The organism is Streptomyces zaehneri, from assembly GCF_032248645.1.
GTDB classification, from domain to species: domain Bacteria; phylum Actinomycetota; class Actinomycetes; order Streptomycetales; family Streptomycetaceae; genus Streptomyces; species Streptomyces coriariae.
Genome location: NZ_JASTTJ010000007.1, coordinates 55,669 through 111,216 on the forward strand (window position 1 = coordinate 55,669; position 55,548 = coordinate 111,216).

Below are 55,548 nucleotides of genomic sequence, written 5' to 3' on the forward strand. Positions count from 1 at the left end.
ACTGCGCCGGGCGCTGGAGGTGACCACGGAAGGGCGCCGGGTGCTGCGCGCGGTGGTCTCGCGGCGGGCCCGTGGACGTAGGTGAGCACCCACCCTCACGGCGCCAGCCACTTGACGACCGCGTCTCGGTGCAGCGCGGTTGCGGTGTAGAAGGCCGTCAGCTCCCGGTGCGCCGAGGCGAAGGCGGCCCGCGTGCGGGTCTCCTCGGCAGCGCCGCCGTACCGGGGCAGTAGTTCGGCACGGGCCGGCCGCCACAGGTCGTCGAAGTCGCTCTCCGTCAGGAACGTGGCGACCCGCGTGGCCTGGGCCACGGTCAGGACCACGAAGGGCGGCTCCTTCGAACCGGCCGGGTACACCCGCTCGCCGCCGAGCACCACCTGTGCGTCGGCGTAGAGCAACTGGTGGTCGCCGTAGCGGCCGTCGAGATTGCGCGCGCGGTGCCGGTTCATCCGGTCCCGCACGGCGTTACCGGCGTGGTCATCGTCGAACAGCTTCCGCAGCCAGGTCGCGCTGTTGCGCAGTGCCGAAGGAGGCACGGCGCGGAGCTGGAGGTACGCGTTCATCACTCAAGGAGCGCACCGGGGGCCCGAAGCATCACTCCTGTGCCCGTTCTGGGGTGGCGGTGGGTCGGTCCTGCGCCGGTCTCGCGAAGGCGCCGGATCCGGGTGACGGATCACGGCCCGGTGGCGCTCTTCGATGTGTGACGTGGACGACGCAACAGAGTCAGCAGGCGGCCCGGCCCTCCGCCGCCGCCAAACCGGTGCGGTGGGCGGCGGACGCGGTGGCCGCCGCGCCCGACGGCGTACGGCCTCGGCTCGACCACTCCGCGCAGAGCCTGTGGCGCGTCGACCGGCTGATCGAGGAGCTGCGGCGGGAGGGCTCGCCGTACACCGCCGTGGAGCATGTGCTGCGCGGGCTCGGCGCGTACGCCGGTGAGGTGATCGTCCGGCAGACCGGCGCCGAGTGGTGGGGCTCCGGCGGCGACCACTGGGTCCGCACCCCCGACGGCCGTCTCTGGGAACCCCTTGACGAGGCCCGCCGCTGCTTCGGCGGCCACGGCTCCCTGCGGCTGCTGTGCCGGGACGCGATGCGGGGGCGGCGGTAGCCGCACCCGTCCGCTCAGCGCTGCTTGAGCCCGTAGAGGAACGCGGCGAACGCGTCCGCGGGGAAGGTGAGGGTGGCTCGGTCGGGGGTCTTGGAGTCGCGGACGGCTATGTGGCGGTGGTCGTGGCGGACCTCGACGCAGGCATCGCCCTGGCCGCCGCCGGAGTAGGAAGACTTCTTCCAGGTCACTGCGTCACAGCTCCTTCGCCAGCCGGTGGATGAAGTCACGCGAACACCTGGGCTCGAGTGACACCGCTTCTACCCTACGAAAGAGCGTTCGGTAACGGCCGAGTTGGGCCTCGATGTCGATGAACACGGGGCCGTTGGGTCCGTCGCGCACCACGGTGTCCAGCTTGGACACGGGGCCGCCCGCGTACACCATGGCGCTTCCGGCCAGGCCGAAGTCGTCCAGGTCGAAGGGAATGACACGCACGGTGACGTGTGTGCCTTCGGAGAGTTCCAGGACACGGGAGAGTTGGGCCCGCGCCGCAGGGCGGCCGCCGACCCTGATGCGCAGTGCCGCTTCATGGATCAGCGTGGTGTAGGCGATCGGTTCGGGACGCTCGATGACGACCCTCCGCCGCATGCGGTGCTCGACCCAGCGCTCGACCTCGTTCAGCGGGAACTCCGGGTTCACGTGGGCGAAGAGGGAGCGGGCGTAGTCCGCGGTCTGAAGAAGGCCCGGGATGTGCAGGAAGTCCACGTCCCAGCGGTACTGGGAGTGGTGCTCCAACTCGGAGAGGTCCAGAAAGGCCGTGGGGAGGTGTCCCCGGTCGCCCTCCCACCAGCCCCGCGTTCGGTCGGTCGCCATCGCGACCAGTGCGGCGATCAACTCATCGTCGGTGCAGGAGTAGTGAGCGGCAAGAAGGCGCAGCCGCTTCTCGCTCACCCCGGTGAGGCCCGCTTCGATCTGGCTGATCTGTGCGGAACTCACACCCAGCAGTGCCGCCGCTTCCCGCGCGGTGAGCCCCGACGCGTCGCGGAGCCTGCGCAGTTCGACAGCCAGACGCATCTGACGTGCTGTCGGCTCGCTCCGCAACGCCATCGCATGTCCTCCCAACGCGCTGGTGAGCGCGACTCGTTCGAGGGTCAGGTTACGCGACTCGCTTGCGAAACTTAAAAAGTTAGGTCTACCGTCGGTGACGTAACGCACACGCTGCGGAAGCGCAGCGCACACGCTGCGGAAGCGCACCGAGCCGTCCTGCCAGGACGGTCGCGGCAGTGACACCGCGCGCAGAAACCCCTCACCCCCCACCGGAGCTGACTCATGCCCGACTCCTGGGAGTACTCCCTCTGCATCCCCAACGACCCACGTGCCGTGACCGTGTGTCGCCGCACGCTACGGCTGATCCTCACCCTGCACGGCCTGATCGACCTCGTCGACACCGCCGAACTCCTCGCGGCCGAGCTGGTGTCCAATGCCGTCCGGCATCAGAAGGGCCCGGCGGCCCTGAGGGTGCGTCGGACCGCGGGGGTGCTTCAGATCGGAGCGTGGGACGCGGACCCGGAGCCACCCGAACCGCCCCCGAAGTTCGAGGAACTGGCCGACGCGGAGGCGGGGCGCGGACTCGCCATCGTCCGGGCCTGCTCGGGCCGCTGGCACTGGCAGCCGATGTCCAGATTCGGCGACCGCGGCGAGTTCGTGTGGTGCGAGGTGGCCGCGGCCTGAGCGAGGCCGCGCCGGTCGGGTGGACCGGTGGCGCATTCGTCCCCTGTGACACTTCTGTGCGGCCAGGCGCTGATGACCGTGTGGGCGTGGCCGCGTCGGAACCCGGAGTCCGGCGGGGGAGTCGCGCGCCGCAACGAACTCCGCACGAACGAGGACAGTCTTGGGCCAGGGAGGCAAACCCCGGCGCGCGCAGGCGTACGACGGGGAACTGGGCGCGGCCGTGACGCGGGCTCAGGAGGGCGACGAGGACGCGTTCGCCGTGGCGTACCGGATCGTGCAGCCCGGGCTGCTCGGCTACCTGCGGGGGATCGTCGGCGACGACGCCGAGGACGTGGCCTCCGACGCCTGGCTGGAGATAGCCCGGGACCTGGGGCGGTTCAGGGGCGACGGGGCCGGATTCCGCGGCTGGACCGCGACCATCGCCCGGCACCGGGCCCTCGACCATCTGCGCCGACTGCGGGTCCGGCCCCGGTCGGCGGGGCTGGACCAGGACGTCGTCCTCGACCTGGCCGGCCCGTCCAGCACGCATGACGAGGCACTGGAGTCGCTCTCCACCGAGCGCGCCCTGGAGCTGGTCCGCGGGCTGCCGCGGGACCAGGCCGAGGCGGTGCTGCTGCGGGTCGTCGTGGGGCTGGACGGGCCCGCCGCGGCCCGCGTCCTCGGCAAGCGCCCCGGCGCCGTCCGTACGGCCGCGCACCGGGGCCTGAAGCGGCTGGCCCGCCGGCTCGACGCCGCGGGTGCGGGTGAAGGTGTGACGGATGGTGCCCCCCGAACGCTGGGGGAGTCGACATGAACGGCGAGGGCCGCGATCCGTATGGATCAGTGGCGGGCCCGGCCGGCAGGCCGAACGGCCTGCTCGGATGGACGGGACAGAGGCGGGAACGGACATGGGTGAACGGCTGAACGGCGCGGGCCACAGCCGTCGGCGCGCACACCCCGAGAACGCCGCCGACGACGCGTCATGGACTGCGCCACCCGCGCTGGAGGCGCTGCTCGGCCAGGCCCTGCGCGGTCCCGACGGCCGACCGGACCTCGTGCCGGACGTCGGCAGCGACGGCGAGCGGCGGGCCGTCGCGGCCTTCCGGGCCGCCCGGGACGCGGGCGCGCACCGGACCCGTACCCGGCGCCGGGACGACTGGCGGCCCCGGGCGCGGCGGCACACGCCGCGCTCGCTGCGGGTCACGCTCTCCGTGCTGGTCGCCGGACTCGCGTTGGGCGGGGTCGCGTACGCCGCCGTCGGGTCCTCCCCGCACGGAGCGGCCGACGGCGCGGGTCGCCCCGGACCGTCGGCGACCGCGTCCGGGGTCCGGTCCGCCGCCGCCGCTTCCGCGAGCCCGCGCCCGGGCGCCTCGGCGGACCGGGACCGTCCGGCGAGCGCCGAGGACACCGAGGCGCAGTGCCGTGCCTACGACAAGGTCCAAGGGCGCGGCCAGGCGATGGACGCCACCGCCTGGCAGCGGCTCGTGACGGCGGCGGGCGGCGAGGGCGACGTCGCGGCGTACTGCGCCGAGCAGGACGCGCCGGGGACCGGCAAGGCGGCCAAGGCCGGCAAGACGCCCGAGGCCGGCAAGTCCCCCGACGCCGGCGCGACCCCGAAGACGGGCAGGACCCCGGAGGCGGAGCAGAGCCGGAAGGCGGCGAAGGCCGAGGAGAGTGCGGGTGCCGACAAGGCCGCAGGCGCCGACGAGACCGCAGGCGCTGACGAGACCGCCACGGGCGAGAAGGCCGCTCAGAGCGGGGCCAAAGGTCGGTAACCGGTTGCCGCCAAAGCAACGGCCGAGGCCGCCACCCCCCACAGGAGAGGCCCCGGCCGTCGCGCGGCACGGGCCGCGCGGCGGCCCGTACTCCCTACAGCGCCATGAGTGCGTTTTCTGTCACACCCCGCGCCCGCCCGCTCGCGTCACGAGTTAGTTGCATGTTCTACGGACATGGACGTGCGGCGGTTTCAGGTCGTAACGTGCCTTTCGCGCCGGACGGCCAAGCGGCAGACCACCGCAACGACCTGCGGTCCAGAAAACCGCGCACCATCGACCGAGGAACCACGACGTGGGGGACGACGCGGAGCTGACAGCCGCGGTGCTCGCGGCACAGAACGGGGACGAGACCGCGTTCCGGACTGTGTACCGCACGGTGCACCCGCGGCTGCTCGGGTACGTACGCACGCTCGTCGGCGACCTCGACGCCGAGGACGTGTCCTCCGAGGCCTGGCTCCAGATAGCCCGGGACCTGGAGCGGTTCAGCGGCGACGCGGACCGCTTCCGCGGCTGGGCCGCCCGGATCGCCCGCAACCGCGCGCTGGACCACATACGCATGCGTGGCCGGCGCCCGGCGACGGTCGCCGACGAGACGGAACTGACCGGCCGGCCCGCCGAGTCCGACACCGCCGGCGAGGCCATGGAGGCGCTGGCCACCGGCCGCACCCTGGGCCTCATCGCCCGGCTGCCGCAGGACCAGGCCGAGGCCGTCGTGCTGCGGGTCGTCATGGGCCTGGACGCGAAGACGGCCGCCGAGACGCTCGGCAAACGGCCCGGTGCCGTGCGTACGGCCGCGCACCGCGGTCTGAAGAAGCTCGCCGAACTGCTCGGCGAGGACCCGGAGGCGGCCGGCGCGCTCGACGCACTGCCGCCCCAGCGAGAACCGCGCTCGCGCGCGGTGACGTCCGCCGGTGTGACGCATACGTGCGCGCGGACGCAGAAGGACATGTGATGGCCGACAAGCAGGACAGGTGGCTCGATCGCGAAACGGCGGAGCGTCTGCTGCGCGGTGAGTCACCGGACAACGCTGTCGACGCCGTCGACGCCGTGGCCCGGGAAGAGGCCGAGCGGCTCGCCCGGACCCTCGGCGCGCTCGCCGCGCTGGCCGCCGAGCCCCTGCCCGCGGACGAGGAACTGCCCGGTGAGGCCGCGGCCCTGGCCGCCTTCCGCAAGGCCCACGCGGACCGCGCCGACCTCGCGGGACGGGCCGGTCCCGCCGGCCTCGACGGCGGGACGACGGCCGCGGCCGCCGGTCGGCTCCGGGTCACGCACGACGCCGACGCGGGACTGGTGCGCATCGGCGGTCGGGTCCCGGAATCCGGGCGTCCGGCCCGGTGGAGCCGGCCCGTACGGCTGGGTCTGGCCGCCGCGCTCGCCGCCGGGATGGTGGGCGGTGTCGCGGCCGGGACCGGTGTCCTGCCGACCCCGTTCGACGGCGCCGAACCCGCCCGCCCCGTGGCATCCGTCTCGGCCCCCGTGGCCCCGGACGAGCACGCGCTCGTACCGCCCACGCCGGACGCCTCGGGCGGCGACGAGGACCCGGCGACACCGGACGGCGGCACGGGCGACACCGGCCGCGAGGACGCCGGGAACGGGAAGGCGGACGGCGCCCCCTCGGCCACCCCGGACCCCAGCGGCACCTGGCCGACCGGCGTGGCCTCGTCCTGCCGCGACCTGAGCGCCGGCCGCACCCTGGACACCGGGCGCCGCCAGACCCTGGAACGCCTCGCGGGCGGCCCGGCACGCCTGTCCAAGTACTGCGCGGGCGTCCTCGACGGCACCGCCGCCGGAAACTCCCGAGGCGACGACCGCACTCCGAACGGCGCCACCGGCCGGGACACCGGAAAGAACCAGAGCGACCGCGGAGGCCGCGGCGGCGCCACGGGCGACAGGTCCGGTTCGGGCGACAAGGGCGGCTCCGACGACGACGCCGACGGTGACGGGGGCCGTGAGCGTGATCGTGACGGCGACCGTGCCCGGGGCCGTGGCCACGGTGGCCGTGGCGAGGGTCATGGCGGCGGCGGCGGCCAGGACAGCGGCGGTGGCGGCGGTGACGGCCGTGGCCGCGGCGGCTCCGGACGGTCCGGCGGAGACTCGTCCTCTCACCACCGCTGACCTGCGGGTTTCGCGGACCTCCGAAGTTTCTTCGCTGGAGGTGTGACGTTTTCGGCGGCCGGAGCGCAGTAAGAAGTGAGCCGACTGGTCATCGGCCCTTGCACAGAGCCGGGGTTCCCCCCGTACTTCCGGCTCGTGCGCTCGGCGCGGGCGGGACACGTTCCCCCGGTCCCGCTCGCGCCCCAAACACCTCACACCTGTCTCGCGCCGCCGCGCTCACCAGGACACGACGACCTTGTCGCCGTTCCTGACCTGCGCGAAGAGACGCGCGATCGCCGTCTCGTCCCGTACGTTGACGCATCCGTGCGAGGCCCCCGCGTAGCCGCGGGCGGCGAAGTCGGACGAGTAGTGCACCGCCTGCCCGCCGCTGAAGAACATCGCGTACGGCATCGGTGAGTGGTAGAGCGTGGACACGTGGTCGCGGGACTTCCAGTAGACGTGGAACACACCCTCCCGGGTGGGCGTGTACTGCGAGCCGAAGCGGACCGACACCGTCGTCAGGGTCCGGCCGCCGACCATCCAGCGCAGGGTCCTGGTCGTCTTGTCGATGCACAGCACCCGTCCGGACAGACAGCGGGGATCGGGCGCGGCGGCCGGCTGGCCGCCCATCGGATACAGCTCCCACTCCCCGGGTTCACGGGTCATCCCCAGCAGTCGCTGCCAGGTGACGGTGTCCGTCCGCCCCGTCACCGGCAGCCCGCGCTTGCCCTGGAAGCCCTTCACCGCCTCCTCGGTGACCGCGCCGTACGTCCCCGTGGGCCCCGCGAAGAGCCAGGCGATCTGGCGCAGCCGGGCCTGGAGTTCGCGGACGTCGCGTCCCCTGGCGCCGCGCGACCACAGGACCGCGGGTGGCGGGGCGCTGACGGCCGGGGCGCTCGGCCTGTCGTCGGTGGTGGTCCGGGCCGGCGCCGACGGCGAGGCCGTCCGGCCGACGTCGGAAGGCGCGGGCGGGCGCGCCGCTCCGTCCGCGTCCGGGCCCCGCACGCTACAGCCGCACACCGTCACCAGAGCCGCCGTGCCGGCCAGGACGGCGATCGATCTCCGCATCCGCATGACTGAGATGTTCCCCCGGGATGACGCCTCGCGAACGGAGCGGCATCGTGGGGACCGGCACCGCGAACAGTCTGTGAGGAAGGTCCCAGCGTGGTCCTGTGCACCGGGTGGGCGCGCGCCGATACAGTCCGTCGGACGGCCGGACCGTACTGACGGGTAACCTACGGTCCGCCGGACGGGTGACCGGAAGGTGACCCGAGTGGTCGAAGCGGCGGATATTGCTCAGCGGGAGGCATCACACCCATGGCGCGTGAGTCGGAGTCCGGACTGCCCATCGAGCCGGTGTACGGGCCGCAGGACCTGGCGGGCTGGGACCCGGCCCGCCAACTGGGCGAGCCGGGCGAGTACCCCTTCACCCGGGGCGTCTACCCGTCGATGTACACCGGCCGCCCCTGGACCATGCGCCAGTACGCGGGCTTCGGCACGGCGGTGGAGTCCAACGCCCGCTACCAGCAGCTGATCGCCAACGGCACGATGGGCCTTTCGGTCGCCTTCGACCTGCCCACCCAGATGGGCCACGACTCCGACGCCCCGATCGCGAGCGGCGAGGTCGGCAAGGTGGGCGTGGCCATCGACTCGGTCGAGGACATGCGGGTCCTGTTCGGCGGGATCCCGCTGGACAAGGTGTCGACGTCGATGACGATCAACGCCCCCGCGGCCCTGCTGCTGCTCATGTACCAGCTGGTCGGCGAGGAGCAGGGCGTCCCGGCCGACAAGCTCACCGGCACGATCCAGAACGACGTGCTGAAGGAGTACATCGCGCGCGGCACGTACATCTTCCCGCCGAAACCCTCGCTCCGGCTGATCGCCGACATCTTCAAGTACTGCAAGGCCGAGATCCCGAAGTGGAACACGATCTCGATCTCCGGCTACCACATGGCGGAGGCGGGCGCGTCCCCGGCGCAGGAGATCGCCTTCACCCTGGCGGACGGCATCGAGTACGTGCGCACGGCGGTGGCGGCGGGGATGGACGTGGACGACTTCGCGCCCCGGCTGTCCTTCTTCTTCGTGGCCCGCACGACGATCCTCGAGGAGGTCGCCAAGTTCCGCGCCGCGCGCCGGATCTGGGCGCGGGTGATGCGGGAGGAGTTCGGCGCGAAGAACCCCAAGTCGCTGATGCTCCGCTTCCACACGCAGACGGCCGGCGTCCAGCTGACGGCCCAGCAGCCGGAGGTGAACCTGGTCCGGGTCGCCGTCCAGGGCCTGGCCGCGGTCCTCGGCGGCACCCAGTCCCTGCACACGAACTCCTTCGACGAGGCGATCGCGCTGCCCACGGACAAGAGCGCCCGCCTCGCCCTGCGCACCCAGCAGGTGCTGGCCTACGAGACGGACGTGACCGCGACCGTCGATCCCTTCGCGGGCTCCTACGTCGTCGAGAGGATGACCGACGACGTCGAGGCGGCGGCCGTCGAGCTGATGAAGAAGGTCGAGGACCTCGGCGGCGCGGTGTCGGCCATCGAGCACGGCTTCCAGAAGAACGAGATCGAGCGCAGCGCGTACCGGATCGCCCAGGAGACCGACTCCGGCGAGCGGGTCGTGGTCGGCGTCAACCGCTACCAGCTCGACACGGAGGAGCCCTACGAGCCGCTCCGCGTCGACCCGGCCATCGAGGCCCAGCAGGCCGAGCGGCTCGCGAGGCTGCGGGCCGAGCGCGACCAGGAGGCGGTGGACGCCGCCCTGGACGCCCTGAGGAAGGCCGCCGAGGGGGAGGACAACGTCCTGTACCCGATGAAGGACGCGCTGCGGGCGCGGGCGACGGTGGGCGAGGTGTGCGACGCCCTCCGGGGGGTCTGGGGGACTTACGTGCCGTCGGATGCGTTCTGAGCTGGGCTATTCCCTTGAATGGGTGATCAACGGCGGAAACCGCCCGTTCCTGGTTAGGCTCGTGAAGGGTGTTCCCGATAAGGAGGGTGCCGTGGCTGTGATGCTGCACGAGTCGTCGCTCGCTGATGCTGCCGACCGGCTGTGGGAGGAGCTGCCCGGGCACCGGGTGGAGATCCTCAACGGGAGCATTGTCGTGACACCGCCGCCGGATGGGCCGCACCAGGTGACACTGTCCTGGCTGATCGTGGCGTGCCACGAAGCCGGGGATCGGCAGGCCGGGCTGAAAACGGTCGGGGGAATCGGCTTGTGGTTGCCGACCGGGCCGGATGATTACGCCGTGCCGGATCTGTCCGTGCTGGATGCCGACTTCCACGACGCACTGGTCGAGAAGAACTGCTATGCCCCGCATGTCTTCCGCATGGTGCTGGAAGTGACGTCCTCCAACTGGACGAACGACACAGCCACCAAGGTCGACATCTACGCCAGGGCCAACATCCCGGTCTACGTCATCGCCGACCGCAGGCATGACGTGGTCCTCCTCTACACCGACCCCGTCGACGGCAAGTACCCCGACCCCGTCCGCTGCCAGCGAGGCCAGGCCGTTCCCGTTCCCGAGTCCGTCGGTGTGGCTCTCGAGCTCTCCGTCGACACCCTCCTCGACGGCGACGACTAGCCGAGGCCGACCCGTGCGCGGTAGGACGCGAGGCCGTCCTCCGTGGTGCCCGCCCAGCCCACATAGCCGTCAGGGCGGACCAGGAACACGCCGTCCGGCAGGGTCAGCAGGGTCCAGTCCGGGCCCCTGAGCCGGTCGAAGAGGCGGACGCCGTCGACCGTCAGGTCCGGGACGCGGTCGCCGGCGGACAGTGGACCGGGGTTCTCCCGTGTCTCCTCGCTGAGTGACGAGTGCCGGTAGTTCAGGCCCAGTTGGCGGGTGGCCGCACCGCGCCTCGCCTCCTCGCGGTGGATCGCGGTGGAGAGGCCGAGCACGTGCTCGGCGACGGGGCGGCGCTCCTCCTCGTAGGTGTCCAGCAGGGCTTGTGGAGCCCGCCCGCCCAGCACCGCGCCCAGCTTCCAGCCCAGGTTGTACGCGTCCTGCACGCTGGTGTTGAGGCCCTGTCCGCCGGCCGGGGAGTGGACGTGCGCCGCGTCGCCGGCCAGGAAGATCCGTCCCTCGCGGAAGCGGTCGGCCAGGGCGGCGCGCGGGCGGAAGTCGGACACCCAGAGGAGCTCCGTCACCGCCCCGGGCGCCAGGTGGGTGCGCTCCGAGACCAGCTTGCGGACGCCCTCCAGGGAGAGATCCGGATCCGTCCCGCCGGGGAGCCGCGCCACCAGCTGGAAATGGTCGGTCCCGGCCAGCGGGCACAGCGCCAGGAAGCCCGAGTCCGGACCGCTCGGCGGGAACATGTGCCACCACGCCCGGTCCAGGCCGGGGATCCGCACGTCCGCCACCAGGGCCGCGTCCGGGTCGAGCGTCTCGCCCCGCATCTCGATGCCCAGCGCGCGGCGCACCGCCGAGCGGCCGCCGTCCGCCGCGACGGCGTACCGGGCGCGGACCGGCTCACCGGACGCGAAACGAGCCGTCACGCCCTCGCTGTCCTGCTCGAGCCGCACCACCTCCCGGCCGAATGCCACGGCCCCGCCGAGCTCCGTCAGCCGTGCCAGCAGGATCTCCTGGTTGCGCCACTGCGGGACCATCCAGGGGACGGTGAAGCGGCAGCCCTCCTCGCCGTCCTCCGTCGGGTCGAACATCGCATGCTCGCCGACCTGCTCGCCGTCCGCCCAGACCATGCCCACCGGGTACGCGCCACCGGCGGCGAGGATCTCGTCGAGGACGCCGAGATCCTCGTAGACCTCCATGGTGCGCGGCTGGAGGCCCTTGCCGCGGGAGCCGGGGGCGAGGGTCTGGCCCCGTTCCACGACGAGCGCTTCCGCTCCGCGCCGGGCCAGGTCGATGCCGAGGGCGAGGCCGGTGGGGCCCGCGCCGATGATCAGGACGTCCACGTTCATATCCATGCAACTCTCCTTAACGCTGTTAAGTGCCGTCGTTCACGAGAATGGCCTTAACGGCGTTAAGCTGTCAAGTGTGAGTACCGAACGACGCGCCCCCCTCGACCGCAAGCGGGTGGCGGACACCGCCCTCCGGCTGCTCGACGAGGCGGGTCTCGAAGGGCTGACCCTGCGTGCCATCGCCCGGGAGCTGGACGTCAAGGCGCCCGCCCTGTACTGGCACTTCAAGGACAAACAGGCCCTGCTGGACGAGATGGCGACCGAGATGTTCCGGCGGATGGTCGCGGACACGGCACTCGACCCCGCCGACACCTGGCAGGACCGGACGCGCAAGGCCAACCACGGGCTGCGCGCGGCGCTGCTCGCCTACCGTGACGGGGCGCGGGTCTTCAGCGGCTCCCGGTTCACCGGCACCGACCACGCCGTCCAGATGGAGCAGAACCTGCGCCTGTTCACGGCCGCCGGCTTCACCCTCGCCGACGCCGTACGCGCCACGTCGACCGCGTTCGCGTACACCATCGGGTTCGTCACCGAGGAACAGGGCGTGTACCCGCGGCCGGACGAGCGGCGCGAGGGGTTCGACGTGGCGGAACGCGCCCGGCTGCTCGCCGAGTTCCCGCTGTCGGCGAAGGCGGGCGCGGAGATCTTCGAGGACTACGACCGGCAGTTCGGGGAGGGGCTGGAGATCATCGTGGCCGGAATCGCCGCCCGGTACGGGGTGCGGTAGGTCCCATGTCCAAGGCCCGTCGGCCGTAGGCCGCGAGCCGGATCCGTCCGTCGATTCACCGCATTGCGGCACTCATCGCGCGTTCTCATCTCGTTCACATCGCGCACCTAGTTTCGCCGAATGCCTGACATATCCAGCCGGGTGCAGGAGTCCCGCATACCCCGTCAGCGGGGTGGCGCCGCACTCGTCTCTTATGTACTGCCCGTCTTCGACGAACAGGACGGGATCCGCCACTTCCACGAGGAACTCGTGGCGGCACTGCGCGAACGCCCCGAGTACGCCTTCGAGTTGGTGTACGTCGACGACGGCTCCGCCGACGGCACGTCGCTCGTCCTGGAAGACATCGCGAAGAACGACCGGCGTGTCCGGGTCGTCGACTTCGCGCGCAACTTCGGCCACCAGATGGCCATCACGGCCGGTATCGACGAGGCGCGCGGCGACGCCGTGATCGTCATGGACACCGACCTCCAGGATCCGCCGAAGGTCAGCCTCCAGCTGATCGACGCCTGGCGGGACGGCGCGGAGATCGTGCACGCCCGTCGGCGCAGCCGTCAGGACACGCTCTTCAAGCGGGCCACCGCGCACGCCTACTACCGTCTGCTGCGGTCCTCCACCGACGTGGACATCCCGCTGGACACCGGCGACTTCCGCCTGATGGACCGACGTGCCGCCGACGAACTGCGGCGCTTCCGGGAGCGCAGCCGGTTCGTGCGCGGCATGGTCGCCTCGATGGGCTTCCGGCAGAGCGAGGTGCACTTCGACCGCGACGAGCGGTTCGCCGGCGAGACCAAGTACCCGCTGCGCAAGATGGCGCGGCTCGCCGTCGACGGCCTGACCGGCTTCTCCACCGCACCCCTGCGGATGATCACCAAGCTGGGTTTCGCGGTGCTCGCGCTCTCCCTCGTCGGCATCTGCTACGCGCTCGGCATGAAGGTGCTGCGGCCCGAGATCACGGTCTCCGGCTGGACGATGCTGATGGTCGTCGTGCTGTTCATGGGCGGTGTGCAGATGCTGTCGCTCGGTGTGCTGGGCAGCTACATCGGACGGACGTACAACGAGGTGCAGGGGCGGCCCCTGTACACCGTGCGGCAGGTCATCTCGCACGACTCGGAGGCCGGCGGTGACGGCACCGGCCATGGCCACTGAGGACATGGTGCAGGCCGGCACCCGCACGGGCACCGACGCCCCGGCCGACGGCGACACCCCGCAGGACACCGGCCCCCGCACCGGCCCCCGCACCCGCGACCTCCGGCAGCTGATCACCTACGCGCTGGTCGGCGGCAGCGGCGTCCTCCTCGACCTGGGCGCGTTCCTGCTGCTCTACAACGTGGCCGGCCTGCACGAGCAGGTCGCCAACGTGCTCTCCACCAGCCTCGGCATCACCAACAACTTCGTCCTGAACGCCCTGTTCACCTTCGGCAGGCGCGACCGTCCGCTGGTGCGCTATCTGCGCTTCTACGCCGTCGGCCTGACCGGTATCGCCCTGACGTTCGTCCTGCTCGCGGTGTTCTCCCGAGGGCTCGGCATCGATCCGAACCTGGTGAAGGCCGGCTCGCTGCCGCTGGTGCTGGTCTTCCAGTTCGCGCTCAACAGAAAGTGGAGTTTCGCATGAACCTCGGCGTCATCGGCGCGGGCGCGACCGGCCTCACCGCCGCCTACGACGCGGTCAAGCAGGGCCACGCGGTCACCGTCCTGGAAGCCGCCGACGAACTCGGCGGGCTCGCCGCGTCCCTCCTCGTGGGGGGAGTGCCGCTGGAGCGCTACTACCACCACATCTTCCGCAGCGACCGACAGATGATCGAGCTCGTCGAGGAGCTGGGCCTGGGCGGCTCCCTGCGCTTCCACAAGACCACCACCGGTGTGTTCCGGGGCGGCCGGATCCACCCCTTCAGCACGCCGCTGGAGATGCTGACCTCCCCGCTGTACGGCCTGCCCGCCGGAGTCCGCTTCGGTCTGTCGTCGGCGTGGCTGAAGGTCGTGCGCGACGGGGAGCGGTTCACCGACCGCACCGCCCTGAGCTGGCTGCGCAAGTGGGCCGGGCGGCGCGCCACCGAGGCCGTCTGGGAGCCGCTGCTGCGCGGCAAGTTCGGCGACCGCGCCGACCAGGTGTCCATGGCCTGGCTGTGGGCGCGGGTCCACTGCCGGACCTTCGAACTCGGCTATATGGACGGCGGGTTCGAGCGCGTGTACGCGACGCTCGCCGACCGGATCGCGGAGCTCGGCGGCAAGGTCGAGTTCGGCAGGCGGATGGAGACGATCCGTCAGGACGGCGGCGACGGGCAGGTCACCGTGCGCACCGCCGACGGCTCCTCGTACGCCTTCGACCATCTGATCGTCACCACCGCGCAGCCCGCCTTCGCCAAGGCCGCCGACGCGCCCGCCGACGACGCCGTCTGGCGCAACCAGTACCTGGGCGCGACCTGCTTCGTGCTGGAGCTGGACCGCAGCGCCATCCCGTACTACTGGCTCAACATCAACGAGCCCGGCTTCCCCTTCCTGGCGGTCGTCGAGCACACGCAGATGATCGACCCGGCGCGGTACGGGGGCCGTCACATCCTCTACGTGGGCAACTACGTCGAGCGCGACGACCTGCGCTTCACCACCGAGCCGGCCGAGCTGCTGGAGCGGTTCCTGCCGTGGCTCAAGCGGATCAACCCGGAGTTCGACCGCTCCTGGATCCAGGACTGGCACTTCTCGCGGGCGCCCTTCGCCCAGCCCGTGGTCACCCCCGAGTACAAGGCCCTGATCCCCGGCCACGAGACGCACCTCAGCGGGGTGACCCTCGCGACGATGGCGCAGATCTACCCGCAGGACCGGGGGCAGAGCTACTCGGTGGAGCTGGGGCACAGGGCGGCGCGCATCGCGGGCGTCGCCTGACCCGGACTGCCGCACCAAAGGCACGGCCTCGGCGGGGAGTTCACCGCCGGGGCCGTGCCTGTGCGCCGTACCCGCCTCAGCGGCGCGCGGTGCACACCACGAGCTGCCGCCCCTCCGGCTGGGGGCACTTGTACGCCCTGCGGATGTCGGCGGCGATCCGCGGGTCGATGATGCCCAGCGACAGCCAGCCGGGCTGGTAGACGGCGTAGGCGGCCGGGTGCTCCTGCGTGACGCAGCGCACGTTCTCGCGGGTCGACTCCAGCGAGGGCACGTCGGTGAGCTGCCTGGGCACGTTGAAGAAGGTGGGGAAGGGATACCGGCAGGCGGTCGGGTGGCCTATGTAGTAAGCCTGCTGACCGAAGGTCAGATACAACACGGTTGCGCCGTGCGGCAGTTCGGCGTCCACCTGCTCGGCCGCCGCTGCCGCCGACCGCGCCTGCTCCTTGAGCTCCGCGTTGGTCGTGACGATCCGCCCCTCGATCACGCGGACCCCGGACAGGGGCCACACGGTCGCGGCCAGGCACAGGACGACCGCGAGGACCGGCAGGGCGACCGGAACGCGGAGGGCGTGCGGGCGCGGCGCCCGCACCCACAGCAGGTCCACCGCCCCGGCGAGGAGTGCCGCCGCCGAGGCGAGCCACGCGACGACGTCCGTGTCCAGGTCCGCACGGACGAGGGCGAGCAGCGGGGCCAGCGCCCCGTACGCGAGGGCGAGCACGGTGAGGCACAGCGGAGGGCGGCCGTGTGCGCCGTACCAGCGGCCGATCGCGAGAGCGGTCAGGGCCGCGGCCACCACCGGCAGGCTCTCGCCGTGGTAGGCGAACCAGTTGCCCTGGTAGACCACGACGGCCAGGCCGACGACGAGGAGCAGCAGCGTGACGAGCGCGGCCTCGACGCGCTGCCGGCGCGACGCAAGCGTGGCGGTGAACAGCAGCAGCGCGCCGGGCAGCAGCGCGAGCACCGGCGTCACCGTGATCCGGTCGCCCAGGTAGTCGGCGGTCCGCAGCAGCAGGTCCGAGACGACGATCGGGTCCTTGCCCAGCGCGTGCGCGTTGATGTGCGGCATGTCGCGCAGCCACTGGAGCTCGCGCGAGCCCGACCAGGCGCTGACCGCGAACAGCAGGCCGGTGCCGACGGCGGTCGCGGCGGCGAGCAGCAGGCCCCGCACCCGGTCCACGGCGAAGACCACGAGGAGCGCCATCGCGGCGGTGCCCGCGGTGGAGAACTTCATCAGCACGGCGAGCCCGAGCGGCAGCGCGCCCAGCACGGCGGCCTGCCGGCGGCCGCGGACGCCCAGCGCGGCGGCGACGCCGACCGTCGCGAAGACGATCGCGAACCACTCCGGCTGCAAGTAGTCGATGACGGGCGCGAAGGCCAGGGTGAGGGCGGTCAGGCCCGACACCAGCAGCGCGTCCCGCTCGGGCATACGGCGGCGCAGGGCCCGGTGCAGCAGCAGACCGGCGGCCGCGCACAGGGCGATGCCGATGAGCCGCAGAAGGGCCTCGCGCACCGCGTTCGAGCCGCCGGTGACGGCGTCCAGACCATCGAGCAACCACCGGTAGAAGAAAGGCCGGTGAGCGAATATCTCGGACGGGGAGAGCCCGCTCGCCCCCGTCGTCCGCAGAGCGGCGAGTACATAGCGGATGTCGAGAAAGACGCCGGCGGTGAGGGTCGGGTAGATCAGCAGCGCGGCGGTGATGAGGGTGGTGGTCCACCCCGCGGGAGAGGTGAGGCGCAGCCGACGCGATGCCGGTCCGCGCGGACTCCGCCCGCGCCGCGCGGCGGGCAAAGATGCGGTGGATATGTCGGTCACGTGCGCGAACGTAGCATCGAATTCCACGGGAACACGGGGTGATGAAAAGGGGGAGTCGTCGGCTCACCCGTTCTTCATCTGCCATTTCCCGACCCGATCCGGATGTCACGCCGAATTCACCTGGGAGTCGGCGACGGGACATGCGGAAGCTGATCCTGCTTTCTTAGGATCAGTTGACTTTCCGCTGAGAATCCAGGTGTGCACACGTGGCCAATACACCGACCCTGTCCGTGGTCGTCCCCTGCTACAACATCGAGTCATATCTGCCCGAGACGGTGACCAGTCTGGTCAACAACGCGCGGGACGACTTCGAGTTCATCTTCGTCGAGGACAGATCCACCAAGGACAGGACCTACGAAGCGCTCCTCGCCCTGACGGAGCGGCTCGGGAACAGCCGGGTGATCCGGCACGAGCGCAACGGCGGACTGGCCACCGCGCGCAACACCGGCATCGACGTCGCGGAAGGCCGCTACCTCACCTTCCTCGACGGCGACGACTGGCTCGCACCCGGCTATCTGGCCCGGCTGGTGGACGTCGTCGAACGGTTCGACGTCGACTTCGTCCGCACGGACCACGTACAGGTCACCGGTGTCGAGCGGGCCGTCCACCGGGCACCCGAGGGCCGCCGCCACACCCCGCTCGACCCGCGCACCTCGATCCTCCCCGTCGACGACACCACGATGGTCGACTATCCGTACGCCTGGGCCGGCGTCTACCACCGCCGCCTCCTCGACCGGGGCCTGCTCCGCTTCCACGACGGGCTGCGCACCGCCGAGGACCGGCCGTGGATCTGGGACCTGCACCGCAGGGCTCAGTCCTACGTCGTCGCCAGCCTGCACGGGGTCTTCTACCGCCGGGGCATCGCCAGTTCGCTCACCCAGATCGGCGACGTGCGCCAGCTGGACTTCTTCCGCTCCTTCGACCTCGTCCTCGCCGAACTCGCCGACGATCCCGAGGCCGACCGGCTGCGCGGGAAGGCGCTGCGCAACTTCTGCGTCGTCATCGCCCACCAGCTGATCGACCGGCGCCGCTTCGAGCGCGGTGTCGCCGCGAAGCTGAAGCGGCTGGCCGCCGAGGCGCTGGGCGCGATGAGCGAGGAGGAACTGAGCGAGGCCGTGGTGGGGATGGGCGAGGAACGTGTCCATGTGCTGCGCCGGGTCCGCGGCGGAATGAGGGGTGTGGCGGCGTGATCCAGATATTCTGCTCGGCCACCCAGTACGCCGCCGCGACCGTCACCGCCGCGATCCGCGCCGGCCGGTTCGGCCCGCGCGAGGGCGTCCGCCGCATCCTCGTCGTCAGCAACACCGCCGCCGCGCCCGAGGTCTCCACCCCACTGGACCGGATGGCCGGCTTCGAGAAGCTGCGCCCCGAGTTCGACCAGGTGTACTCCTGGAACGAGTTCATCTCCCCGCACCACCCGGCCGGCTGGTCGCCGCGTGCCCAGGACACCCGGCTCTGGGAGAAGGCCGTACGCCTCGCCTGGGACCTGGGCGAGGAACCGGTCGAGATCGCCTGCGAGTCCATCCAGGCCAACCCGTCCCGCGCGATCGCCGACATCTTCGCGGACAGCCCGATCCACGTGTACGCGGACGGGCTGATGAGCTACGGCCCGACCCGCAACCGCATCCCGAACGGCATGAGCAGCCGCATCACCCGCGTGCTCCACCTCGACCTGGTGCCCGGCCTGCGGCCGATGCTCCTGTCCGAGTACGGCGTCCGGCCCGAGGCCGTGCCGGGCGAGGCGATGGTCGACGTCCTCGCGCAGATCGGCGAGTCCGGCGCCGGCGTCCTCGCAGAGCGGCTCCCGGCCGACCACCGGGCCACCGCCGTGCTCCTCGGCCAGTACCTCTCCGCGATCGACCTGATCACCCAGGACGAGGAGGAGCGGCTGCACGTCCGCATGCTGCGGGCCGCCGCCCGCGCGGGTCACAGGGACGTGCTGTTCAAGCCGCACCCGAGCGCGCCCGCCGTCTACAGCGAGTCCCTGGAGGCGGCCGCAGGCGAACTCGGCGTGCGGCTCACCGTGCTGAACGAACCGATCCTCGCCGAGACGGTCTTCGCCTTCCTGAAGCCGAAGCTCGTCATCGGCTGCTTCTCCACGGCACTGATGACCGCCGCCGCCTTCTACGGCATTCCCGTCGCCCGGGTCGGCACGGAGCTGCTCCTGGAACGCATCACACCGTACGAGAACAGCAACCGCGTCCCGCTGACCATCATCGACGTGGCGCTGCCCGACGCGGAGCACGCGGAGCTCGGCGCCCCGCTCGAACTCGCGGGGGCGGCCGAGGAACTGACGCCGCTGATCCGGGCCGTGGGGTACTGCATGCAGTCCCGCAAGTACCACGGCCTGCGCGCCGAGGCGGTCACCTGGCTCGCCGCGCATCTCGCCGAACCGTCGCCGTACCAGCGCTACTTCAAGCGCCGCCGCCTCACCGGCCTGCGCCTCCCCGGCGGCGGCCCGATCCGGGCCGAGGCCCTGCGCCGCCACCCGGCGGTACGCCGCGCGGTACGCCGGCTGCGGGCGTAGGACCCCGCGACCCAAAGGGGCGCGGGGAACCGCGCCACCAGCCACGACGGTGCCGCGGACGGCTTACGGCTTACGGCGTACCGCGGCACCGCCGGACGCCGGACGCCGGACGCCGGACGCCGGACGCCGGACGCCGGACCGCTCAAGCCCGCCGCACGGCGAGCGCCCGCTTCAGCCGTGGCCCGACCGGCTTCTCCACGAAGCGGTGGAGAAGCCAGGCGATCCCCAGCATGGCCAGAATCGTCGTCCCGAACGTCAGCCACGCGTTCAGACCGAAGTCCCGGTACAGCACCCGGATGAAGAACCAGCCCAGGTGCTCGTGGATCAGATAGAAGGGGTACGTCAGCGCCCCGGCCACCGTCAGCCAGCGCCAGTTCGCCCGGCTCGTCCAGCCCAGGGCCACCGCGGCGACGGCGACGAAGGCGACGAGGACGATCAGCTGGATGACGTACGGGCTGCGGTGGAACTGGCCCTGCGGGCCGGGGTGCCACAGGGCCGTCACGGAGTAGCGCTGGCCGAGCAGGAAGCTGAAGCCGACGATGCCCCACAGCAGCAGGTCGTTGCCGAAGCGGTGGATCAGGTAGAAGGCCAGACCGCCGATGAAGTACGGGGCGTGGTCACGCATCACCAGCTCGTCGGTCAGCGGGTTGTCGGCGACCCGGGCGAGGACGCCGGCCAGCGTCCACAGGCAGCAGAACGTCACCACCCTGCGGTAGGTGACGCCCCGCCAGACCACGAACAGCGCGAACAGGGCGTAGAAGCGCACCTCCACCCAGAGCGTCCAGTCCACCCCCAGCACCCGGGGCACGCCCATCGGCTGCTGGAGCATGGTGAGGTTGGTGAGGATCTCGTCCGAGCGCAGCGGCGAGGCCACCACCGGCAGGATCAGGCCCGCGGCGGTGACCAGGACGATCGCCGCCCAGTACGCCGGGTACAGCCGGGCGACCCGGGAGCGGAAGAAGTCCCCCGTGCTCCGGCCCCAGCTGCTCATGCAGATCACGAACCCGCTGATGAGGAAGAAGAACTGCACGCCCAGGCTGCCGTAGGTGGCGAACTGCGACAGCGTCGGGAACTTCTGGCCGGGGGACTGCTGCCAGGACTGCGCGACCTCGCCGTTCTTGCCGGCGTAGTGGTAGAAGCAGACCATCAGGGCCGCCAGCAGGCGCAGCCCGTCCAGGGCCCGCAGCCGGCTCTCCGCCCGGGGCCGGACCGGCGCCCGGTCGGGGACGGGAAGGTTCAGCCGGAGTGCCGGTGTCGGGGCCGGTGCCGCCGCCTGGTCAGCCGCGCTCATCCTGGGACCTTCCGTGGGAGTCGTGAGAGGTGTTCCGTCGTGGGGGACGGCCCTGGCCGTCGGCTCGACGACGGAACGCTATGCATCTCCGACAAGTCCGGGATGAGTGACGGCTGACTCACCGGCGGCGTGGGAATGACGATCGGATGAACAGCTGTCCGGGTATGTCATGTTTCCGGTCGTGGAGTGCCGGCCCAGCCGGAGGAGCGACCGCCCCGCCGGAGGAGCTACTGCCACGCCGGAGGCGCGACCGGCACTGCGGTGAGGCGTCTGCCGCTCCCGAGAGGCGACCGGCACTGCGGTGAGGCGTCCGCCACGCCGGAGGGGCGACCGGCACTGCGGTGAGGCGTCCGACGCTCCCGGGACATGGCCGGCACCGCGGGGACGTTACCGGCACCGCGGGGACGTGACCGGCGCTCCTGAGACGACGCGACCGCTACCGCTTGCCGTTCACCCGCTTCAGGGCCCGCGCCCGGCGCGCCAGGCGGCGGACGGTCGCGTTGCGCGGGATGAAGGCGAGCCGGCCCGGGACGGCGCCGGGGAGGGCCAGCGCCGCCAGGCGCCGGCGCTTGAAGTAGCGCCAGGTGTGCGGGTCGAGACGGGTGGAGAGGTAGCGCTCCGCCTCGGCCCGCAGCCCCGGGTAGATCTTGGGCTGCATCGCGAAGCCGACTGCGTCGAGGAGGGCGGCCAGTTCCTCCACCCGCTCCGCCGACGGCATGGCCCACGCCTTCACCGCCGGTCCGTCCGCCAGGTCCGGCAGCAGCGCGTCGACGATGGTGAGCGGTACCCGGTTGCTGTTCTGGTACGGCGCGAGCCTGGCCAGCACGGTGCCGGTGCCGATCCGGGCGACCGGGAGACCGTACAGACCGGCGGCGGTGAGCAGCGCGGTGGAGAAGCAGCCGACGACGAGGGCGGGCCGCAGCCGCTGGTAGGCCACCTCGGCGAGGACGGGCCGGTCGAGAAGGGCGAGTTCGGCGCCCAGCTTCTTCGCCTCGTCCTCCAGCAGCCGGGACCAGCGGGCGGGTGCCACCGGGTGCGGCTTGAAGACGAGCCTGCGGTGCCCGAGCGCCACGGCGCCGCGCACCATGCCCAGATGAAGCTCCTCCTCCTCGGCGTCGCCGAGAATGCCGAGCGCCGACAGGTACTGCCCCAGCAGCAGCGCCGGTTGCTCCTCGGGGGCAGGCAACCCGGTCTCGTCCTGGGCGAGTTCGCCCAGCACCTTGAGGAACGCCTCGGACGGCACCAGCACCGGCGGCACGCCGAACTCGGTGAGCAGCAGGGGGGTGAGGCCCGGCACCAGATCGAGGTGCAGCAGCCGGTCGACCCGGGTGCCGACCAGCGGGTCGATCTTGTCGCGTGTGGGGCCGTAACTCATCAGACCGTCGGCGTAGGCGTCGACGGGCGCGCCGGTGAACGTCTGGCACAACGCCAGCGCCGGGTTCACCTGGAGGGACTCCACGGCCAGGTGCACCTCGTCGTCACCGAGGTCCCACAACAGCCGTACGTACCGCTCCCACATCGGGATGTCGTCTCCGCGGGGGCCCCAGCCGCCGGGGTGGAAGGGGGCGATGGTCTCGTTCCAGGACAGCACCTCGTCGAAGCGCTCACGGATCCGGGCGAAGCCCGGCATGGCGTCGACGGACGGCGTGGTCTCCGGATTGACCGCGTTGTTGGTGACGAGCAGCAGCCGGCGGTCGGTCGGTTCGAAGAGCCCGGCGTCGAGGGCCGCGGCCAGGGTCGCGGCGCCGTACAGGGTCGAGACGCAGAAGATCCGGGTCGTGCGAGGCATCAGACGGCCACCGTCCGTGCCGCCACCGGCCTGCGCCGTACCCGCCGCAGCGCACTCGCCCGCTCCACGTCCATCGAGTCCATGACCTCCGCGAGCACGTCCTGCGGCATGCGTTTGAGGGCGGCGGCGCACAGGGAGCGCAGTTTCCGTGCCACGGCGGGTTCGAACCTCTCGATCGAGCCGAGGTGATGCGTCATGATCGCGCAGTAGGTGCGCACCGCCTTGGGCAGCAGCTTCCCGCCCTCGGCGTCCCGCGCCGTCTCCTCGATCACCTGGTCGAAGGCGCGGATGAAGTCCAGTTGCCGCACGTCGCCGATCTGGGTGAGGGAGGAGGCCACCCCGCGCCGGTAGTGGACGCCCAGCAGCCCCACCACGGCGAAGGTGTCGGCTTCCCGGTGGAGCTTCCAGATCCAGGGCCGGTCCTCGGCCGTCCGAAGCCCGTCGGTGAAGTGCAGCAGTCCGCGGTCGACGAGACGGCGGTGGTAGATGCCGGCCCAGGCGTAGGCGTAGTCCACCGAAGTGGACCGGTCGGCGGGCAGGATCGCCTCCCGCGGGTTCATCACCGTCCCGCGCCGGCCGTGCGGCACGCGGTGAATGCTCCGGGCCCGCGCGGTGCACTGCACGTGGTCGGTGCGGACGAAGTCGCAACCCAGCTGCTCCATGGAGGCGAGGAGCCGGGGAAAGTATCCGGGCGCAATCCAGTCGTCGCCGTCCAGGAAAGTCAGATAATCGCCGCGCGCCTTGTCGATGCCGGTGTTTCTCGCGGTCGCCAGCCCTCCGTTCTTTTCGTGTCTGACCAACACCGCGCCCGGCAGTTCTCGTTCCGCACGCGTGAGGATCTCCGAGGTCGCGTCGGTCGAGCAGTCGTCGACCAGGATGAACTCGAAGTCCTCGCGTGCGTTCGAACGCAGGCTCGTCAGGGTGTCGGGCGCGTATTGCTGAACGTTGTAGAACGGCACGATCACGGAAAGCTTGGGCACCTGCGAAACCCTAGAAGGACACCCGGCGGCAAAACCATCCGGTGTGGATACGGGGGGTGAACTCGATGTGTCGGAATGGTGCACCCCCTGCGCTTTCGCTTGATAAGCAGGCCAGTTCGGCGTTCGGTGGTCCGCTGTTAACTTTTTGTTGAGGGGTGATTGGGCCAAGCCCCGCTTTTGCTTTCTAGCGTCTTGGCTGTGCCAGCAAGTACTGCCAACCCCCCACGGATCGCCGTCCTCGCGGACTCCGACACCCGATGGAAATGGGGTGCGCTGACCGCGACGCGGATCGCGCCCTCCATGGAAGCCGGATCCGGGAGCGGGGCGCAAGTCGCCCCCGTCCTGGACGGATTCCTGCTGCGCGGCCGGGCCACCCCGACCCCCCGCCAGCTGGCCGAGGTCGGCGTGCACGCCGACTCGCTGAGCGAGGTCACCGCGCTCGAGTTCCTGCGCGCCATGACGCGGACCTCGTACGACGTCCTCGTCCTCGCCCTGGTCGGCGGCGGCGTCCAGGCGATCCTGCACGGCCTGAAGCGGATCTGGGAGGGACGGACCGAGCGTCCCGTCGTCGTCACCGGCTATGTCGGCGTCGTCTACGAGAAGCTCGCCGACGGCCTGCTGCTGCGGCACGGCGCCGACCTCGTCCTCGCCAACTCCCGCCAGGACGCGGAGCGTTTCCGCGCCGTGTACGAGGGCGTGGGCGCCGACCCCTCCTCGGTGACCGAAGTGGCCCTGCCGTTCCTGGGCGGTGCCCCGTACACGGGTGAACACGACCCCTACACCGTCGTCTTCGCCGCACAGCCCTCCGTGCCGGAGAACCGCAGGGACCGTACGTACCTGCTCGACCGGCTGGTGCGGCACGCGCGGCTGCACCCGGAGCGGGAGGTGCTGCTGAAGCTCCGCTCCAAGCCGGGCGAGCACACCACCCACATCGAGGAGCTGCCCTACCAGAAGCTGGTGCAGAAGCTCGATCCGCCGCCCAACTTCCGTCTGGTGTACGGGAACATGGGCGAAGTACTGGACCGCACCGACCTCATGGTCACGGTCAGTTCGACGGCCGCCCTGGAGTCCCTGCACCGTCGGGTCCCCACGGTCGTCCTCACCGACCTCGGGGTGCGCGAGGCGCTCGGCAACCACCACTTCGTCGGCTCCGGCTGTCTCGCCTCCTGGGACCAGCTCGACGCCGGGCACCGGCCCGCCCCCGACGAGGAGTGGGTGGCCCGGCAGGGCGTCGCGGCGGACGGCTCGTACGCGACGGCCTTCGACGCGGCGCGTGAGCGGATCGGCAAAGCGCTCAGCGGTCCCGGAGGCCTTCCGCCCCTCACCCCCTACTACACGCCCGCCACCGCGCCCGGCTATCTGCCCGGCATCCTCGCCCGCCACCACCTCGGCCCCGACGGCAGCCCGCTGCCCGGCGCGCCCGCCGCCGACCGGGAGCCGGGCCCGGTCCGGCAGATCGTGCGCCGGGCGGCGCGCGGCGCCTACCGGCACGGCGTGCAGCGGGTGGCCCCGGTCATCCGGCGGATGGGGGAGCTGTGACCCGTCAAGGAGAGAAACCCATGTCCGACTCACCAGCCGGGGTGCGCCGTGTGCTCGCGGTGATCCCCGCGCGCGGCGGCTCCAAGGGCGTACCCGCGAAGAACCTCGCACCGGTGGGCGGCGTACCGCTCGTCACCCGCGCGGTCCGCGAGTGCCGGGCGACCCGCCTCGTGACGGACGTCGTCGTCTCCACCGACGACCACGCCATCGCGGCGGCGGCGCGCGAGGCGGGCGCGGAGGTCGTGCTGCGGCCCGCCGCCATCGCCGGCGACACCGCGACCTCCGAGGCGGCCGTCCTGCACGCCCTGGACGCCCACGAGGCACTGCACGGCTCCCCGGTCGACGCCGTCCTGCTCGTGCAGTGCACCAGCCCCTTCCTGGTCCGCGACGACATCGACGGGGTCGCCGCGGCCGTCGTCGAGCAGGGCGCCGACACCGCGGTGACGGTCGCCCCGTTCCACGGCTTCGTCTGGCGCGACGGGGACGCCGCACAGGGCGCGCAGGGCGCGGAGGGCGCGGAGGGCGACGGGGGCCCCGGCCATGCCGGCGGCTTCGGCGTCAACCACGACAAGGCCTTCCGCCCCCGCCGCCAGGACCGGCCCCAGGACCTCCTGGAGACCGGCGCCGCCTACGCCATGGCGACCGACGGCTTCCGCGCGCACGGCCACCGCTTCTTCGGCCGCACGGAACTCGTCCGCACCGACCCCGCCCGGGTCCTGGAGATCGACGACCCGCACGACCTGAACCGGGCCCGGGCGCTGGCGCCCCTCTTCGACACGGACCGGCCCGGCTCCCTCCCCACGGCCGCCGACATCGACGCGGTCGTCCTCGACTTCGACGGCACCCAGACCGACGACCGGGTGCTGATCGACTCCGACGGACGGGAGTTCGTCTCCGTGCACCGCGGCGACGGCCTCGGCATCGCCGCCCTGCGCGGGTCGGGCCTGCGGATGCTGATCCTCTCGACCGAACAGAACCCGGTCGTCGCCGCCCGGGCCCGGAAGCTGAGGCTCCCGGTCCTGCACGGCATCGACCGCAAGGACCTCGCGCTCAAGCAGTGGTGCGAGGAGCAGGGCATCGCGCCGGAGCGCGTGCTCTACGTCGGCAACGACGTCAACGACCTCCCCTGCTTCGCCCTCGTGGGCTGGCCGGTGGCGGTCGCGAGCGCCCACGACGTCGTCCGCGGCGCCGCCCGCGCGGTCACCACCCTCCCCGGTGGCGACGGCGCGATCCGGGAGATCGCCGGCTGGATCCTCGGACCCTCTCTCGACCCCCTCACCAGGTAAGGACATCTGCGCCATGAGCACCAACTCCCGTCTGCGCGCCTTCGGTTCCCGCGAGGTCGGTCCCGGCAGGCCCGTCTACATCTGCGGCGAGATCGGCATCAACCACAACGGCGAGCTCGAGAACGCCTTCAAGCTGATCGACGCGGCCGCCGAGGCCGGCTGCGACGCCGTGAAGTTCCAGAAGCGCACCCCCGAGATCTGCACCCCGCGCGACCAGTGGGACATCGAGCGCGACACCCCCTGGGGCCGGATGACCTACATCGACTACCGCCACCGCGTCGAGTTCGGCGAGGACGAGTACCGGCAGATCGACGAGTACTGCAAGGAGAAGGGCATCGCCTGGTTCGCGTCCCCGTGGGACACCGAGGCGGTCGCCTTCCTGGAGAAGTTCGACGTCCCCGCGCACAAGGTGGCGTCCGCCTCGCTGACGGACGACGAGCTGCTGCGCGCCCTGCGCTCCACCAACCGTGCCGTCATCCTCTCCACCGGCATGTCGACGCCGCGCCAGATCCGCCACGCGGTCGAGGTCCTCGGCAGCGACAACATCCTCATGTGCCACGCCACCTCGACCTACCCGGCGAAGGCCGAGGAGCTCAACCTCCGCGTGATCAACACGCTGGAGAAGGAGTACCCGAACGTCCCGATCGGCTACTCCGGCCACGAGACCGGCCTGCAGACCACCCTCGCCGCGGTCGCGCTCGGCGCCGCCTTCGTCGAGCGCCACATCACCCTCGACCGCGCGATGTGGGGCTCCGACCAGGCCGCCTCCGTCGAGCCGGGCGGCCTCACCCGCCTCGTCCGTGACATCCGCACCATCGAGGCCTCCCTCGGCGACGGCGTCAAGAAGGTCTACGACTCCGAGCTCGGCCCCATGAAGAAGCTGCGCCGCGTCTCGGGCGTCGTCGCGGAGGCGGAGATCGCGGCGGCGGCGGGCGAACCGGTCGCGGTGTGACCTGAATACCCCTCCGAGTGCCCTACGGGATGGTCGTCCGACGATGAGTCCTCGCGCCGGGAACAACACCGGCCACACCCCCCGCACCCTCGCCTTCGTCGAGAGTCCGGTGCAGCTCCTGAACGTCCTGGAGTGGGCGCACGCCCGGGAACTCCACCCGCGTGAGGAGCCCGGCGCGGGGCTGACCCTCGTCGTCCTGTCCCCGACCGACCCGATGACCCGCGGCCAGCTGCGCCGCATGGCCGAGCTGGCCCGCCGGGAAGGGCACACGGTCCGCTGGGAGGAGGCCCGCGGCGGCACCACGGCGCCCTTCCGCACCATCGGCGGCCTCACGCCGCTGCTGCGGCGCGCGGAACGGATGGTGATGGGCGACCCGTTCTCGCGCTACGTCCAGCTGCTGCTGACCATCACCAGGGCGAGCGAGCTGGTCGTGGTGGACGACGGGACGGCGACGATGGAGTTCGTGGGCCAGCTGGCCCGTGGCGAACGCCTCGTCCGCTGGCACCGCAAGGGCGGCCGCGCGGCCCCCCGCGACGTGCTCTTCGCCCCGGTGTCCGCCGCGGCCCGCCGCCGGCTGACCCCCGGCCCGGACCGCGGGGTCGAGGTCTTCTCCTCCATGCCGATGAAGGACGCGCCCGACGGCGTCACGATCACGTCCAACGTCTTCGCCTGGACCCGCGACCGCTTCGGCCCGCCGCGGGTGACGAAGAGCGCGGACATGGTCGGCACCTCGCTGGTGGAGACCGGCGTGGTGGACGCCGACCGCTATGTGGAGGCGGTCCGGACGCTGGCCGGGGCCCACGGCGCGACCCGCTACTTCGCCCATCGCCGGGAGAGCACGGAGAAACTCCACCGGCTCGCCGTCGAGACGGGACTGGAGGTGGTCCGCCCGGACCTCCCGCTGGAACTGATCGCCCGCCGCGGCCCCATCGGCCGGACCGTCCTCAGCTTCCCCTCCACGGTCGTCCACACCCTGCCGCTGGCCCTGTCCGGCACGGACGTGCGGGTCGCGGTCTGCGACATCGACCCGGCCTGGCTGACGGACCACGCCTCGCCCAGAGCCCAGGGGTTCCTGTCCGGGGTGACGGGCACGGCCAAGGACGTCCACCGGCTGGCAGCGGTGAGCGTGGTCTGAGGCGGGGCCGGGAACCAGGCCGCCCGCGAGCCACCCGGCAACCAGGCCGCCTACGAGCCACCCGGCAACCAGGCCGCCTGCGAGCCACCCGGCAACCAGGCCGCCCGCGAGCCGCCCGGCAACCAGGCCGCCTGCGAGCCACCCGGCAACCAGGCCGCCTGCGAGCCACCCGGCAACCAGGCCGCCTACGAGCCGCCGCCCCGTACGGGCGGCGGCTCCACCTCTGCCGCCCCTTCCTCCTCCCAACGGCCGAACCCGTCGAAGAAGCTTTCCTCGCGTTCGGCGCGCGCCCCGTCACGCCACCGGGTGACCGCCCACAGGACGACCACGAGCACACAGGCCGCGAGGGCCGCCAACGCCGGCCCGGCCAGTGTCAGCGCCACCACGCCCCGCGCCAGGATCCCGGGTATCCGGTCCTCGCCGCACCCGCACGTCATCGTCTCCATGAGGTCAGCGTGCCCGGCCGGCCCCGCGTCGTCGCCCAGCGTGGCGCGATCGCCGCACGGAGGTGATGATTCCGGGATCGGTCCCGGTAAGTGGACAAACCCAGCGTGCCTCGAGTGGTCCGTGCAATCGTGAAAGGAAGGAAGAAGTGTGGGTGCCGACCGAAAGCCGGCAAGTTTACCCATCCACCACAGCAGCCATGCGCCGCGCGGCCAACTTTTCTTCGCCTAACGGGTTGAAATTTTGTTGATCGGGTCAGTTGACCGCCCCGGCGTCCTACCCTTCAGAGGGTGAAGCAACTGATGTCCCGAGAGTCCGAGGCCGATCCGTCAGGGGAAGACGTGCTCCCCGGCGCACTTCCGGGTGCGCTGCCCGGCGCCCTTCCCGGCACCTTGCCGGAGGCGCTGCGCGCAGAGCTCGTGGCCTTCCGCCGCGACATGCACATGCACCCCGAGCTCGGCAACCAGGAGTTCCGTACGACGGCCGCGATCAAGGCCCGCCTAGAGAAGGCGGGGCTCAAGCCGCGCGTACTCGCCGTAGGGACCGGCCTCATCTGTGACATCGGGACCGTGGGCGGAGGGGGCGTGGCGGGCGCCGGGGCCGACGGGGTGCCCGTCCTCGCGATGCGCGCCGACATCGACGCGCTGCCCATCCCGGACACGAAGACCGAGTGCGCGTACCGCTCCACGGTGCCGGACCGCGCGCACGCCTGCGGGCACGACGTGCACACCACCGTCGTCCTCGGCGCCGGACTCGTCCTCGCCGAACTGCACCGGCAGGGCCGGCTCCCGCGGCCCGTGCGGCTGATCTTCCAGCCCGCCGAGGAGGTGCTGCCCGGCGGTGCCGCCGACGCCATCGAGGGCGGGGCGCTGGACGGCGTAGGGCGGATCATCGCCGTGCACTGCGACCCGCGGGTCGACGCGGGCAGGGTCGGGCTGCGCGAGGGTGCCATCACCTCCGCCTGCGACCGGCTGGAGATCTCGCTGGACGGGCCCGGCGGCCACACCGCCCGCCCGCACCTCACCACCGACCTCGTGACCGCCGTCGCGCGGGTCGTCACCGACGTGCCCGCGCTGGTCGGCCGTCGCGTCGACACCCGGGCCGGGCTGGCCGTCACCTGGGGCCGGATCGAGAGCGGCCACGCGCCGAACGTGATCCCGCAGCACGCGGAGCTCTCCGGGACCGTCCGCTGCCTGGACATCGAGGCGTGGCGGCAGGCCCCGGACATCGTCGTCGCGGCGATCGACGAGGTCGCCAACCTGCACCGGGCCAAGTCGGAGATCAACTACGTGCGGGGTGTCCCGCCCGTCGTCAACGACGGCGAGGTCGCCGGGCTGCTGCGGGACGCCATGGTCGCCCGGCGCGGCGAGAGCGCCGTGGAGAGCACCGAACAGAGCCTCGGCGGCGAGGACTTCTCCTGGTACCTCGAGCGGGTGCCCGGCGCGATGGCCCGGCTCGGGGTCCGCCCGCCCGGCGAGCGCACGGTGCGCGATCTGCACCAGGGCGACTTCGACGCGGACGAGTCGGCGATCACCGTAGGCGTGGAGCTCTTCACGGCGGCCGCGCTGCTCGACGCGGCGACCCGCGCTCACTGAGGGAATCCCGGCGAGGGAAGCCGGCGAGGGAACCTGGACGAAGGGGTGCCGGAAAGGCGCCCCTTCGTCCCCTTGTGTCACCGACCCGTAACCCCGGGGACGCTCTTGTAACCCCGCGTCGGCACGAATCGATAACGGCCCGGAGAAACCCCGTTCCCCTCCGCTTCTACGCGCGTTACTGTGCGCCGGAATCGCCACCGGGAAAGGCTTGTTGGGGAGCCCCTCCTGAACGGCGCCACCAAGGGGAAGCGGGCCGGTCACGGCGCCGTGGGGATGAAGGGGTGCTTGCTATGCGTTCGATATCTCGGAGGACGAGATTCTCCCGGGCCGCGGTGACCGTCGCGGTCGTCGCGCTCGCCGCCGCCGGCTGCGGGAAGTCCAGCACCGACTCCAAGTCGAGCGACTCGGAATCCAGCAGCGGCGGCTACTCGGGCAAGGGCATCGGCCTCGCGTACGACATCGGCGGCAAGGGCGACCAGTCCTTCAACGACGCCGCCTACGCCGGTTTCCAGAAGGCCGAGAAGGAATTCAAGATCGGCGGCCAGGACATCGAGCCGCAGGACGGCGAGTCCGACGCGGACAAGGTGCAGCGCCTGACCCAGCTCGCCCAGGCCGGCTACAACCCGGTGATCGGCGTCGGCTTCGCCTACGCGCCGGCCGTCAAGGAGGTCGCCGCCAAGTTCCCGAAGATCACCTTCGGGATCATCGACGACGAGCAGATCCAGGCGAAGAACGTCGCCGACATGGTCTTCCACGAGGAGCAGGCCTCGTACCTGGCCGGCGTCGCCGCCGCCAAGGCCAGCAAGAAGGCGCACATCGGCTTCATCGGCGGCGTGGACATCCCGCTGATCCACAAGTTCGAGGCCGGTTACGTCCAGGGCGCCAAGTCGGTCGACCCGAACATCAAGGTCGAGTCGCAGTACCTGACCGAGACCGCCCAGGAGGGCGGCTTCTCCAGCCCCGACAAGGGCAAGGACGCGGCGAGCGGTCAGATCGAGGCGGGCGCCGACGTCATCTACCACGCGGCCGGTCTCTCCGGTCAGGGTGTGATCACCGAGGCCGCGGCCAAGAAGGTCTGGGCCATCGGCGTCGACTCCGACCAGTACAGCCAGAGCGCGCTGGCGGCCTACAAGGACTACATCCTCGGCTCGGCGCTGAAGAACGTCGGCGGCGCCGTCTACGACCTCGTGAAGTCCGTCCACGCGGGCAAGCCGCTGTCCGGCGTGGTCCGCGGCAGCCTCTCCAACGACGGTGTCGGATTCGCCGACACCAACCCGAAGTACAAGGCGATGACGGACGTCGTCGCGGCCGTCGACAAGGCCAAGCAGGACATCATCGACGGCAAGATCACGGTAAACACCAAGTAACGGCCCGAAACCCGTTCCGACCGGCTCCGGCTACGCCCTTCCGAGCGTCCTTGCAGCCCATACGCCCCTTGCCTCCCGCAAGGGGCGTACTGCTGTCCGTAACCTTGACCGCAACTGTGGCCACAGGTCGGTAACGGACCGGACAGAAGGGTTTTTCCGTCTGGTCTACGCGCGTTACGCTGCGGCGGAACCAGCGCCTGGTTTGGGCGCTTGCACAAAGGAGTCAAGTTCCATGCGCCGGGTGTCCCGAATCGCGGTTGCGGGTGTTGCCACCGCAGCTCTCGCCGTGACCGTTTCCGCTTGCGGAAGCTCCTCCACGTCGTCCTCCTCCTCCAACAGCAGCGACAAGAACCTGGGCCTCGCGCTCGCGTACGACGTCGGCGGCAAGGGCGACCAGTCCTTCAACGACGCCGCCACGGCCGGCCTGGACAAGGCCGACAAGGAGTTCGGCTACAAGTCCACCGCGGTCGAGCCGCAGGACGGCGAGTCCGACGCGGACAAGGTGCAGCGCCTGGAGAGCCTTGCCAAGCAGGGCTACAACCCGGTGATCGGCGTCGGCTTCGCCTACGCGCCGGCCGTCAAGGAGGTCGCGGCCAAGTACCCGAAGACCACCTTCGGCATCGTCGACGACGAGCAGATCAAGGCCGACAACGTCGCCGACCTCGTCTTCCACGAGGAGCAGGCCTCCTACCTCGCCGGTGTCGCCGCCGCCAAGGCCACCAAGACCAACACCGTCGGTTTCGTCGGTGGCGTGGACGTCCCGCTGATCCACAAGTTCGAGGCCGGCTTCAAGCAGGGCGTCCAGGACACCAAGAAGGGCGTCACGGTCAAGTCGCAGTACCTGACCGAGACCGCCGCCGAGGGCGGCTTCTCCAGCCCCGACAAGGGTGAGAGCGCCGCCGAGGGCCAGATCGACGCCGGTGCGGACGTCGTCTACGCCGCCGCCGGTCTGTCCGGTCAGGGTGTCATCAAGGCCGCCAACGCCCACAAGGTCTGGGCCATCGGCGTCGACTCCGACCAGTACAAGCAGGACGCGCTGAAGGCGTACAAGGACTCGATCCTCACCTCGGCGATGAAGAACGTCGAGGGCGCGGTCTACACGCTGGCCAAGTCCGTCAAGGACGGCAAGCCTGCGACCGGTGTCGTCCGCGGCAGCCTCGAGAACGGCGGCGTGAGCGTGTCGGACTCCAACCCGGCCTTCGCGAGCAACACCGCGATCCAGGACGCGATCAAGAAGGCCGAAGAGGGCATCAAGAACGGCACCATCACGGTGAAGACCTCCTGACCTTCTGTCAGAGGCCTTGGCCAATGGAGCGCTGTAATGGCAGCGTTACGGCCACGGAACCGGGCGCGGGAAGGATGTCCTCCCCGCGCCCCGTTCGCGCGGCAGAATGCTCGGAACGGATCGAGACCTGATCGGGATGCCGCATGGCGGCTATCAAGATCATTCAGGATCGACCTGATCCGGGCACTATTTAAAGCAGGGGCGCTACGCGCGTAGAGCGGCCCCTTTCCCAAGGAGAGTGCGCCATCGACGCGTCCAGCAGCCCTCCGCTCACCGCACAGTCGACGATCGCGGTAGAGCTGGCGGGGATCACCAAGCGCTTCCCCGGTGTCGTCGCCAACCACGACATCCACCTCGCCGTCCGCAAAGGCACCGTGCACGCCCTCGTCGGCGAGAACGGCGCCGGCAAGTCGACCCTGATGAAGATCCTCTACGGCATGCAGAAGCCGGACGAGGGCACCATCGCGATCGGCGGCGAGCAGGTGAGCTTCTCCAGCCCCGCCGACGCCATCGCACGCGGCATCGGCATGGTCCACCAGCACTTCATGCTGGCCGACAACCTGACCGTCCTGGAGAACGTGGTGCTGGGCAGCGAGAAGCTGTACGGCATCGGTGGCAACGCCCGTAAGAAGATCAAGGAGATCTCCGACCGCTACGGACTCGGCGTGCGCCCCGACTCCCTGGTCGAGGACCTCGGTGTCGCCGACCGCCAGCGCGTGGAGATCCTCAAGGTCCTCTTCCGCGGCGCCAAGACCCTCATCCTCGACGAGCCGACCGCCGTGCTCGTCCCGCAGGAGGTCGACGCGCTCTTCGACAACCTGCGCGAGCTGAAGTCCGAGGGCCTGTCCGTCATCTTCATCTCCCACAAGCTGGGCGAGGTGCTGTCCGTCGCCGACGAGATCACGGTCATCCGGCGCGGTACGACCGTCGGCACGGCCGTCCCCGCCGAGACGACCCCGCGCCAGCTCGCCGAGATGATGGTCGGCAGCGAGCTGCCCACCCCGGAGACCGCCGAGTCCACGGTCACCGACAAGCCCGTCATCCAGGTCGCCAACCTCACCGTGTACGCCAGCGGCGGCGCCTCCCTGGGCGTCGAGGCGGAACCCACGACCGGCGGGGCCAGCGGCATGATCTCGCCCGAGGTCGCTCTCGGCGGCGAGGTCAAGAAGGCCCTCGACGACGTCAGCTTCACCATCCACGCCGGTGAGGTCATGGGCATCGCCGGCGTCGAGGGCAACGGCCAGACCGAGCTGATCGACGCGCTGATCGGCACCAAGAACGCCGACTCCGGCACCATCTCCTTCCTCGGCGAGGACATCACCCCCTGGAACACGCGCAAGCGGCGCGAGTCCGGCGTCGGCTACATCCCCGAGGACCGCCACCGTCAGGGCCTGCTCCTGGAGGCGCCCCTCTGGGAGAACCGCATCCTCGGCCATGTCACCGAGACGCCCAACGCCAAGGGCTTCTGGCTGAACATCAAGGGCGCCCAGGCCGACACCCGCCGGATCGTCGAGGAGTTCGACGTCCGCACCCCCGGCATCGACGTCACCGCCGCCTCGCTCTCCGGCGGCAACCAGCAGAAGCTGATCGTCGGCCGCGAGATGAGCCACAACCCGAAGTTCCTGATCGCCGCCCACCCCACCCGGGGTGTGGACGTCGGCGCCCAGGCCCAGATCTGGGACCGCATCCGCGAGGCCCGCCGCGAGGGCCTGGCCGTGCTGCTGATCTCCGCCGACCTCGACGAGCTCATCGGCCTGTCGGACACCCTGCGCGTGATCTACAACGGCACGCTGGTCGCGGACGCCGACCCCGCCACCATCACCCCGGAGGAGCTCGGCTCCGCCATGACCGGCGCCGCGTCCGGTCACCTGGAACACGTGGACGAAGAACGCGCGGACGACGCGGAAACCACCGAGGAAGCTGCCGGTCCGGAGGACGAGGCCCGATGAAGAAGTTCGACAAGGAGCGCGTGCTCCTCGCGGTGGCCGGCCCGGTCATCGCGCTCGTCGCGGCGATCCTGCTGACCTCGGTCGTGCTGATCGCCTCGGGCAAGAGCCCGATCGAGCCCTACACGCTCATGCTGGAGCAGGCCGGCTACTCCGACGTCCAGGTCCTGATCGTCAACCAGGCCTCGATGTACTACGTCGCCGCCCTCGCGGTCGCCATCGGCTTCCGCATGAACCTGTTCAACATCGGCGTCGACGGCCAGTACCGCCTCGCCGCGATGATGACCGCCGTGGTCGGCGCGAACATCGCCCTGCCGTCCTTCCTCCAGATCCCGCTGCTGCTCCTGGTCGGCGTCCTCACCGGCGCCTTCTGGGCCGGCATCGCGGGCGTCCTGAAGGTCACCCGCGGGGTCAGCGAGGTCGTCGCGACGATCATGCTGAACGCGATCGCCACCAGCGTCATCGGCTACCTCACCCTCGACAACATCTGGGGCGTGCAGGTCGGCAACAACAACACCACCGGCGTCATGAAGGACTCCGGCTGGGTCCCCGGCATCGACCTCGGCGCGGACGTCGGCGAGATCTACGGCCTGGTCTTCCTCGCCATCGCGCTCGGCATCGTCTACTGGGTCGTCCTCAACCGCACCCGCTTCGGCTTCGACCTGCGCGCCACCGGCGAGTCCGAGACGGCCGCCGCGGCCTCCGGCGTCGACGCCAAGAAGATGGTCCTGACCGCCATGCTCATCTCCGGCGGCATCGCGGGCCTCTCCGGCCTGCCCCTGCTGCTCGGCGACGCCCACACCTACAGCCTGAGCTTCCCCACGGGCCTCGGCTTCACCGGCATCACCATCGCCCTGCTCGGCCGCAACAACCCGGTCGGCATCGCCTTCGCCGCGCTCCTGATCGCCTTCCTCGACAAGGCGTCTCCCGCCCTCGACTACGCGACCCCGGTGGCGTACGAGAAGGAGATCGCCACGATCATGCAGGGCCTCATCGTCTTCGCGGTCGTCATCTCGTACGAGGCCGTACGCCAGTGGGGTCTGCGCCGTCAGCAGAAGCGCGTCGGCGCCGAGCTCGCCGCCGCCGCCCAGAACACCAAGAAGGAGGTGACGGTCTGATGAGCACCACGACCATCGCCAAGCCGCAGGCGAAGCAGCCCGGCAAGGGCGGCCGCAAGATCTCGCTCCCGGTCCTCCTGCTGATCATCGCGGGCGTTCTGGTGCTGACCTCCGTCGTCCGCCTCATCACCGGCGCGGACGGCATCACCTCCACCGGACAGATGTCCACGGCGCTGCGCCTCGCCGTCCCGATCGGCCTCGCCGGTCTCGGCGGTCTGTGGGCCGAACGCGCGGGCGTCGTCAACATCGGCCTCGAGGGCATGATGATCCTCGGCACCTGGTTCGGCGCCTGGGCCGGCTACCAGTGGGGTCCGTGGACGGGCGTCGCCTTCGGCATCATCGGCGGCGCGCTCGGCGCCGTCCTGCACGCCATCGCGACCGTCACCTTCAACGTGAACCACATCGTCTCGGGTGTGGCCATCAACATCCTGGCCCTCGGCACCACCCGTTACCTGTCGAAGTTCACCTTCGAGAACGCCGACGGCGGCTCCGCCAAGCAGTCCCCGCCGATCGACTCGCTGGGCACCTTCGACGTACCCGGCCTGTCGAGCTGGCTGGACACGCTCAACGAGAAGCACTGGTTCCTGATCTCGGACGTCGCCGGCCTGGTCGGCGGTCTGATCACCGACCTGTCGCCGCTCACCGTCGTCGCCGTCGCCCTCGTCCCGGTCACCTGGTGGGTGCTGTGGCGGACGGCCTTCGGTCTGCGGCTGCGGTCCTGCGGCGAGAACCCGGTGGCCGCCGAGTCCCTCGGCGTCAACGTCTACAAGTACAAGTACATCGCCGTGATCATCAGCGGTGGCTTCGCCGGCCTCGGCGGCGCGTTCCTGTCCATCGTGGCCTCGAACGTCTACCTCGACGGCCAGACCGCCGGCCGCGGCTACATCGGCCTCGCGGCGATGATCTTCGGCAACTGGATGCCGGGCGGCCTCGCCCTCGGCGCGGGCCTGTTCGGCTACACCGACAGCCTCAACCTGCGCGGCGGCACCACCAACGTGCACGCGCTGATCCTGCTGCTCGCGATCGTGCTCGTGTTCGGCGCGGCCTACCTGGCGTGGCAGAAGAAGTACGTCCCCGCCGTCGTCACCGCGCTGGTCTCGGCCCTGATGTTCGTCTGGTACCTCGGCACGGACGAGGTCCCGCGCCAGGTCGTGACGGCCGCGCCGTACGTCGTCACCCTGCTGGTGCTCTCGCTCTCCGCCCAGTCCCTCAGGATGCCCAAGGCGGACGGCATGCCGTACCGGAAGGGGCAGGGCAAGTGACCCCGCCCGCCGCCGCGGTCGACTGGGAGAAGCTGCGCACGGTGGCCCGGGACGCCATGTCCCGGGCGTACGCCCCGTACTCCGGCTACCCGGTCGGCGTGGCGGCCTTCGTCGACGACGGCCGGATCGTGTCGGGCTGCAACGTCGAGAACGCCTCCTACGGGATCGGCCTGTGCGCGGAGTGCGGGCTGGTCTCGGAGCTCCAGAACACCGGAGGCGGCCGGCTCACGCACTTCACCTGCGTGGACGGCCGTGGCGAGATCCTCGTCCCGTGCGGCCGCTGCCGTCAGCTCCTCTACGAGTTCGGCGGCCCGGAGCTGCTGCTGGAGACGCCGGCCGGGATCCTGCCGCTGGCCGAGATGCTCCCGCAGGCCTTCGGCCCGGGTCACCTCACCAAGTAAGTCCCGCTCGGCCCCTCTGACCGGCGCAGAGGGGCCGCGCGGTTTCTGCAACGTCTTGCCGCACCACCGTGCACCCGCACTACGGTGCACCACCGGAAGGAAAGCCATGACGCAGTTGTCGATGGATGCGGTCTCCGTGATCCGCACCAAGCGGGACCGCGGCGAGCTCAGCGACGAGCAGATCGACTGGGTCATCGACGCGTACACCGGCGGCGAGGTCGCCGACTACCAGATGGCCGCCCTCAACATGGCCATACTGCTCAACGGCATGAACCGCCGCGAGATCGCCCGCTGGACGGCCGCGATGATCGCTTCCGGTGAGCGCATGGACTTCTCCGCGCTGTCCCGCCCGACGGCCGACAAGCACTCCACGGGCGGCGTCGGCGACAAGATCACGCTCCCGCTGGCCCCGCTGGTGGCGGCGTGCGGCGCGGCGGTCCCGCAGCTCTCCGGCCGGGGGCTCGGCCACACCGGCGGCACCCTGGACAAGCTGGAGTCGATCCCGGGCTGGCGCGCGCTGCTGTCGAACGAGGAGATGCTGCACGTCCTGGACACGACCGGCGCGGTGATCTGCGCGGCGGGCGACGGCCTGGCCCCGGCCGACAAGAAGCTGTACGCGCTGCGGGACGTCACGGGCACGGTGGAGGCGATTCCGCTGATCGCCTCGTCGATCATGTCGAAGAAGATCGCGGAGGGCACCGGCTCCCTGGTCCTCGACGTGAAGGTCGGCACCGGCGCCTTCATGAAGACCATCGAGGACGCGCGTGAGCTGGCCTCCACGATGGTCGGCCTGGGCACCGACCACGGCGTGAAGACGGTCGCGCTGCTGACGGACATGTCCACTCCTCTCGGTCTCACGGCGGGCAACGCCCTCGAGGTCCGCGAGTCGGTCGAGGTGCTGGCCGGCGGCGGCCCGGCGGACGTGGTGGAACTGACGATCGCGCTCGCCCGCGAGATGCTCGACGCGGCCGGCGTGAAGGACGCGGACCCGGCGAAGGCGCTGGCAGACGGCTCGGCGATGGACGTCTGGCGCCGCATGATCGCGGCCCAGGGCGGCGACCCGGACGCCCCGCTTCCCACGGCGAGGGAACAGCACGTGGTGACGGCGGGCGCCTCGGGCGTCCTGACCCGCCTCGACGCCTACGACATCGGCATCGCCGCCTGGCGCCTCGGCGCGGGCCGGGCCCGCAAGGAGGACCCGGTGCAGGCGGGCGCGGGCGTCGAACTCCACGCCAAGCCCGGCGACACGGTCACGGCGGGCCAGCCCCTGCTGACCCTGCACACGGACACCCCGGAGCGCTTCGCGTACGCACTCGAGGCGGTGACGGGCTCGTACGACATCGGTGCGGCAGGCACCGGCTTCACCGCGTCCCCCGTGGTGCTGGAGCGCATCGCCTGAGCGGATCGCCCGGCGGAGGTTCGCCGCCTTCGATGAGTTGGGCGCCCCGCGCCGGTCTACCGATCGTGGAATCGACGACACCGCCCGTGTTCACCCTGACAGGCCCCGTCACCCGCCCCCGGGTGACCGGGCTCGTCGACGACGTGCGGGCGCTGATGGAGGCCACCGGCGCCGGCGTGGTCGTCTGTGACGTCGCCGGGATCGGGCCGCCGGGGCTCACCGCCGTCGACCTGCTGGCGCGGCTCCGGCTGGCCGCCCGGCGGGCCGGGGGACACCTGCGACTGCGCGACCCCGATCCGGCCCTACGCGCCCTGCTCGACCTCGTCGGTCTCCGCTTCGAGGTGGAGGGGGAGGTCGAAGAGCGGGAACCAGCGCTGGGTGTCGAGGTAGAAGTGGAACCCGGTGAGGCGGCCGTCTGAGATCTCCAGGACCTGGATCGCCCACGGGGTGAATCCGCCCTTGTCGGGGTCCGGCTTGTACTGGGCGAAGCCCGGCAGGCCGTTGACCCGGACCGGCAGCAGGCGCGAGCCCTCGCACGCGGAGCCGAGCGTGGTCATGAAGCCGGTGATGTCGTCGTGGCCGGTCAGCCACAGGTCGAACGGCGGCATCGTCATGATGGCGTCCTCGTGGAGGAGGGCCGTCAGCGCCGTCATGTCATAGCCCTCGAAGGCCGCCACATAGCGGTCGAGCAGTTTGCGCTGCTCCTCGTCCAACGGGTCGGACACCGCCGCGTCCGCGCCGGCGGTCTCCCGCTCGGACAGGGTCGCGCGCGCCCGCTGGAGCGCGCTGTTGACCGAGGCGACCGAGGTGTCGAGCAGCTCGGCGACCTCACTCGCCTTCCACGCCAGCACCTCCCGCAGGATCAGCACCGCCCGCTGTTTCGGCGGCAGCTGTTGCAGCGCGGCCATGAACGCGAGGCGCACCGACTCCTTGGCGACCGCCGCCTCGGCCGGGTCCTCCACGGTCGGCAGCACACGGGCGTCCGGCATCGGCTCCAGCCAGGTGTTGTCGGGGCGGGGCGAGAGCGCCGCCCGGGCGAGCGGGGTGGACTCGGAGAGGTCCATCGGCCGGGCCCGCTTGTTGCCGGCCGTCAGCATGTCCAGACAGACGTTCGTCGCGATCCGGTACAGCCACGAGCGCAGACTGGAGCGGCCCTCGAACTTCGCGTAACTCCGCCAGGCGCGGACCATGGTGTCCTGCACCGCGTCCTCGGCCTCGAAGGAGGAGCCGAGCATGCGGTAGCAGTAGCCGGTCAGTTCCGTCCGGTGCTTCTCCAGTGCGACGTCGATGTCGGTCGTCGTCGCCGTGCTGTCGCCCATCGTCCACCCACCCCTGTGGCCGTTCCGTCACGCGTCTTCGCGCCCAGCACCTCGGAAGCTACCGCAGCCCACTGACAATGGCCCGCCGAGTCGACAAAGGCCCGGTCGGAAGGCGTGTGGGCACGTGCAAGGCACCTGGAAGGCGCTCTCGGACCAGCTGCTTCACGGACATCAGCAGGTGCCGACGGACCTCGGGCGCGTCCGCCGCGCCGAGCGGCGCCCGCCGGCGCGTCCCCAGCAGTTCCACCCGGTCGTCGCGCGGAGGCTGTGCGCCACCACTGGCAACCGGCCCAGGGCAGGGGAGGACCGCGGGACGGCCGCGGGACGATCAGTGGGCGGGGACCAGCGTCTCCCGGCGGGCCGCCCGGGTCCCGAACACCGTGATCGTCACGACGCCGAGCACCGCCAGGACGCCCACGCAGACCGTGCCGGCCCAGCCGCCCGAGTGGAAGGCCAGCGCGCCGACCGTGGAACCGGCGCTGGAGCCGACGTAGTACGCGGACTGGTAGAGGGCGGAGGCCTGGGCACGGCCGGTCGTCGCCGTCTTGCTGACCGCCGAGGAGGCCACCGCGTGCCCCGCGAAGAAGCCCGCCGTGATCAGGACCAGGCCGAGCAGGACCACGGCCAGCGAGTCCGCCAGCGACAGCAGCAGTCCGGTGGCCGTGGTGCCGCCCGCCAGGTACAGCGCGCCGCGCCGGCCGAGGCGGCCGACCAGCCGTCCCGCCGTCGACGCCGACACCGTGCCCACCAGGTACACCAGGAAGATCGAGCCGACGATGCCCTGGGGGAGGGAGAACGGCGCCTCGGTCAGCCGGTAGCCGATCACCGTGTACACGCCGCCGAAGACGGTCATGAACAGCGCGCCGATCGCGTACAGGCGGCACAGCAGCGGGTTGGCGAGGTGCTCACGGACCGTGCCGATCAGGACGCGCGGCGCCAGGGAACCCGCCTTGAAGTGCCGGGGCGCCGGCAGCAGCAGCCGGAAGGCGATCGCACAGGCCACCGCGAGGGCGCCGATCACCCCGACGGCCACCCGCCAGCCCCACTCCTGCGCGACCCAGCCGGTGATGACCCGGCCGCTCATCCCGCCGACGCTGTTGCCCGCCACGAACAGGCCGATCGCCGTGACGAGCGCCTTCGGCCTGACCTCCTCGGCGAGATACGCGGTCGCCGACGCCGGGAGACCGGCCAGCGCCGCGCCCTGCACCGCCCGCAGCACGACCAGCGTGCCCAGCGAGGGCGCGAACGGGACGAGCATGCCCACGCCGACCGCGACGCCCAGCGAGGCCGTCATGACCGTACGGCGCCCGTAGCGCTCCGACAGGGCGCTCATCGGGAGTACGAACAGCGCCAGTCCGCCGGTCGCCGCCGCGACCGTCCAGCTCGCCTGGCTCGCCGCCCCCCCGAAGTCGGTGGAGATCAGCGGCAGGAGCGCCTGCGTGGAGTACAGCAGGGCGAAGGTGGCCACACCGGCGAGGAAGAGCGCGAAGCTCATCCGGCGGTAGCCGGGGCCGCCGGGGGCCAGACGGGAGTCGGCGGCGAGGGAGGTGGGGGGAGTGGAGGAGGCGGAAGCGGAGGACGCGGCGCCCACGATCGTGGACGCCCCGGTACTGGCGGGAGACATGCCTCGAAGTTACGTACACCCCGGCTCATCCGTCCAATGCATGGAATCGCCATAATCGTTCCCATGGTGCATCAGCAGAGGTCAGCGGCTCGCCTGTCACCGTCCGGTGACACAGAAGACATGGCGGCGGACACGGCGGACATGGTGAGGACGCTCGCCCCCCGGCTCGCGTACTTCGCCGGGGTCGCCCGTACCGAGCACGTCACGCGTGCCGCGCAGGAGATGCAGGTCCCGCAGTCGACGCTCTCCCGGGCCATGGTCCGCCTCGAACAGGACCTGGGCGTCGACCTGTTCGCCCGGCACGGCCGCACGGTCTCCCTCACCCCAGCCGGGCGCACCTTCCTCGCCTCCGTCGAGCGGGCCCTCGGCGAGATCGAGCGGGGCGCCGACGAGGTCCGGGCGGACGCCGACGCGGCCACCGGCAAGGTCGCCTTCGGCTTCCTGCACACCATGGGCGCGGAGACCGTCCCCGGACTGATCCACGCCTTCCGCGCCGATCACCCGCGCGTCCGCTTCAGCCTGGTCCAGAACTACGGCGAGGCGATGCTCGAACGGCTGCGGGCGGGGGAGCTGGACCTCTGTCTGACCTCCCCCGTCCCGGACGCCCCCGACCTGGTGGCCCGCCGCCTCGACGAGCAGAAGCTGCGCCTGGTCGTCCCCGCCGACCACCGCCTCGCCGCCCGCCGAAGGGTCCGCCTCGCCGAGGCCGCCGACGAGACCTTCGTGACCCTGGAACCGGGCTACGGCCTGCGCCGGATCACCGACGACCTCTGCAAGGAGGCCGGTTTCCGGCCCCGGATCGCCTTCGAGGGCGAGGAGGCGGAGACCCTGCGCGGACTGGTGGCGGCGGGGCTGGGGGTGGCGCTGCTGCCACCGCCGGCCGTGGCCCGCCCGGGAGTGGTGGAGCTGACGGTCACGGCCCCGAGGGCCGCCCGCGAGATCGGCGTGGCCTGGCTGGACGGACATCCGGACACCCCGCCCGTGGCGGCCTTCAAGAAGTTCCTGCTGTCGAGGAGGGGCAACCTGCTGCCGGACTGAGGGCCGCGCCTCAGGGGCGGCCCGGGCGCCGTAACGAGCTGCCGAACCCCACGGCCAACGGCATCCGCAGACCCAGCGGCGGCGGGGCGGCGAGCGCGTCCTCCACCGGCCGGGAGAGTGCCCGGCCGAACAGTGCGCCCATGACGAAGTCCTCGGCCAGCGCGAGGACTTCACCGCGGTACTGGTGCAGCCCGTGGCCGTCGGAGTGCACCTCGAACCGGCACACGTCCCGGTTCGCCTTCTTCGCCCGTGCCGCGAGCCGGAACGACAGCTCGGGGTCGCAGCGCTCGTCGTTCGTGCCGTGCACGATCAGCACCCGCCGCCCGGCCAGCTGCTTCACCGGTTCGGGTGGAGCGGCCATGTCCTCCTCCGGCAGCCAGGGAGCGATCGCCAGCACGGAGTTGACGGCCTCGTGGCCGCCCGACCGCAGCGCGGCCCGCGCGCCCATGCCGACGCCGGCCAGGCACACGGGGACGTCTCCGTAACGCCGTACGGCCTCGTCGGCCGCCCAGGCCGCGTCGGCCGCGAGATGCGCCTCGCTGCCGTTCCAGCCGCGGTAGCGGTAGTGCACGGCGTGCACGGCGAGGCCCTCCTCGCGTCCCGCCCGGGCCAGCCTGCGCCCCAGCCCCCGCACGGAGGCGGCCGCCCACACGGCGGACGGCCTCCGGCTGGACACCTCCTCGCCGCCCGGGAGCAGCAGCACCACCCCGCTCACCGCCGTCGGCGCGGGGCCGAGCGCCTTCCCCAGCCGGACCGTCCGAACCGGCGTCACATCCTGTGCCATGACAGAACAGTGTCAGAAGCGCCGTTGTACTCCACCTGTCCGGGCGGTCACCGTTGCGTATCGGCGGAGTTGTACAGCGCGCCGTCTACGCGCGTAGGAGTTAGAGTGCGGAAATGACGAGCCAGAGCACCCAGGCGGGCATGACCCCGAGCTCGGACCAGATCCGGCGGGCACCCAAGGTTCTGCTGCACGACCATCTCGACGGCGGGCTGCGTCCCGGCACGATCGTCGACCTCGCCCGGGACGCCGTCCCCCACAGCCCTAACGGCGTGGGAGGTGCCCCCATCGCCCAACTCCCCGAGACCGACGCCGACAAGCTCGGCATCTGGTTCCGTGAGGCCGCCGACTCCGGTTCGCTGGAACGGTACCTGGAGACCTTCTCGCACACCGTCGGCGTGATGCAGACCCGCGACGCGCTCGTCCGGGTCGCCCGCGAGTGCGCCGAGGACCTCGCCGAGGACGGTGTCGTCTACGCCGAGGTGCGCTACGCGCCGGAACAGCACCTCGACGGCGGACTGACCCTCGAAGAGGTCGTCGAGGCCGTCAACGAGGGCTTCCGGGAAGGTGAGCGCACGGCCCGGCGAAACGGCCACCGCATCCGCGTCGGCGCGCTGCTCACCGCCATGCGGCACGCGGCCCGCTCCCTGGAGATCGCCGAACTCGCCAACCGCTACCGGGACCTCGGGGTCGTGGGCTTCGACATCGCGGGCGCGGAGGCGGGCTTCCCGCCCACCCGGCACCTCGACGCCTTCGAGTACCTGAAGCGCGAGAACAACCACTTCACCATCCACGCCGGCGAGGCCTTCGGGCTGCCGTCGATCTGGCAGGCCCTCCAGTGGTGCGGCGCCGACCGGCTCGGCCACGGGGTGCGCATCATCGACGACATCGAGATCGCCGCCGACGGCAGTGTGAAGCTCGGCCGGCTCGCCTCCTACGTCCGCGACAAGCGCATCCCGCTGGAGCTGTGCCCCAGTTCCAACCTCCAGACCGGAGCGGCCGCCTCCTACGCCGAACACCCCATCGGCCTGCTGCGCCGGCTGCACTTCCGGGCCACCGTCAACACGGACAACCGTCTGATGTCCGGCACCAGCATGAGCCGGGAATTCGAGCACCTTGTCGAGGCGTTCGGCTACACGCTCGACGATCTCCAGTGGTTCTCCGTCAATGCTATGAAGTCAGCATTCATTCCTTTCGATGAACGACTTGCCATGATCAGTGACGTGATCAAGCCCGGATATTCCGAGTTGAAGTCCGAATGGCTGTTCCAGCAGACCGCCTCCACCAGCGGTTCTGCGGGTACGGAAGGCTGAGTAGCGGTTTCCGGGTGAACGGAATGCGGGCGGGTGTTCACCATCCGTCCGCATTTCGATGTTTGCCGCCGACCCCTCTCCGTGTTTACGGTCGAGAACCGGTCAGTTCCCCGTATCCCATTCGAGGACGCATTCATCATGAAGCAGTCTGCTGCCAAGACCCTCGGTGTCGCCGCTCTCGGTGCCGCCTTCGCCGCCGTCGGTGCGGGCGCCGCGAACGCCGCCCCCGCCGTGCCGGACGCCACGCAGGCCCTGGACGGTGTCACCAGGACGCTTCCGGCGGAGAACCTGACCTCGGCGCTGCCCGCGGCCGGTGAGGTGCTGACGCAGGCCCAGCCGGCGCTCGGCGCGGGTCTGACCGCCGCGCAGCCGGTCGCCGGGAAGCTGCTCGCCGAGGGGCCCACCGCGCCCGTCGCCGGTCTGCTCGGCGGTCTGCCGCTCAAGGGCCTGCCGACGCACGGCCTGCCGGTGAACGGCATCCCGCTGGGCTGAACGGCACCGCCCGGCACGCACGACACGCCGTCGGGGCGCACCCGGAAACACCGGACGCGCCCCGACGGCGTTGCTGTGGACGGCCGTCACCAGGCCGTGTGCGCCGCCTTGTCCTCCGACGGCAGCAGGACCCACAGCGCTATGTAGAGCAGGAACTGCGGGCCGGGCAGCAGACAGGAGAGCACGAAGATCACGCGCATCGTGGTCGCGGAGGTGCCGAAGCGCCGGGCCAGCGCGGCGCACACTCCGCCGATCATGCGGCCGTTGGTGGGGCGAGCGAGGCTGGACATCTGCGGCTCCTTCGCGAGCGATGGGGGCCCCACCCGCTCGAGCGAAGTCGCGAGGGGGGCGGAGGCGGCCCTTGCGGCCCCTCCATCTGTCTTCCACGCTACGGTGACGAAGGGGACGAAGCGTCGCTCTACGGTGCGACCCCGACCCTGGGAATCCTCGGGGTAAGACCCTGAGCGGCCTCCTCCTGACGGATCGCGGCCCGCCCCCGGCGCTCGTCCCTGCGACGCAGCCACGCGCGCGCCGCAGGCACCACCGCGACATGCGCCAGCGCCACGCCCAGGGTGTTCAGCAGCATCGAGTCGACGTCCACGACCTGACCGGGCACCCCGGTCTGCAACAGCTCGATGCCCAGCGACAGCAGGGCGCCCGCCGTGACCGTACGGATCAGGGAGGCGAGCGGCGAGACCCTGAGCCTGCCGTGCACCAGCGGCAGCAGAAAGCCCAGCGGGGCCAGCAGCCCCAGCCCCTCGCCGATCCGCCGGGCCGCCTCGGGCCAGCCCAGTCTCAGGTCGGCCCGGATCCCGTCGAACGGATGGAGGTTGGCCGGTACCACCCAGGGGACGTTCAGCGGGCGCAGCGCGACCCAGGCGACGAACACGAGATGGGCGGCCAGGAGGAGAATCCCGGTCGCGCGGATGCGGATCGCGGCGCTGCCGCCGATGGAGCCTTGACGCTGCACGCCCCCCAAGACGCGACCCCCGGCACGATCGGTTCCGGCTCGTCCCGCGCCACCGGCACGAGTCACCCGCCCGGCCCGGCCGCCACGGCCTCCCGGTAGAGGGTGACCTGCGACGACCACGGCCACCGGGCGCCCCGTGAGGCGTCCGCCACACCGGCCGGACGACCGGTGCGGGTCAGCCGCTGCCGGTGACCGCCGAGGACGGGGGCTCCGTGCTGCCGGGGCGGGAGCGGACCTCGTCGGTGCACTCGTAGCGGCGCAGCGGGTCGGAGCCGGGGCCGCCCAGCACCACCTTGCCGTCGCCCTCGGCCGCCGCCGAGTCGGAGAACGTGCAGACGAGCTGGGCGAGGGCGTACGAGGTCAGGTCGCCGGGCGGGGTGCTCAGCCGCAGCGCGTCGTCGGGGTCCTTCGCACGGGGCCCGCCGACCTTCATGCCGCCGCGCACGTCCGTCGTGTACCCGGCCTCCTTCTCGCCCGCCGACGGCGACTCGGCGAGCTGGTCGAGCAGGCCCTGTGCCACCAGCACCCGCCGCTCGAAGTCCGCCGCGCCGTCCGGCACCCGCACGGACCGGTCGACGGTCACCAGCGACGAACCGCACAGCAGGAACACCTGCACCGGCACGCCCGCCCGTGCGGACTGTGACGTCACGTCCGGCTCGGTGAGCGAGCAGCGCGCCCGGGAGGGGGCGGGCCCGAAGTCGGTCGGCACCTCGGTCGCCCGGATCCCGCAGCCGGCGAGCAGACCGGCCAGGCCGGCCAGCACGGGCACGGCGAGCAGCCGTCGTACCGTCGCACGGCGCATGGTCACTACGCGTCCCCCTTGTCCTGCACGGACTTCCCGGACTGCACGGGCATGGACTGGACGGACGGCGCCGGCCGCGCGGCCCGCTCGTCCTCCTCGCCGCCCCGGTCCGCCGGCTCCAGGACGCCCCGGGGCAGGCGCAGCGTGAACACCGCACCGCCCTCAGGGGAGTTGGCGGCGGTGATCTCGCCGCCGTGGATGTGGGCGTTCTCCAGCGCGATGGACAGGCCGAGCCCGCTGCCCTCGGATCGCGGCCGGGAGGCGCTCGCCTTGTAGAACCGGTCGAAGACGTGCGGCAGCACCTCCTCGGGGATACCGGGCCCGTGGTCGCGCACGGAGATGACGACCGCGTCGTCCGCCGCCGACACCGACACCCGCACCGGCGAACCGCCGTGCTTGAGCGCGTTGCCGATGAGGTTGGCGAGGATCACGTCCAGCCGGCGCGGGTCGAGCAGGGCGTGGATGCCGCGCTCGGCGTCCAGGTCGACCGCGTCCAGCCAGGCGCGCGCGTCGATGCAGTGGGTGATCTGGTCGGCGACGTCGACGTCGTCCAGGACCAGCCGTGCGGTGCCCGCGTCGAAGCGGGTGACCTCCATCAGGTTCTCGACCAGGTTGTTCAGCCGCCGTGTCTCGCTGACGACCAGCCGCACCGCGGGCTCGATCATCGGGTCGATGCTGCCCGACTCGGCGTCCAGCTCCTCCTCCAGCACCTCCGCGACGGTGGTGATGGCGGTCAGCGGAGTCCGCAGCTCGTGCGACATGTCGGCGACGAACCGCCGCGAGGCGTTGTCCCGCGCGGCCATGTCGGCGACCCGCTTCTCCAGTGACTCCGCGGCCCGGTTGAACGTCCGTGACAGATCGGCGAGTTCGTCCGTCCCGGACACCCGCAGCCGGGTGTCGAACCGACCCTCGCCGAGCCGCCGCGCCGCGACGCCCAGCCGGTGCACGGGCTTCAGCACGGTCGTCCCGGCGGCCTGCGCGAGCAGCGCGGCCCCGATCAGCGCGAGGCCGGTGGCGATCCCCAGCGACCAGGCCAGCGAGTTGAGGTCCTTGGCCTCCGGCTCCAGCGACTTGCGCATGTACCCGGTCGGCCCGCCCCCGTTCACCTGCGTCCCGGCCACCAGATACGGCGTGCCGTGGTCGACGACCCGCTGCCAGTACAGGTGGTACGGCGCCTTGTTGCCGCCCGTGACGTCCTGCCGCTTGTTCACCGCCGTACGCAGCGCCCCGGGCACGTCCTCCAGCGAGAACCCGTTGAGGCCGCCCGAGTTGCCGTAGACGGTCTTGCCGCTGGAGTCCTCGCCCACCAGCAGCACGCTGAAGCGCTGGCTGCTGTTGGCCATCTGCCCGGCGGTGTGCTGGAGCTCGTCCTGCGAGGGATGCTCGGGCAGCGAACCCGCCCGGTTCTCCATCTCCTGCTCGAAGTCCCGCAGCACCGCGCCCTGGGTACGGGTCAGCACGGCCTCGCGGTTGAGCCAGTACGCGATGCCGGACGCGGACACCGCGGCGGTCAGCGCCACCGCCCCGAAGACGACGACGAGCCGCAGCCGCAGGCTGGTGAAACGCAGCCGCGAGAGTCTTCCCTTACGCGCCGCGGACCAGCCGCGGAGCCCCCCTTGCCGCTGTGTCACTGAGGGGCGTCCAGGCGGTAGCCGACGCCGCGCACGGTACGGATCAGGACCGGGGACGACGGCACGTCCTCCACCTTGGCCCGCAGCCGCTGGACACAGGCGTCCACCAGCCGTGAGTCGCCGAGGTAGTCGTGCTCCCACACCAGCCGCAGCAGCTGCTGCCGGGACAGCGCCTGCCCCGGCCGCCGGCTCAGTTCGAGCAGCAGCCGCAGTTCGGTCGGCGTGAGCTGGAGATCCTCGCCGTTCTTCGTCACCGTCATCGCCGCGCGGTCGATGACGAGACTGCCGAACGTCGCCGAATCGCTCGACTCGCGCTCTCCGCGCCGCAGCACGGCCCGGATCCGGGCGTCCAGCACCCGGCCCTGCACTGGTTTGACGACGTAGTCGTCGGCGCCGGACTCCAGCCCGACGACCACGTCGATGTCGTCACTGCGCGCGGTCAGCAAGATGATCGGCAGTTGGTCGGTGCGCCGGATGCGCCGGCACACCTCGAAACCGTCGATGCCGGGCAGCATCACGTCCAGCACGATGAGATCCGGCCGCTGCTCGCGCAGCAGCTTCAGACCGTCCTCACCGCTGGCAGCGGTGGCCACCCGGTGTCCCTGGCGCGTCAGTGAGAGCTCCAGGGCCGTACGGATGGCGTCGTCGTCCTCGATCAGCAACAGGGAAGGCACGGGCTCATTCTGGCCCATGAGGGGGCTGTCGTTCGACCTGTGGGTAGGTGGTGAGGTGCCAGAGGGAGATGGTTTCCGCGGCGCGGGCCGCGTACAGGGGGTCGGACACATCCTGCGAACGTCTGTGCCCGGGTCGTGCACCGGTACGGCCCACAACCCGCAGACCTGCGGTTTCGACGAGTCTGAGCCGTCCGTCGCGGGTGCGCAGACCGAGGTGCCCGGCCAGATCGGACCGGCTCAGCCGGCCCTCGCCGCCCGGCCGCAGGTGCCTACCCAGACCCGCCAGGAACCCGCCCGGCATCCTGCCGCCCTCGCCGTACGCCCCCGGTTCCGGCGCGACGTCCGTTCCCGCCTCCCGGCCGACCCCGCGCCGGGCCGCCACCGTCGCGAGGCCCCGGTGCCGGTGCCCCGGTCGAACGCGACGGCCGCGGCCGGGGCGCGCCGTACCGTCGCCGGCAGGGGAGCGGCCGCCACGAGGTCGACGTACTCGCTCCGGGTCGGCGCGAGGACGCCGTGGTGGGGATGGACGCGTGCGCCCGGCGCGGGCACCTCCGACGCCCCGCACCCGCCACCGGTGCGCGCCGATCACCCCCCGGCAGCTCCCGCGGCGCGGCCGGCGACGGACCGCCGGGCGGGCCGTGGGCGGCGTGACAGGCCGAGCGGACGTCGGGGGCCCGGCGCAGGGCGGCAGGGTCCCACGGTGATCTGCGCCGACCAGGTCAACTGCCGTACCCCGCAAGCCTGTGGACGGTCTGTGGGGTTGTCGTGACAGGCCCCTGTGACAGGTCTGTGACAGTCGGCGGACACGGCGATGAAGTGCCCCGGGCAATCTTTTGGTCACGGACAAGGCGACGCGGAACGACAGCGGAGCCGGACCGGCGCAGGAGACCGAACACCGGAAGTCCACGACGGGGGGCGCGAGATGAACACGCTGCACGGTATGAGCACCAACGCAGTCGCGGTCGTCACGCGTCTGCACGACGTGCACCGGGGTTCCGAGAAGTCCGGTGCCGTGAGCGGGCGGGGGTGCGCTCGCGGCACCGGGCGACAGCACACCGCCTTCATGACCGTGGTCGACACGGGGGAACAGGCGGCTCACGGGGGAGCCGCGTACAGGGAGGACACGGGGGAGCGTCACTCGCTGAGCGAGGCGGAGTTCACCGCCTACGTCCAGGAGCGCCGCGCCTCCCTGTACGCAACCGCCTACCACCTCACCGGCGACCGCTTCGAGGCGGAGGACCTGCTCCAGAGCGCGCTGTTCTCGACGTACCGGGCGTGGGAGCGGATCAGTGACAAGGCCGCGGTCGGCGGATACCTCCGCCGGACGATGACCAACCTGCACATCAGCGCGTGGCGTCGCCGCAAGCTGAACGAGTACCCGACCGAGGAGCTGCCGGAGACGGCCGGCGACACGGACGCGATGCGCGGCACCGAGCTGCGCGCGGTCCTGTGGCAGGCGCTGGCCCGGCTTCCCGAACTCCAGCGGACGATGCTGGTCCTTCGCTACTACGAAGGCCGCACCGACCCGGAGATCGCGGAGATCCTCGACATCAGTGTCGGCACGGTGAAGTCCAGCATCTGGCGGTCGCTCCGCCGGCTGCGCGAGGACGAGGTCCTCAGCTTCGGCCGTGACGAGGAAGACGCCTTCGGGGAGCTTGTCGCCTGAGGGTGAACGGGGGAAGGCCCGGCTCCGCTCAGGGGAGCCGGTGAACGGGGGAACACGGGGGAAACACGGGGGAAGCGGTACCGGGGGGCCCGACGGGGGACGTCGGCGGAGCGGTACCGCGCAAGCACGGGGGAAGCACCACCCCGGGGGACACGGGGGAGCACCGAGGAAGCGGGGCTGGAGGGCCGGGGGGTCCGTCCAGTCCCGCTTCTGCGTGTCCGTCCGCGCCGGTGCGAGCGTCCTAGGCGGCCGTATGCGCCGTCGGGGCGCCGCGGCCCGCCGCCGCTGCCGCCAGGCGGCCCAACGCCTCGTCGCGGTCGCAGGCGTGCGCACCGAGCGCGGTCTGCCGGGCGACGATGGAACGCTCGGAGCGCATCAGCCGCCAGCCGCGGCGCAGCAGGAAGGGCACCGACTTGCGGCCCTCCCTCAGATCGCGCAGGAAGCGGCGGCGGAAGGTCTTCACCGGGCCGCGGCTCAGGCACAGCGCGTCGGCCAGGACGCCCAGTTCGCGGCACCGGTTCACGATCTCGGCGGCGAAGATGCCCTCCGCGATGAACAGCGGGGTCGGTCCGATGTCGATCGCGTCCGCGCCGGTGCGCGCGCTGAGCGAGATGTCGTAGACGGGAACGTTCGTACGGCCCGTGCCGCACAGTTCCACGATCGAGGCGACGGCGGTGTCGGCGTCCCACGAGCCGGGGTGGTCCCAGTCGATGTCGGAACTCCCGTCGACCAGCGGCAGCGTCGGGTCGTCGCCTTCCTTGTAGAAGTCGTCGAGCCGCAGCACCGGGAGGCCGGAGCGGGCCGCGAGCAGGGACTTGCCGGAGCCGGAAGGGCCGCAGAGCAGCACGACTCGCGTCGGTATGGGCGGAGGGGAGGTCACGGGACACCAGTGTGAGGCATCCCCCCGGCCGTCAACGACCCCGCGGGTCGGCTTTGATGCGCGCGTCACACCTCAACTACCCTTCGTGTCGACCTGATCACCTTGCGCATCAGAAGGCGGCATCGATGGCCCGACACGCTTCCCCCCAGACCTCCACCGGCCGGCGCGCCCTCGCCGCCCTCGCGACCGCCGGGGTGGCGCTGGGCGCCGGCGCCGGGGCCGCAGCCGCGGCGACCGGCGAGCCGGTCGCCGACGTGGTGCGGACCAGGCCCACCTCGGTCGGTCAGCTCGACCCGCAGGCGGGTGTGCAGGGGGCGCTCGGCTCCCTGACGTACGTCACCGGGGCGGTGACCGGCCTCAAGCCCAACCCCCTCGCGGGCACCGGCGTCGACCCGCTCGACAACGGCGTCGGCACCCAGCTCGCCGACTTCAAGCCGCTGACCTCGCAGATGCTCACCGGGCCGGTGGCGCAGGCGCAGTCCATCGGCTCGATCCCGGTGCTGGGGGACGCGACGAAGGCGCTGGGAGGTGTCACGAAGGTGCTGGGCGGCTGAGGCCGCCCAGCACGCACGGAAGCCGCGCAGCCCCCGGACGGAGGGGCGGGCGCGGCTTCCGCGTTCCGGGGGCCGGTGACCCGCCTAGTACGACGAGCCCGAGGCGCCCAGTGAACCCGTGGGGTGCCAGACCGTCTTCGTCTCCAGGAAGGGCGTCATGCGGTCGATGCCCGGGTCCGCCGACCAGTCGTCCACAGGCTGTGGACGAAGGACGCGCTTCAGGTTGTCGGCCGCCGCGATCTCCAGCTCCTTCGCCAGACCATCGTCATGGCCGGCGCCCGCCAGATCGATGGCGTTGACGTCCTGGTGGGAGGCGAGGGGCGCCGCGATCTCCGCCGTACGGCCGGAGAGGACGTTGACGACCCCGCCGGGCACGTCGGAGGTGGCCAGCACCTCGCCGAGCGACAGCGCCGGGAGCGGCGAGCGCTCGCTCGCGATCACGATCGCCGTGTTGCCGGTCGCGATCACGGGGGCGAGCACCGAGACCAGGCCCAGGAAGGACGACTCCTGCGGGGCCAGGACCGCGACCACGCCCGTCGGTTCGGGCGAGGAGAGGTTGAAGTACGGGCCCGCGACCGGGTTTCCGCCGCCCAGGACCTGGGCGATCTTGTCGGTCCAGCCCGCGTACCAGACCCAGCGGTCGATCGTCGCCTCGACCTGGTCGGCGGCCTTGGACTTCGACAGGCCCTCGGCCTCGGCGACCTCGTGGACGAACTGGCCCTTGCGGCCCTCCAGCATCTCCGCGACGCGGTAGAGGATCTGGCCGCGGTTGTACGCCGTCGCCCCGGACCAGCCGCCGAACGCCTTGCGCGCGGCCACGACCGCGTCACGGGCGTCCTTGCGGGACGACTGCGGTGCGTTGGCCAGCCACTTGCCCTTTGCGTCGGTCACCTCGTACACCCGGCCGCTCTCGGAACGCGGGAACTTCCCGCCGACGTACAGCTTGTAGGTCTTGAAGACGCTGAGCCGCTGCTGCTGATCGGTCTTGTCGGTCTTATCGGACATCGAGGTACGCCTCCAGGCCGTGGCGGCCGCCCTCGCGGCCGAAGCCCGACTCCTTGTAGCCGCCGAACGGCGACGTCGGGTCGAACTTGTTGAACGTGTTGGACCAGATCACGCCCGCGCGGAGCTTGCTCGCCACCGCGAGGATGCGGGAGCCCTTCTCCGTCCAGATGCCGGCCGACAGGCCGTACGGCGTGTTGTTGGCCTTGGCGACGGCCTCCTCCGGCGTGCGGAAGCTGAGGACCGACAGGACCGGGCCGAAGATCTCGTCGCGGGCGACGGTGTGCGCCTGGGTGACGTTCGTGAAGAGCGTCGGGGCGAACCAGTAGCCGGACGTGGGCAGTTCGCAGGCCGGGGACCAGCGTTCGGCGCCCTCCGCCTCACCCTGCTCGACGAGCGAGGTGATGCGCGAGAGCTGCTCGGCGGAGTTGATCGCGCCGATGTCGGTGTTCTTGTCGAGCGGGTCGCCGAGCCGGAGGGTCGCGAGGCGGCGCTTGAGCGACTCCAGCAGCTCGTCCTGGATCGACTCCTGGACGAGGAGCCGGCTGCCCGCGCAGCAGACCTGGCCCTGGTTGAAGAAGATGCCGCTGACGATGCCCTCGACGGCCTGGTCGATCGGCGCGTCGTCGAAGACGATGTTGGCGCCCTTGCCGCCCAGTTCGAGCGTGACCTTCTTGTGCGAGCCCGCGACCTGCCGGGCGATCGCCTTGCCGACGGCGGTGGAGCCGGTGAAGGCGACCTTGTTCACGTCCGGGTGCGCGACCAGCGCGGCACCGGCGTCGCCGTAGCCGGGGAGGATGTTGACGACGCCCCTGGGCAGGCCCGCCTGGCGGCAGATGTCCGCGAAGAACAGGGCGGACAGCGGGGTGGTCTCGGCCGGCTTCAGGACGACCGTGTTGCCGGTGGCGAGCGCCGGGGCGATCTTCCACGCCAGCATCAGCAGCGGGAAGTTCCAGGGGATGACCTGGCCGGCGACGCCCAGCGGCCGGGGGGACGTTCCGAACCCGGCGTGGTCGAGCTTGTCGGCCCAGCCCGCGTAGTAGAAGAAGTGCGCGGCGACCAGGGGCAGGTCGGCGTCGCGCGTCTCCTTGATCGGCTTGCCGTTGTCCAGCGTCTCCAGGACGGCCAGTTCGCGGCTGCGCTCCTGGATGATCCGGGCGATGCGGAACAGGTACTTGGCGCGCTCGGAGCCCGGCAGCGCGGACCACTTACCGAAGGCCTTGCGGGCGGCCCGCACGGCACGGTCGACGTCCGCCTCGCCCGCCTGGGCGATCTCGGAGAGGACCTCCTCGGTGGACGGCGAGACGGTCTTGAAGACCTTGCCCTCGGCCGCCTCGGTGAACTCGCCGTCGATGAACAGGCCGTAGGAGGGGGCGATGTCGACGACCGAGCGGGACTCGGGGGCCGGAGCGTACTCGAATGCGGATGCAGTCACGGATGCCATGGTGATCAGTCCACCGTCACGTAGTCGGGGCCGGAGTAGCGGCCGGTGGCCAGCTTCTGACGCTGCATCAGCAGGTCGTTCAGGAGCGAGGAGGCGCCG

The 55,548-nt window shown here is 71.5% G+C and carries 55 protein-coding genes (2 of these 55 cut by a window edge); 33 read left to right on the forward strand and 22 right to left on the reverse strand.

Going from position 1 to position 55,548, the window contains the following annotated elements:
- Positions 1-85, forward strand: the 3' portion of a protein-coding gene (locus QQM72_RS13700; RefSeq protein ID WP_314221139.1) for a hypothetical protein. It extends 470 nt beyond the left edge of the window; the window shows 85 of its 555 coding nt (coding positions 471-555); the start codon falls outside the window, past its left edge; it ends in the stop codon at positions 83-85.
- Positions 86-95: 10 nt separating this feature from the next.
- Here the strand turns inward: QQM72_RS13700 and QQM72_RS13705 are convergent, their stop codons facing one another.
- Positions 96-563 (reverse strand): DUF1877 domain-containing protein, encoded by a 468-nt coding sequence (locus tag QQM72_RS13705; RefSeq protein WP_314221140.1) that lies wholly within the window; start codon positions 561-563, stop codon positions 96-98.
- A gap of 137 nt (positions 564-700) precedes the next feature.
- On the opposite strand from QQM72_RS13705, the gene QQM72_RS13710 reads away from it, so the two are divergent.
- Positions 701-1,105 (forward strand): hypothetical protein, encoded by a 405-nt coding sequence (locus QQM72_RS13710; protein ID WP_314221141.1) that lies wholly within the window; start codon positions 701-703, stop codon positions 1,103-1,105.
- A 14-nt stretch (positions 1,106-1,119) separates the two neighbouring features.
- On the opposite strand, the gene QQM72_RS13715 is transcribed toward QQM72_RS13710, so the two are convergent.
- Both QQM72_RS13715 and QQM72_RS13720 read right to left on the reverse strand, forming a co-directional pair.
- The gene (locus QQM72_RS13715; RefSeq protein ID WP_314221142.1) at positions 1,120-1,293 is read right to left on the reverse strand and encodes a DUF397 domain-containing protein; all 174 of its coding nucleotides are present in this window, start codon (positions 1,291-1,293) and stop codon (positions 1,120-1,122) included.
- 4 nt (positions 1,294-1,297) lie between these two features.
- Positions 1,298-2,149: a helix-turn-helix domain-containing protein gene (locus QQM72_RS13720; RefSeq protein WP_314221143.1), complete on the reverse strand. Its 852-nt coding sequence runs from the start codon at positions 2,147-2,149 to the stop codon at positions 1,298-1,300.
- A 222-nt stretch (positions 2,150-2,371) separates the two neighbouring features.
- Between QQM72_RS13720 and QQM72_RS13725 the strand changes: the two genes are divergently transcribed.
- The 5 genes from QQM72_RS13725 (at position 2,372) to QQM72_RS13745 (ending at position 6,642) form a co-directional block, all read left to right on the forward strand.
- Positions 2,372-2,773, forward strand: coding sequence for an ATP-binding protein (locus QQM72_RS13725; RefSeq protein WP_314221144.1), 402 nt, complete (start codon positions 2,372-2,374; stop codon positions 2,771-2,773).
- Positions 2,774-2,933: 160 nt separating this feature from the next.
- Positions 2,934-3,566 carry an RNA polymerase sigma factor gene (locus QQM72_RS13730; RefSeq protein ID WP_314221145.1) on the forward strand — a complete coding sequence of 211 codons (633 nt, stop codon included), beginning with the start codon at positions 2,934-2,936 and terminating at the stop codon, positions 3,564-3,566.
- A gap of 94 nt (positions 3,567-3,660) precedes the next feature.
- Positions 3,661-4,527: a hypothetical protein gene (locus tag QQM72_RS13735; RefSeq protein ID WP_314221146.1), complete on the forward strand. Its 867-nt coding sequence runs from the start codon at positions 3,661-3,663 to the stop codon at positions 4,525-4,527.
- Between the two features lie 292 nt (positions 4,528-4,819).
- Positions 4,820-5,479 (forward strand): RNA polymerase sigma factor, encoded by a 660-nt coding sequence (locus QQM72_RS13740; RefSeq protein WP_314221147.1) that lies wholly within the window; start codon positions 4,820-4,822, stop codon positions 5,477-5,479.
- Positions 5,479-6,642: a hypothetical protein gene (locus QQM72_RS13745; RefSeq protein ID WP_314221148.1), complete on the forward strand. Its 1,164-nt coding sequence runs from the start codon at positions 5,479-5,481 to the stop codon at positions 6,640-6,642. The genes QQM72_RS13740 and QQM72_RS13745 overlap by 1 nt, the downstream gene beginning before the upstream one ends.
- A 216-nt stretch (positions 6,643-6,858) precedes the next feature.
- On the opposite strand, the gene QQM72_RS13750 is transcribed toward QQM72_RS13745, so the two are convergent.
- On the reverse strand, positions 6,859-7,689 hold the full coding sequence (locus tag QQM72_RS13750) for a L,D-transpeptidase family protein (protein ID WP_399077276.1): 831 nt from the start codon (positions 7,687-7,689) through the stop codon (positions 6,859-6,861).
- 249 nt (positions 7,690-7,938) lie between these two features.
- Here QQM72_RS13750 and QQM72_RS13755 point away from each other — a divergent pair, with 249 nt between their 5' ends.
- Positions 7,939-9,519, forward strand: coding sequence for an acyl-CoA mutase large subunit family protein (locus tag QQM72_RS13755; protein WP_314221150.1), 1,581 nt, complete (start codon positions 7,939-7,941; stop codon positions 9,517-9,519).
- Positions 9,509-10,192, forward strand: a complete 684-nt coding sequence (locus QQM72_RS13760; protein WP_314221151.1) for a Uma2 family endonuclease — start codon at positions 9,509-9,511, stop codon at positions 10,190-10,192. The genes QQM72_RS13755 and QQM72_RS13760 overlap by 11 nt, the downstream gene beginning before the upstream one ends.
- Here the strand turns inward: QQM72_RS13760 and QQM72_RS13765 are convergent.
- On the reverse strand, positions 10,189-11,526 hold the full coding sequence (locus QQM72_RS13765; RefSeq protein ID WP_314221392.1) for an FAD-dependent monooxygenase: 1,338 nt from the start codon (positions 11,524-11,526) through the stop codon (positions 10,189-10,191). The genes QQM72_RS13760 and QQM72_RS13765 overlap by 4 nt on opposite strands.
- A gap of 76 nt (positions 11,527-11,602) precedes the next feature.
- Here QQM72_RS13765 and QQM72_RS13770 point away from each other — a divergent pair, with 76 nt between their 5' ends.
- The 4 genes from QQM72_RS13770 to QQM72_RS13785 all read left to right on the forward strand — a co-directional run bounded on the left by QQM72_RS13770 (position 11,603) and on the right by QQM72_RS13785 (position 15,130).
- The gene (locus QQM72_RS13770; RefSeq protein WP_314221152.1) at positions 11,603-12,253 is read left to right on the forward strand and encodes a TetR/AcrR family transcriptional regulator C-terminal domain-containing protein; all 651 of its coding nucleotides are present in this window, start codon (positions 11,603-11,605) and stop codon (positions 12,251-12,253) included.
- Between the two features lie 120 nt (positions 12,254-12,373).
- Positions 12,374-13,399, forward strand: coding sequence for a glycosyltransferase family 2 protein (locus tag QQM72_RS13775; RefSeq protein ID WP_314221153.1), 1,026 nt, complete (start codon positions 12,374-12,376; stop codon positions 13,397-13,399).
- Positions 13,389-13,865: a GtrA family protein gene (locus QQM72_RS13780; protein ID WP_314221154.1), complete on the forward strand. Its 477-nt coding sequence runs from the start codon at positions 13,389-13,391 to the stop codon at positions 13,863-13,865. The genes QQM72_RS13775 and QQM72_RS13780 overlap by 11 nt, the downstream gene beginning before the upstream one ends.
- Complete coding sequence (locus tag QQM72_RS13785; protein WP_314221155.1) at positions 13,862-15,130, forward strand: NAD(P)/FAD-dependent oxidoreductase; 1,269 nt, start codon at positions 13,862-13,864, stop codon at positions 15,128-15,130. Before QQM72_RS13780 ends, QQM72_RS13785 begins: the two co-directional genes overlap by 4 nt.
- 76 nt (positions 15,131-15,206) lie before the next feature.
- On the opposite strand, the gene QQM72_RS13790 is transcribed toward QQM72_RS13785, so the two are convergent.
- Positions 15,207-16,943 (reverse strand): hypothetical protein, encoded by a 1,737-nt coding sequence (locus tag QQM72_RS13790; RefSeq protein ID WP_314221156.1) that lies wholly within the window; start codon positions 16,941-16,943, stop codon positions 15,207-15,209.
- 206 nt (positions 16,944-17,149) lie between these two features.
- Between QQM72_RS13790 and QQM72_RS13795 the strand changes: the two genes are divergently transcribed.
- Entirely contained in the window at positions 17,150-18,133 is a 984-nt protein-coding gene (locus QQM72_RS13795; protein WP_314221157.1) for a glycosyltransferase family 2 protein, read from the forward strand.
- Positions 18,130-19,470, forward strand: a complete 1,341-nt coding sequence (locus tag QQM72_RS13800; RefSeq protein ID WP_314221158.1) for a polysialyltransferase family glycosyltransferase — start codon at positions 18,130-18,132, stop codon at positions 19,468-19,470. Before QQM72_RS13795 ends, QQM72_RS13800 begins: the two co-directional genes overlap by 4 nt.
- Positions 19,471-19,612: 142 nt before the next feature.
- On the opposite strand, the gene QQM72_RS13805 is transcribed toward QQM72_RS13800, so the two are convergent.
- The 3 genes from QQM72_RS13805 to QQM72_RS13815 form a co-directional block, all read right to left on the reverse strand.
- A complete protein-coding gene (locus tag QQM72_RS13805) occupies positions 19,613-20,761 on the reverse strand; it encodes an acyltransferase family protein (protein WP_314221159.1) in 1,149 nt (382 codons plus the stop codon).
- Positions 20,762-21,197: 436 nt separating this feature from the next.
- Complete coding sequence (locus QQM72_RS13810; RefSeq protein WP_314221160.1) at positions 21,198-22,550, reverse strand: polysialyltransferase family glycosyltransferase; 1,353 nt, start codon at positions 22,548-22,550, stop codon at positions 21,198-21,200.
- Positions 22,550-23,530: a glycosyltransferase family 2 protein gene (locus tag QQM72_RS13815; protein WP_314221161.1), complete on the reverse strand. Its 981-nt coding sequence runs from the start codon at positions 23,528-23,530 to the stop codon at positions 22,550-22,552. Before QQM72_RS13815 ends, QQM72_RS13810 begins: the two co-directional genes overlap by 1 nt.
- A gap of 198 nt (positions 23,531-23,728) precedes the next feature.
- Here QQM72_RS13815 and QQM72_RS13820 point away from each other — a divergent pair, with 198 nt between their 5' ends.
- Genes QQM72_RS13820 through QQM72_RS13835 form a run of 4 tightly spaced genes read left to right on the forward strand, consistent with a single transcriptional unit; the run spans position 23,729 to position 28,442 of the window.
- Positions 23,729-25,069 (forward strand): DUF6716 putative glycosyltransferase, encoded by a 1,341-nt coding sequence (locus QQM72_RS13820; RefSeq protein WP_314221162.1) that lies wholly within the window; start codon positions 23,729-23,731, stop codon positions 25,067-25,069.
- 20 nt (positions 25,070-25,089) lie between these two features.
- Positions 25,090-26,355 carry an acylneuraminate cytidylyltransferase gene (locus tag QQM72_RS13825; RefSeq protein WP_314221163.1) on the forward strand — a complete coding sequence of 422 codons (1,266 nt, stop codon included), beginning with the start codon at positions 25,090-25,092 and terminating at the stop codon, positions 26,353-26,355.
- A gap of 13 nt (positions 26,356-26,368) precedes the next feature.
- A complete protein-coding gene (locus tag QQM72_RS13830; RefSeq protein ID WP_057603054.1) occupies positions 26,369-27,307 on the forward strand; it encodes an N-acetylneuraminate synthase family protein in 939 nt (312 codons plus the stop codon).
- A 43-nt stretch (positions 27,308-27,350) separates the two neighbouring features.
- The gene (locus QQM72_RS13835; RefSeq protein WP_314221164.1) at positions 27,351-28,442 is read left to right on the forward strand and encodes a hypothetical protein; all 1,092 of its coding nucleotides are present in this window, start codon (positions 27,351-27,353) and stop codon (positions 28,440-28,442) included.
- A gap of 185 nt (positions 28,443-28,627) precedes the next feature.
- On the opposite strand, the gene QQM72_RS13840 is transcribed toward QQM72_RS13835, so the two are convergent.
- Positions 28,628-28,888, reverse strand: a complete 261-nt coding sequence (locus QQM72_RS13840) for a hypothetical protein (RefSeq protein WP_314221165.1) — start codon at positions 28,886-28,888, stop codon at positions 28,628-28,630.
- Between the two features lie 300 nt (positions 28,889-29,188).
- Between QQM72_RS13840 and QQM72_RS13845 the strand changes: the two genes are divergently transcribed.
- From QQM72_RS13845 to QQM72_RS13885, 9 genes are all read left to right on the forward strand, one after another.
- The gene (locus QQM72_RS13845; protein WP_314221393.1) at positions 29,189-30,481 is read left to right on the forward strand and encodes an amidohydrolase; all 1,293 of its coding nucleotides are present in this window, start codon (positions 29,189-29,191) and stop codon (positions 30,479-30,481) included.
- Between the two features lie 290 nt (positions 30,482-30,771).
- Entirely contained in the window at positions 30,772-31,848 is a 1,077-nt protein-coding gene (locus tag QQM72_RS13850; RefSeq protein WP_314221166.1) for a BMP family lipoprotein, read from the forward strand.
- A gap of 232 nt (positions 31,849-32,080) precedes the next feature.
- The gene (locus QQM72_RS13855; RefSeq protein ID WP_314221167.1) at positions 32,081-33,133 is read left to right on the forward strand and encodes a BMP family lipoprotein; all 1,053 of its coding nucleotides are present in this window, start codon (positions 32,081-32,083) and stop codon (positions 33,131-33,133) included.
- Positions 33,134-33,378: 245 nt separating this feature from the next.
- Positions 33,379-35,082, forward strand: a complete 1,704-nt coding sequence (locus QQM72_RS13860; protein WP_399077281.1) for an ATP-binding cassette domain-containing protein — start codon at positions 33,379-33,381, stop codon at positions 35,080-35,082.
- Positions 35,079-36,197 (forward strand): ABC transporter permease, encoded by a 1,119-nt coding sequence (locus QQM72_RS13865; RefSeq protein ID WP_314221168.1) that lies wholly within the window; start codon positions 35,079-35,081, stop codon positions 36,195-36,197. Before QQM72_RS13860 ends, QQM72_RS13865 begins: the two co-directional genes overlap by 4 nt.
- Positions 36,197-37,459: an ABC transporter permease gene (locus tag QQM72_RS13870; RefSeq protein WP_314221169.1), complete on the forward strand. Its 1,263-nt coding sequence runs from the start codon at positions 36,197-36,199 to the stop codon at positions 37,457-37,459. Before QQM72_RS13865 ends, QQM72_RS13870 begins: the two co-directional genes overlap by 1 nt.
- Positions 37,456-37,860, forward strand: a complete 405-nt coding sequence (locus tag QQM72_RS13875; RefSeq protein ID WP_314221170.1) for a cytidine deaminase — start codon at positions 37,456-37,458, stop codon at positions 37,858-37,860. Before QQM72_RS13870 ends, QQM72_RS13875 begins: the two co-directional genes overlap by 4 nt.
- Positions 37,861-37,975: 115 nt before the next feature.
- Positions 37,976-39,259, forward strand: a complete 1,284-nt coding sequence (locus QQM72_RS13880) for a thymidine phosphorylase (RefSeq protein WP_314221395.1) — start codon at positions 37,976-37,978, stop codon at positions 39,257-39,259.
- A gap of 32 nt (positions 39,260-39,291) precedes the next feature.
- Entirely contained in the window at positions 39,292-39,678 is a 387-nt protein-coding gene (locus QQM72_RS13885) for an STAS domain-containing protein (protein WP_314221171.1), read from the forward strand.
- On the opposite strand, the gene QQM72_RS13890 is transcribed toward QQM72_RS13885, so the two are convergent.
- On the reverse strand, positions 39,562-40,578 hold the full coding sequence (locus tag QQM72_RS13890; protein ID WP_314221172.1) for a sigma-70 family RNA polymerase sigma factor: 1,017 nt from the start codon (positions 40,576-40,578) through the stop codon (positions 39,562-39,564). The two genes, QQM72_RS13885 and QQM72_RS13890, sit on opposite strands and share 117 nt — an antisense overlap.
- 328 nt (positions 40,579-40,906) lie before the next feature.
- Complete coding sequence (locus QQM72_RS13895; protein ID WP_314221173.1) at positions 40,907-42,202, reverse strand: MFS transporter; 1,296 nt, start codon at positions 42,200-42,202, stop codon at positions 40,907-40,909.
- 63 nt (positions 42,203-42,265) lie between these two features.
- On the opposite strand from QQM72_RS13895, the gene QQM72_RS13900 reads away from it, so the two are divergent.
- Positions 42,266-43,240: a LysR family transcriptional regulator gene (locus tag QQM72_RS13900; protein WP_314221174.1), complete on the forward strand. Its 975-nt coding sequence runs from the start codon at positions 42,266-42,268 to the stop codon at positions 43,238-43,240.
- Between the two features lie 10 nt (positions 43,241-43,250).
- On the opposite strand, the gene QQM72_RS13905 is transcribed toward QQM72_RS13900, so the two are convergent.
- A complete protein-coding gene (locus QQM72_RS13905) occupies positions 43,251-44,024 on the reverse strand; it encodes a prolyl oligopeptidase family serine peptidase (RefSeq protein ID WP_314221175.1) in 774 nt (257 codons plus the stop codon).
- Between the two features lie 113 nt (positions 44,025-44,137).
- Between QQM72_RS13905 and QQM72_RS13910 the strand changes: the two genes are divergently transcribed.
- Positions 44,138-45,334, forward strand: coding sequence for an adenosine deaminase (locus QQM72_RS13910; protein WP_314221176.1), 1,197 nt, complete (start codon positions 44,138-44,140; stop codon positions 45,332-45,334).
- Between the two features lie 138 nt (positions 45,335-45,472).
- Positions 45,473-45,826 carry an ATP-binding protein gene (locus QQM72_RS13915; RefSeq protein ID WP_314221177.1) on the forward strand — a complete coding sequence of 118 codons (354 nt, stop codon included), beginning with the start codon at positions 45,473-45,475 and terminating at the stop codon, positions 45,824-45,826.
- A gap of 86 nt (positions 45,827-45,912) precedes the next feature.
- Here QQM72_RS13915 and QQM72_RS13920 read toward each other — a convergent pair whose 3' ends face one another.
- From QQM72_RS13920 to afsQ1, 5 genes are all read right to left on the reverse strand, one after another.
- Positions 45,913-46,116, reverse strand: a complete 204-nt coding sequence (locus QQM72_RS13920) for a PspC domain-containing protein (protein WP_314221178.1) — start codon at positions 46,114-46,116, stop codon at positions 45,913-45,915.
- Between the two features lie 128 nt (positions 46,117-46,244).
- Positions 46,245-46,796 carry a VanZ family protein gene (locus tag QQM72_RS13925; RefSeq protein WP_314221179.1) on the reverse strand — a complete coding sequence of 184 codons (552 nt, stop codon included), beginning with the start codon at positions 46,794-46,796 and terminating at the stop codon, positions 46,245-46,247.
- A 175-nt stretch (positions 46,797-46,971) separates the two neighbouring features.
- Positions 46,972-47,598, reverse strand: a complete 627-nt coding sequence (locus QQM72_RS13930; RefSeq protein WP_314221396.1) for a hypothetical protein — start codon at positions 47,596-47,598, stop codon at positions 46,972-46,974.
- 5 nt (positions 47,599-47,603) lie between these two features.
- Complete coding sequence (locus QQM72_RS13935) at positions 47,604-49,229, reverse strand: HAMP domain-containing sensor histidine kinase (protein ID WP_314221180.1); 1,626 nt, start codon at positions 49,227-49,229, stop codon at positions 47,604-47,606.
- Positions 49,226-49,903 carry a two-component system response regulator AfsQ1 gene (gene afsQ1, locus QQM72_RS13940; RefSeq protein WP_028807033.1) on the reverse strand — a complete coding sequence of 226 codons (678 nt, stop codon included), beginning with the start codon at positions 49,901-49,903 and terminating at the stop codon, positions 49,226-49,228. Before afsQ1 ends, QQM72_RS13935 begins: the two co-directional genes overlap by 4 nt.
- Positions 49,904-50,825: 922 nt before the next feature.
- Between afsQ1 and QQM72_RS13945 the strand changes: the two genes are divergently transcribed.
- Positions 50,826-51,569, forward strand: a complete 744-nt coding sequence (locus tag QQM72_RS13945) for a SigE family RNA polymerase sigma factor (RefSeq protein WP_314221181.1) — start codon at positions 50,826-50,828, stop codon at positions 51,567-51,569.
- 241 nt (positions 51,570-51,810) lie between these two features.
- Here the strand turns inward: QQM72_RS13945 and QQM72_RS13950 are convergent, their stop codons facing one another.
- Entirely contained in the window at positions 51,811-52,518 is a 708-nt protein-coding gene (locus tag QQM72_RS13950) for a uridine kinase family protein (RefSeq protein WP_314221182.1), read from the reverse strand.
- A 56-nt stretch (positions 52,519-52,574) separates the two neighbouring features.
- Here QQM72_RS13950 and QQM72_RS13955 point away from each other — a divergent pair, with 56 nt between their 5' ends.
- Complete coding sequence (locus QQM72_RS13955; RefSeq protein WP_314221183.1) at positions 52,575-53,003, forward strand: hypothetical protein; 429 nt, start codon at positions 52,575-52,577, stop codon at positions 53,001-53,003.
- Positions 53,004-53,087: 84 nt separating this feature from the next.
- Here QQM72_RS13955 and QQM72_RS13960 read toward each other — a convergent pair whose 3' ends face one another.
- The 3 genes in view from QQM72_RS13960 to deoC are tightly spaced (at most 5 nt apart) and all read right to left on the reverse strand, a layout consistent with a single transcriptional unit that may run on beyond the window.
- A complete protein-coding gene (locus QQM72_RS13960) occupies positions 53,088-54,008 on the reverse strand; it encodes an aldehyde dehydrogenase family protein (RefSeq protein ID WP_314221184.1) in 921 nt (306 codons plus the stop codon).
- Positions 53,998-55,449: an aldehyde dehydrogenase family protein gene (locus QQM72_RS13965; protein WP_314221185.1), complete on the reverse strand. Its 1,452-nt coding sequence runs from the start codon at positions 55,447-55,449 to the stop codon at positions 53,998-54,000. Before QQM72_RS13965 ends, QQM72_RS13960 begins: the two co-directional genes overlap by 11 nt.
- Before the next feature lie 5 nt (positions 55,450-55,454).
- Positions 55,455-55,548, reverse strand: partial view of a deoxyribose-phosphate aldolase gene (deoC, locus tag QQM72_RS13970; protein WP_314221397.1) — the end only. The gene runs 869 nt beyond the window's last position; 94 of the gene's 963 nt are visible here — the last part of the coding sequence; its start codon lies beyond the right edge, outside the window; its stop codon occupies positions 55,455-55,457.

Excerpts from the sequence above, each read along its gene's own strand:
- QQM72_RS13930 (WP_314221396.1), bottom strand. The coding sequence starts at position 47,598 with ATGCGCCGTGCGACGGTACGACGGCTGCTCGCCGTGCCCGTGCTGGCC.
- QQM72_RS13845 (WP_314221393.1), top strand. The coding sequence starts at position 29,189 with ATGTCCCGAGAGTCCGAGGCCGATCCGTCAGGGGAAGACGTGCTCCCC.
- QQM72_RS13750 (WP_399077276.1), bottom strand. The coding sequence starts at position 7,689 with ATGCGGAGATCGATCGCCGTCCTGGCCGGCACGGCGGCTCTGGTGACG.
- QQM72_RS13720 (WP_314221143.1), bottom strand. The coding sequence starts at position 2,149 with ATGGCGTTGCGGAGCGAGCCGACAGCACGTCAGATGCGTCTGGCTGTC.
- QQM72_RS13965 (WP_314221185.1), bottom strand. The coding sequence starts at position 55,449 with ATGGCATCCGTGACTGCATCCGCATTCGAGTACGCTCCGGCCCCCGAG.
- QQM72_RS13825 (WP_314221163.1), top strand. The coding sequence starts at position 25,090 with ATGTCCGACTCACCAGCCGGGGTGCGCCGTGTGCTCGCGGTGATCCCC.
- QQM72_RS13765 (WP_314221392.1), bottom strand. The coding sequence starts at position 11,526 with ATGAACGTGGACGTCCTGATCATCGGCGCGGGCCCCACCGGCCTCGCC.
- QQM72_RS13870 (WP_314221169.1), top strand. The coding sequence starts at position 36,197 with ATGAGCACCACGACCATCGCCAAGCCGCAGGCGAAGCAGCCCGGCAAG.
- QQM72_RS13955 (WP_314221183.1), top strand. The coding sequence starts at position 52,575 with ATGGCCCGACACGCTTCCCCCCAGACCTCCACCGGCCGGCGCGCCCTC.
- QQM72_RS13840 (WP_314221165.1), bottom strand. The coding sequence starts at position 28,888 with ATGGAGACGATGACGTGCGGGTGCGGCGAGGACCGGATACCCGGGATC.
- QQM72_RS13810 (WP_314221160.1), bottom strand. The coding sequence starts at position 22,550 with ATGCCTCGCACGACCCGGATCTTCTGCGTCTCGACCCTGTACGGCGCC.
- QQM72_RS13805 (WP_314221159.1), bottom strand. The coding sequence starts at position 20,761 with ATGAGCGCGGCTGACCAGGCGGCGGCACCGGCCCCGACACCGGCACTC.
- QQM72_RS13780 (WP_314221154.1), top strand. The coding sequence starts at position 13,389 with ATGGCCACTGAGGACATGGTGCAGGCCGGCACCCGCACGGGCACCGAC.
- QQM72_RS13920 (WP_314221178.1), bottom strand. The coding sequence starts at position 46,116 with ATGTCCAGCCTCGCTCGCCCCACCAACGGCCGCATGATCGGCGGAGTG.
- QQM72_RS13895 (WP_314221173.1), bottom strand. The coding sequence starts at position 42,202 with ATGTCTCCCGCCAGTACCGGGGCGTCCACGATCGTGGGCGCCGCGTCC.
- QQM72_RS13725 (WP_314221144.1), top strand. The coding sequence starts at position 2,372 with ATGCCCGACTCCTGGGAGTACTCCCTCTGCATCCCCAACGACCCACGT.
- QQM72_RS13855 (WP_314221167.1), top strand. The coding sequence starts at position 32,081 with ATGCGCCGGGTGTCCCGAATCGCGGTTGCGGGTGTTGCCACCGCAGCT.
- QQM72_RS13900 (WP_314221174.1), top strand. The coding sequence starts at position 42,266 with ATGGTGCATCAGCAGAGGTCAGCGGCTCGCCTGTCACCGTCCGGTGAC.
- QQM72_RS13850 (WP_314221166.1), top strand. The coding sequence starts at position 30,772 with ATGCGTTCGATATCTCGGAGGACGAGATTCTCCCGGGCCGCGGTGACC.
- QQM72_RS13835 (WP_314221164.1), top strand. The coding sequence starts at position 27,351 with ATGAGTCCTCGCGCCGGGAACAACACCGGCCACACCCCCCGCACCCTC.
- QQM72_RS13705 (WP_314221140.1), bottom strand. The coding sequence starts at position 563 with ATGAACGCGTACCTCCAGCTCCGCGCCGTGCCTCCTTCGGCACTGCGC.
- QQM72_RS13865 (WP_314221168.1), top strand. The coding sequence starts at position 35,079 with ATGAAGAAGTTCGACAAGGAGCGCGTGCTCCTCGCGGTGGCCGGCCCG.
- QQM72_RS13830 (WP_057603054.1), top strand. The coding sequence starts at position 26,369 with ATGAGCACCAACTCCCGTCTGCGCGCCTTCGGTTCCCGCGAGGTCGGT.
- QQM72_RS13760 (WP_314221151.1), top strand. The coding sequence starts at position 9,509 with ATGCGTTCTGAGCTGGGCTATTCCCTTGAATGGGTGATCAACGGCGGA.
- QQM72_RS13755 (WP_314221150.1), top strand. The coding sequence starts at position 7,939 with ATGGCGCGTGAGTCGGAGTCCGGACTGCCCATCGAGCCGGTGTACGGG.
- QQM72_RS13910 (WP_314221176.1), top strand. The coding sequence starts at position 44,138 with ATGACGAGCCAGAGCACCCAGGCGGGCATGACCCCGAGCTCGGACCAG.
- QQM72_RS13905 (WP_314221175.1), bottom strand. The coding sequence starts at position 44,024 with ATGGCACAGGATGTGACGCCGGTTCGGACGGTCCGGCTGGGGAAGGCG.
- QQM72_RS13745 (WP_314221148.1), top strand. The coding sequence starts at position 5,479 with ATGGCCGACAAGCAGGACAGGTGGCTCGATCGCGAAACGGCGGAGCGT.
- QQM72_RS13915 (WP_314221177.1), top strand. The coding sequence starts at position 45,473 with ATGAAGCAGTCTGCTGCCAAGACCCTCGGTGTCGCCGCTCTCGGTGCC.
- QQM72_RS13735 (WP_314221146.1), top strand. The coding sequence starts at position 3,661 with ATGGGTGAACGGCTGAACGGCGCGGGCCACAGCCGTCGGCGCGCACAC.
- QQM72_RS13785 (WP_314221155.1), top strand. The coding sequence starts at position 13,862 with ATGAACCTCGGCGTCATCGGCGCGGGCGCGACCGGCCTCACCGCCGCC.
- QQM72_RS13890 (WP_314221172.1), bottom strand. The coding sequence starts at position 40,578 with ATGGGCGACAGCACGGCGACGACGACCGACATCGACGTCGCACTGGAG.
- QQM72_RS13960 (WP_314221184.1), bottom strand. The coding sequence starts at position 54,008 with ATGTCCGATAAGACCGACAAGACCGATCAGCAGCAGCGGCTCAGCGTC.
- QQM72_RS13885 (WP_314221171.1), top strand. The coding sequence starts at position 39,292 with ATGAGTTGGGCGCCCCGCGCCGGTCTACCGATCGTGGAATCGACGACA.
- QQM72_RS13945 (WP_314221181.1), top strand. The coding sequence starts at position 50,826 with ATGAACACGCTGCACGGTATGAGCACCAACGCAGTCGCGGTCGTCACG.
- QQM72_RS13775 (WP_314221153.1), top strand. The coding sequence starts at position 12,374 with ATGCCTGACATATCCAGCCGGGTGCAGGAGTCCCGCATACCCCGTCAG.